We start from the raw sequence: 57,671 nt of genomic DNA on the forward strand, positions 1-57,671 counted from the left end.
TCCTATGCCTAATTCAAATTCATGATGATGCTTTATAAATTGTTTTAAATGCAGAAAGTCAAATTGCGTGAATTGCTGGTCTTCTATTGATATAGTAGTTGTCGTGTATAGTGCCATGACTAAACAGATTAAAAAAGAGTTGAGGATAAGTTTTGGTGAGAAGTTAACGTGAAACTTAATGGTTGGTAACAAACATTGAAACTAAATTATGTAAATAATTTTAATTGATAAAAAATAATTAAGATTCCTACCTGAATTTATTTTTTATTTAAAAAATGATCTGCAAAAAAGGCTTTAAGAACCGGTGTTCCTAAAGCCATACTTCTAACATATCAATCAACAGTATTAATCTATTTTCAGATTCTTCCAGTCCCCGCCGGAACCGTTGCCCACCCAGTATCCTACCATACCGGTTTTTTGTGTGCCCAGCAATGTAACGGTTAAGCATCTTTTACCGTTTACATAGGCTGCTGCTTCATCGTCTGTTACAACTATTTTTACATGAAACCATTTGTTGGGATCTGTAGAAGAATCTATTTCATTTTCATATTTCCCCGGATACTTCTCCCTTAACAATTCCCAGTCGTTTGCAGGAAGCGAAATGTATTGTACGGAGTGGCTTCTCCTGCCGGCTTCAGGAACCTGGAAATTAAAAGGCCTGAAGTAAATAGCATCATATGTGGAATCGTTGACGCCATGAAACGCAAAGCCAACAAAACTTTGCTGAAGAACATCTTTTCCTTTTACATCGAACTCAATGGTGCCCTTATCAAATTGTTTGTTCCTGATCCAGGCTACTCCCGCACCGGGTGCTTCATTTAAATGGATCACATCGTTGCCGGTGGCCGTCCGGTTTACGGTACGAAGTTCCTGTGCGGCACATATACTGTTAAAAGAAACAATGCCACTGATGGCAAATAGAATGTAACGTAACATGTTTTATCCTGTTTTATAATATGGTAACCTGGTTTGCAAAACCATGCCTGACAAAGGGACTTTGAGTTGTAATATATTTTACATTACACAATATAAGATATGTTCGTTAACGATACAATAGCCTGTTCATGCCCGTACAGTAGGGCCGGCGGTATGACCGGAAACAGGAAGCGGATAAGCAGGAGATCTCTCCCTTACTTATCCGCTTACAATATAAAAAAGATAAACTATTGCAGCAATGCTCCATTCAGCCTGCCCAACTCAGTTTCGGCGAGCTTGGTATTATAGCGGGCCTGTATAAGGCGATAGTAGGAATCTTCCAGGCTTTGCTGTGCTATTTTTACTTCCAGGATAGTAGACACGCCCTGTTTAAAACGTTCCAGCGCCACCATCGCATTTTCCCTTGCCAGGTCGTTGGTCTCTTCTTCCAGCGATACCTGTTTTTTATAGTATTCGTAGTCCCTGAACGCATTGTTCAGCGAAAGATCTACCTGGGATTTTACATTATCCAGCGTGATGTTCTGGAAGTCGAAATCAATCCGTGCGTTCTGCACCTGTCTTTTTACATTAAAGCCGTTAAAGATAGGGATGGCTGCAGTGAAGCCATAGCTGAGAACGCCATTCCTGCTGAATCTGGGGCTGAATGCATTGGTAGCGGCATTGGAAGTATTCCGGTTGTAGTTATAGCCCGAATTAAAGGATATTACCGGGAAATAATCCGCTTTACTTTCCTTTATGGTAAGCGCAGAGATATTTACATTCTGCTGTTGCACTTTGATAGCTGTATTGTTGTTGGCGATATTTTGTTGCAGCACTGAAAAGGAAAGACCGGTATTTAACGGGATAGAGTCTACCACATCATAGCCTGTAGCGCCCGCCGGCACAGCCATCAGCTGGTTCAGCAAAGCTTTGCTTTGTTCTATCAGTGTTTGCTGGCGGATATACAATGCCTTTTGTGCATTGAGGTCCACTTTTGATTGGAGCAGATCTGTTTTAGGAGCGAGTCCGGTACTGAATTTTGCATCAGAGAGTTTTACTCTTTCTTCGGAGATGGACATCTGCTCTGCCAAAGCTTTCAACTGTTGCTTTTGCTGTACAATGTTATAGTATCCGCCGATGATAGTGGAGATGGAATTTTGTACCTGGTCTTTGATGGCCAGTTCACCAAGATCACGGATAGATGCAATCTTATTCCGTGTGGCAAACATCTTCAGGCCATCGAACAAGGTCCAGCTGAGGGTTACATTACCACTGATGTTATTGCTCTTAATGCCGCTTGTATCACGTTTGGTACCATTTACAAATTCCTGTTTGGTAGCTGTATTATTCCAGGTTGTTCCGGCAGTGGCATTCAGGCGTGGCACAAATGCAAAATTCGCATAGGCGTAGTCGTTAGCTGCCAGTTCTGCTGTATTCCTGGCCAAACGGATATCGAAATTATTTTTCAGCGCCACATCTATGGCCTGTTCGAGGGTAAGCACCTGTTGCTGCGCTTTTAACGCACCCGCACTTACCAGTAACAGGAATAAGAGGAAACACTTCTTTATATTTTTCATCATAAATAACATATCGTGATCATTCAAATCAGTTATACTCAGGCATGTGCTGCTGCCACCTGTGCTTCTTCATCGTTTTCCATTTCATCTTCCTCATCGTTCTTATTGCGGCCCCTGCGCGACAGGAAGGTGTACATAGCCGGGATTACAAACAACGTTAACACCAGCGAGAATATGATCCCGCCTACGATAACGATCCCCAGTGGAATACGGCTGGTAGCTGCAGCGCCCAGCGACATGGCGATCGGTAATGCGCCGAGGGCCATTGCAAGGCTGGTCATCAGGATAGGCCGTAAACGCATGGACGAAGCATGGATCACCGCGGCTGATTTTTGCATGCCGGAATCCCGCTGGTGGTTGGCAAATTCCACGATCAGGATACCGTTCTTCGTTACAAGCCCTATCAGCATAATTACGCCGATTTGTGAGAAGATATTCCATGTTTGGTTAAATAACCATAGCGACAGCAATGCTCCTGCGAATGCCAGCGGCACGGTTAACATGATGATAAGCGGATCCACCCAGCTTTCAAACTGCGCCGCCAATACCAGGTAAATAAGCACCAGCGCCAGTCCCAGTGCAAACATGGTGTTGGAACCACTTTCTGCATAGTCGCGTGATGAGCCGGATAGAGCGGTATTAAAAGAATCGTTCAACACATGTTCCTGCTGCAGTTTATTGTAGATGCGGTACATTTCGTTAATACCGTCGCCGATAGTTCTGCCAGGCGCAAGCCCTGCAGATACGGTAGCTGATTTGTAGCGGTTAAAGTGATAGATGATCGGCGGACTGGTTTCTTCTTCTATGCTCACTACGTTATCGAGCTGTATAGCTTCACCGCGGGAGTTGCGCACATACAGGTTCTGGAGATCCATGGGATCGTCGCGGTCGGCGCGGAACACCTGTCCCATTACCTGGTACTGTTTACCATTCCTGATGAAGTAACCATAGCGGAGATTACTCAGCGCCAGCTGCAGCGTAGAGGAAATATCCTGTACGGAAACGCCGAGCTGTGTTGCCTTGTCGCGGTTAATATGAATGCGCAGTTCTGGTTTATTGAATTTAAGGTCCACATCTGTTCCCTGGAAAACAGGGCTGTTGCCTACTTCCTCCATGAATTTTGGCAGTACATTGGTAAGACTGTCGAAGTTAATATGTTCCAGTACAAATGATACCGGCAGCCCGCTACGCCGACCTACCTGGATGGTTTGTGACTCAATGGCAAATACCTTGCCCTCGGGGAACTTGTTCATGTTCCGGTTCACCATATTCACAATATCTTTCTGGGAGCGGGTACGGTCGTGCGGTTCCGTGAGCATCACATTGGCGAAGGCGGTGTTTACCGCGCCGGAGCCGCTGAAGCCGGGGGAGGTTACACTCAGGATAATTTTCTTTTCAGGAATAGAGTCGATCATGAATTTGGTGAGCTTATCCACATAATTATCCATGTAATCGAACGCGGTGCCTTCCGGTGTGGTGATAGAAAGGCGGAAAGTGCTGCGGTCTTCCAGCGGCGCCAGTTCCGATTGCAATGTTTTGAAAAGGAAATAGATCATAACAAGGCAACCGGCAATGATCAACCCGGCTACCCAACGGAAACGCATAAACGCTTCCAGTGATTTCTGGTACCCGTCTTCCATCCAGCGGAAGAATGGCTCTGTTTTGGTATAGAACCAGGAGTGGGTATGTGTTTTACGGCCAAGTTTTACGTTCAGTACCGGTGTTAATGTAAGTGATACAAAGGCGGAGATGATCACCGCGCCGGCAACCACGATACCAAACTCACGGAACAGTTGCCCTACGAAGCCCTGCAGGAAGATGATGGGTAAGAATACAAAGGCCAGTGTGATCGAGGTAGCGATCACGGCAAAGAATATTTCTTCAGACCCTTCCCTGGCCGCCCGCATACGCGGCATTCCCTGTTCAATCTTTTTATAAATATTTTCTGTTACCACGATACCATCATCCACTACAAGACCGGTAGCCAGTACAATTGCCAGCAAGGTGAGGATATTGATGGTAAAGCCGCAGGCGTACATAATAAAGAAGGCGCCGATCAGGGATACGGGAATATCGATGAGTGGGCGCAGGGCCATGAGCCAGTCGCGGAAAAACAGGTATACAATGATAATTACCAGTACCAGTGCAACGATGAGGGTTTCTTCCACTTCATCAATAGATTTTGTGATGAAGCGGGTATTATCCATGGCGATGTTTACAGAATAATCGTCGGGGATATCTTTTTTCAGTTGTTCGAAGCGTTTATAGAATTCCTCTGCAATAGCTACATAGTTGGAGCCCGGCTGGGGGATGAGGGCGAGGGCGATCATGGGGCTGCCAGATTCTTTCAGCACGGTTTCTTCGTTTTCGGGGCCCAGTACAGCCTGGCCGATATCGCGGATACGGATTTCGCTGCCATTTACATTTTTGATGATCAGGCCGTTGAAATCGTCTTCCGATACGAGCCGTCCGAAGGTGCGCACGGTGAAGTCGGTAGCGTTACCGGCTATTTTACCGGAAGGAAGTTCTACGTTTTCGCGTAGCAGGGCCGCTTGTACATCTCCGGGGGTAAGGCTGTAGGATGATAACCTGGCGGGGTCCATCCAGATACGCATGGCGTATTTTTTTTCTCCCCATATCTGTATGGCGCTTACGCCGGGAATGGTCTGAAGTTTTTCCAGTAGTACGTTAGAGGCATATTCGGTTACTTCCAGCTGGTTGCGGGTGTTGCTTTGTACTGTCATGGAAATGATGGGATCCGAATTGGCGTCCTGTTTGGACACTACCGGGGGGGCATCAATATCGGGCGGCAACTGGCGCAGTGCCTGCGACACTTTATCACGAACGTCGTTGGTAGCGCCTTCCAGGTCTTGCCCCAGTTCAAATTCCACGGTGATGTTACTGCTTCCCTGGCTGCTGCTGGAGGAGATATTTTTGATCCCTGCGATACCATTGATCTGTTTTTCCAATGGTTCGGTGATCTGGGTTTCGATGATGTCGGAGTTGGCGCCTGCGTATGAGGTGCGCACATTTACGATAGGCGGATCGATTGCCGGGAAATCCCTTACCCCCAGAAAAGTAAAGCCCACCAGGCCGAATATCACAATAATGATATTCATCACGATAGCAAATACCGGGCGTTTGAGAGATAATGAAGGTAAACTCATGATAATTATTTTCAGATTTTCCTGCCGGGCATCCCTTTGGCAGTGAGGCTGCCGGGGATAGTACGGTGGGGAAAATGATTATTGTATCTTATTATACTTCAACTGCATGCCTGGTTTCAGCTGGAGGATACCAGTGATAATAACCGTATCACCGGGCTGGAGGCCGCTGGTGATCTGAACGCTGCTTTCTGTTCTGATGCCTGTTTCTACTGTTACAAATTTGGCTTTGCCTTTATCGGCAATAATTACTTTTTTATCACGGGTACCGGGAATAACTGCCTGGGATGGTATCAGTATGGCGTCGGGCAGGTCTTTCAGTAAAATTTTCACTTTCGCAAAGGAGCCAGGGAACAGGACACCGTTATTATTGGGAACGATGGCACGAAGCTTCACAGTACGGGTGGTAAGGTCTATTTTAGGATCGATGGCATAAATGCTGCCTTTATATTCTTTATTGTCGCCGGATACTAAAAAGTTGACCTGGTCGCCGTTCCTGATGGAGTTGCGGTATTTCTCTGCTACAGAGAAGTCCATTTTAAGCGGGTCTATTTGCTGGAGGGTAGTTATAATGGTAGCGGAAGACACGATAGCGCCTTCGCTGACGTTGCGTAAACCGAGTTTACCGCTGAAGGGGGCCCGCAGTTCGGTTTTCTGTAATTGAGTTTGGGTATATTCCATATCTGCACCATAAGCACTTACCTGGTTACGGGTCACGTCTACATCCTGCTGGCTGATACCATTTATTTTAAGGAGGTTTTCCTGGCGTTCCAGGGTTGTTTTGGCCAGTTGTTGCTGCAATTTCAGTTTCTGAAGCTGTGCTTTGAGATCTTCATCATATAGTTTAACGAGCAGATCCCCTTTTCTGACATTGGTACCTTCTTTAAAATAGAGGTGTGTGATACGGCCATTGATCTCGGGTTTTACCTCCACTTCTTCATTGCTTTGTAAGGTGCCGCTTGCTTCAATAGATTGATCGAGCCGGGATGTTTTAACGATCCAGGCGTCGGTGAGCAGCAACCTGGAAGCGCCTCCTTTTGCGCCGGATGCGGCTGCAGCCGGCTCTCCGGCAGATTTGTTGCCGGCTATTTTCTTATAAACGAAGAAAGTGACAATACCGGCTGCGGCCAATATAACTATTGTGCGAACGGTCTTTTTGGTGATGGCCATATCTTTTTATATATGTTTTTCTAACTTTTCACTATTGGTTCATAACACAGAAACAGGCTCCTAAAGGGATACTATCTCACAAGCCGGACAAATTTACGCATTGAGGGGGCTGAATGCTCCGGGCAACTGTTAAATAGCGTTAATGCTTTAGATAAGTGGTGAAATAGCCGGTTGAATGGAGATATTTAAAGATTTATATGTTTTGGATTTCAGAGAATGGCGTAATTGTCCCGAAAAAGGCGACTTTTGTGGTAAAATATGCAAATCTGTAATCCAGCCAGTATCAAAAATATATAAATTCTTTTATTAACAAAGCAATGAATATGTTTACTGTATTGGGTTTGGGGAGATTGTTACTGCGGGGCCGCCCTTAAAATTCGGGCTATCTGTTGGCAATTCAATAAAAATTATATTTTTGCAGTCAAGTTTTAAACCAAAAACACTTAAAATTATGTCAGACATTGCATCAAGAGTTAAAAAGATCATCATTGACAAATTGGGCGTTGACGAAGCCGAGGTAACTCCTGAAGCCAGCTTCACCAATGACTTAGGCGCTGACTCTTTGGATACGGTAGAACTGATTATGGAATTCGAAAAAGAATTCAACATCTCCATTCCTGACGAACAAGCTGAAACTATTACTACTGTTGGCCAGGCAGTTGCTTACCTGGAAGAACATGTAAAATAATCCTACTAATCAGAATTGTTTTAATGCAACCAAGACGAGTTGTCGTTACAGGTTTAGGCGCTCTTACACCGCTCGGCAATACTGTAGCCGATTTTTGGCACGGATTGACGAACGGTGTATCCGGCGCGGATTATATCAAGCAATTTGATGCTTCCAAGTTCAAAACCCGTTTTGCTTGCGAACTGAAAAATTTTGATCCTGCTAACTACCTGGACAAAAAGGAGGCCCGTAAAATGGACCCCTTTACACAAACGGCTGTAATTGCCGCAGATCAGGCGATACTGGACGCCAATATCAATAAAGACAAGATCAATGCTGATCGTGTTGGAGTGATATGGGGCACTGGTGTTGGAGGTATGATCAATTTCAGTCATGAGCTGAGAGATTTCCACACAGGGGATGGTACGCCCCGTTTCAGTCCTTTCTTAATTCCGAGGCTTATTCTTGACATCGCTGCCGGGTACATTTCTATCCGCCACGGTTTCAGGGGGCCTAATTTTTCCGTTGTATCAGCCTGCGCATCTGCTACCAATGCTATTATTGAAGCGATGTACAGTATCCGTTACGGCAAAACCGATATGGTGATTACCGGCGGTTCGGAAAATGTGATCAATGAACCTTGTGTTGGCGGCTTCAACGCCATGAAGGCTTTGTCTGAAAGGAATGATGATCCAAAAACTGCTTCCCGTCCCTTTGATCTTGACCGCGATGGTTTTGTAATGGGTGAAGGAGCCGGCGCACTGGTACTGGAGTCGTTGGAACACGCACAGGAAAGAGGCGCCAGAATATACGCAGAACTGGCCGGCGGCGGCGCTACTGCAGATGCATATCATATTACTGCACCCCACCCGGAAGGACTGGGCGCACTGAATGTAATGCGGAATGCTTTGGCAGATGCCGGAATGCAGGCTAGCGAGATAGATTACATCAACGTTCACGGTACTTCCACCCCATTGGGAGATATTGCCGAAGTAAAAGCCATTCAGCGCGTTTTTGAAGAGCATGCCTATCAAATGAATATCAGCTCTACAAAATCCATGACAGGGCACTTACTCGGGGCTGCCGGCGCCGTTGAATCCATAGCCGTAATTATGTCTATCATTGATAGCATAGTTCCTCCTACGATCAACCACTTTAATGACGACCCGCAATTAGACCCGAAACTGAATTTTACTTTTAATATCGCACAAAGGAGAGAAGTAAACGCCGGATTGTCCAACACCTTTGGATTTGGCGGACATAACGCTTCCGTGATTTTCAAAAAATTTGTTCCTTGATCTTGATTGTGTGAGTTTACTGCCAGGTTTTTTATATCGACTGATTTCCAAAAAAAGGCACTTATATAAAGAGCTGCACAACCTTCTGGGCTTCCCACCTGGTAACTTTGCCCTTTATGAAGTGGCCCTGAGCCATCGTTCCAGTAAAGAAAAATTCCTGGAAAGCAACGAAAGGCTGGAATACCTCGGTGACGCTATTCTCGGCGCCATCGTGGGAGATTATCTCTTTAAAAAATACCCCTATAAAACAGAAGGATATTTAACAGAGATGCGCTCCAAGATCGTTAACCGGCAACAACTGAACGATATCGCTATCAAAATGGGTTTACGTAAGCTCACTATCTACGATAAATATAACAGCTTCCTCAAAATCAGCCAGATATTCGGTAATACCCTCGAAGCCCTTGTAGGCGCAGTATACCTGGACCGTGGCTATAATAAAACCCAACAGTTTGTGCATAAACGCATTATCATGCCTTATATAGACATGGAACTGCTGGAAACCGTGGAAATGAACCACAAAAACAAATTATACGGCTGGGCCAATAAAAACGGTAAAACACTGGAATTCGAACTGCTCGAAGAACAGATGGACAACGGCCGGCGTATCTTTACTGTTGGCGCCGTAGTGGATGGCCAGCTCATTTGCAGCGGTAAAGCCTTCAATAAAAAAGATGCCAGCCAGATAGCCGCCCAACAAGCCATTATACAGCTGGGATTAACCGATTAACCGTTATCTTCTTATCTCCTCACAGGGTGCCTTAATATCGTTTTTAGCTTTGCCGGCGCCGTTTTCCTGAAGTCGGATAAATAAATTTCATGATGACGCCCATTCATATGTAATCCCTGCTGCTGCATGAAATCATCCATTTTTTTCAGTGATACCGGCTCTTCACTGAAGGGACCAATATGCATAAGCTGTACGCACAGCCCTTCTTCCATGTACTTCAGATCTACCTGCCGGATGAATGTGGATCTCTTCTTTTTTTCCGCAGAAAGCACCGCTTCTGAAAACAGGTGGCGTGTAATATGATCGGGCATCCGGATGGCCAGTTCATAATGCCATTGATCCCGGGGAACCTCAAGGGGATTGACCTCGTTGTTTTCCACCCACCAGAAACCTTCCAGCTTGCTCACGGTAAAGTCGATGCCCCTTTGTTTGCTGCCAAACTTAATGCTGTAAGCCACCGTATACAAGGCCCCGGTAACCTCCGCAAAAGTGGCCCCGTTGGGATCGCCTTTCCCGGTGATGGTTATAAACAAACCCTTGTCTATGGTGGCCAGTTCCGGTGTTTTAGCCGCGGAATAGTATGATTTGAATTCCTTTGTCAGATCCAGTTTACTCATATTTTTCAGTGTTAATTGTACATCAAAAGCAAAGGCAACGAGCAGCAGCCAGCCCGAGATGATATAGACTTTCATTTTTTGAGGATTAAAATCCCCCGGGAAGGCCCGGGAGATGTTTATAGCGGTTAACTCACACCAATCTGTATGTTGGTAATATTTTGCGCAGGTTGTTCAAAGTTATACCGGAGATATTGTTCCCTTGTATAGCCGGTTACCTGCATGTTCAGCATTCCAATGCCGGCAAACAGTTGTCCGTAGGTATCGGCAAGCTGCTCCCAGGGGCCATGATGCTGCATGCTTACACAGTTAAAGGCCGGAAGCGTTTCGCAATGCCAGGGAGCTGCAACAGGTTTTATGGTTGTTACGGGGAGGCCTATATCCAGGGTAAATACCGTATCGGGCTTACCGTCGAAATTGCGGTAATGCCATTCCGGTGCGCCGCATATCTCCATCCCGGCGTTGACGGCCTCCTGGTATACGTCTTTAATGGCGGTACGCACAAGAGATATCATGCCGGCATAGTTGGTTTCGTGGCGCTGATAAAAGAAGTGAAAGGGCGCAGCAGCCGACATCTCCGGAAGAACGGCCGAATGATCAAAGAAGCCGAACCAGAATTGCAGAGGTGCTATCTCCAGTAAATTAAAATGCTGATAGATGGCTTTGGCAAAGGCAGTCATTGCAGTACCGCTGGCAGTAATGATCTGCTTATCTGCTACCGCAGGCGCCTGCTGGTATTGGCTCGCACCTTTATAACCGGGCGCCTGCAGTTTTAATACTCCGGGATGATTACTGGTATGGGCAATATGATCGAGGAAACCATGTTGAGCCAGCAAAACGGTGGCCCCACAAATAGCGGCAATCGTTTTCTGCTGTACCAGCAATTGTTTTATCAGCGGGATAACAGCCACATTGGCGCCGTTCTCCATGGCTTCCCCGCCGGGAAGTATGAGCAGGTCGATATCTGCTTTCATTGCCTCATCAAGGCTTATATGAGGTTGTATATTCAGGCCCCCGCCGGAAACAACTGCTTCGCCGGTAAAAGAAAAGGTAACGATGCGGACATCTGTAAAGTTCGCTATGCCATACATGGCCAGTGCAGGTTCCCAGTCGGAATAGCTATTAAACAGGAAGACGTAACAATTGCGGAGCTGATTCATATTTGTATTGTTTTAATTACAATACAAAGCAACAACCGGGGGGTGACAACCTTATGTCAGCAGTGTCCGGAAATTTATAAATAGTGTCCGTGGAGCTCTGTTATAAGATCTCCTATGGCGGTTTTCAGCTCCCGGGGCTGGAGCACCTCCGCCCGGTTGCCAAACATAATGAGCCAGCGGGCAAAGTGATTGAGGGAAGAGTGCAGGAAGGTAAGTTCGGTTTTATCGCCCACTACCTTTTCTTCCATGAGGCCAAAGTAGTATTTCTGTTCCCTTACGTACCGTATCATGTTGTTGTCAAGGGCTATTTTAATGAGATAGGTATTTTCGTTGTGCCTGCTGCGTTGCTGTTCCAGGTAGTCCTGTAAAGACAGGTGTTTATCTTTTTTATAAGTGGCAGGCAATACATTTAGTTTACGGATCCGGTCTACCCGGAAATCGCGGTACCCTTGCCGCAGCCGGCAGAAAGCGATCAGGTGCCAGTTGGCGCTGCTATGGAAAATGCCTACCGGTTCTACTTCCCTGCGGGTGGCCACTTCTTCCTGGAAGGAAAAGTACTCCATACTGATCACCTGGTTCATGCCCAGGGCATGCTGAATATCAGTGAGGAAGCGGTTGGGGAACTCAGAGGCATCTGCTACCACGGGACGATACCGCAGCACGGCGATGTTCTCATCCAATGATTCCAGGTAGTCTTTTTCTGTTCCACGGAGCACTGAGCGGATCTTTTCCATTGCCAGGCTGAACTGTTTCCGGTTGCTATGGTCGCTGAACTGTTCCATCAGCTTTTCCCCTGTCAGGAGCGCGGCCGCTTCTTCTTTGGAAAACATCACAGGGGGCAGGTGATATCCTTCCACGATATAGTAGCCGGTACCTGCTTCCGCTCCTATGGGTACACCTGCCTCCTGCAGGGCCTTTACGTCCCTGTACACCGTTCTTAAACTGATATTAAAGCGATCAGCTATTTCGGAGGCCTTTACTATTTTTTTACCTTGTAATTGTATGAGGATGGCGGTAAGCCGGTCGATACGGTTCATGGAAGTCTTCAATTCTGAGCACTAATTTCGGCTTCCCGGAATTATTTTCAGAAATTTTTTTAAACCGGTTAAACTTTTATCAAAGTAGATGGTCTTAAATATGTACATCTCCTGATAAAAGATAGGATACCGGGAAAATGACAACTGGCGACTTTCGGGAGATCATCAACACAATGCTACAGTACAGAATATAGGTTAAATGGTAAGTCCCTGCAATTTCTTGCGGGGACCTGTTTTTTTAGCCTGATCCTGCCGGATTTAATAGCTCATCTCGTTCAGCTTCACCTTACCCCGGAATGTCCAGAATAAGAAAGTAGTATACCCGATGACCATAGGAGTGCCTATAGCTGCAATCAGCAGCATAATTTTCAATGATTTAACAGAAGACGCCGCCGCATAAATGCTGATACTATATGCCGGATCTGTGGTAGATATAACAATGTTGGGATACAGCCCTACCGCGAACAGGATGAGCAGGCAGGCTGTAATAACAGAGGAATAGAGAAAGGCAGTATAGTACCTGCGGGCATCTACATTCCTTTTGATGTTCAGCAGGATCAGCACTGCCAGCATGGGTAACAGGAACAGCTGAGGATGTGATTTAAACTGGTGCGTCATATGGGGAACATATATAAGGGTAGCCATTGACGTTAGGATAAAACAGAGGATAAAGAATTTGCTGCAGTTGTTCACAATCACCGTGAGCTTGGCGTACAGCCTGTTCTCCGTTTTCATTACCAGGTAAATGGAGCCGTGCAGCATAAATAGTGAAAGGGTGGTAAAAGCAATCAGTATGGCATAAGGGTTAAAAAAGGTAAGCAGTGTGCCGGTAAATTCGTGCTCCTTATTGATGGGAAGCCCATGAATGAGGTTGCCCAGTACTAAACCCAGCAGCAGGGTGATGCTGGTGCTGGACACGGTATAACTGATGTCCCACATTTTACGCCACCATAGCCAGGGCTCCTTGCTTCTGAATTCTATGGAAATAGCCCTGAAAATGAGGACTACGAGAAACAGCATAAAGGGAATATAGAAGGTAGACAGTACTACACCGTATACCAGCGGGAAACCGGCAAACAAGGCGCCGCCTGCAATTACCAGCCATACTTCATTTCCGTCCCATACAGGTCCTATTGCATTAAGCACCAGGCGGCGGCTTTCTTCCTTATTAAAGAACAGGTGTAAAGCGCCTGCACCCAGGTCGAAGCCATCCAGCACACCATAACCGGTGATCAATCCGCCAATCACCAAAAACCACCAGGTGGGAAGGTCCAGTCCGAGAATTGTTTCCATGAGTTATAATTTAGTTGGATGGTAAGTGATATTATCGTGATAATAACCGTCGTATTCTATTTCTGCGTTCTCTGAAACATCAGGTCCATGCTGGATTTTACGGGTCAGCAAATAAATGAACAGGGTAAACAGCAGGATATATACCAATGTAAACAGGATGAGTGAGAACATCACCTGGTCTGCCGTTACTTTGCGCGACAGTGCATCGGAGGTGCGTAACAATTTATATACTACCCAGGGCTGGCGTCCTACTTCGGCTGCATACCATCCTACCTGGTTGGCTATTTGCGGTAACAATACTGCCCATGCAAAAATGATCATCAGCCAGCGTTGGTTAAACAGCTTCTTTCTCCATAAAAGAAAAACCGCCAGAAGCGTAAGCCCTATGAGGATCATGCCGATAGTGATCATAATGTGATACATCTGGAACACGAAGTTGACCGCACCGGGCCTGTCTGCTTTCGGCGTAGCCCTCAAACCTTCTACCGGGGCGGAGAAGCTGCCATGGGTAAGGAAGGAAAGCCCTCCGGGGATCTTTATACCGGTTGTTTTTTCATTTTTATTATCTACCCAACCTACAATATACATGGGCGCCACTGCGGAACTATCGTAATGGCCTTCCATGGCAGCGAGTTTGGCAGGTTGGTATTTACTTACGTAATGCGCAGACCGGTGGCCGGTAAAAAGCTGCATCAGCGCTGCAATAGCGGCTACGCCAAGACCTACTTTGAACATGGCCTGCGCATGTTTTGCATGAAGGTTCCTGAGAACATACCAGGCCCCTACGCTCATTACCAGGAAAGCGCCTGCCAGGAAAGAGCCGATGATCACATGCGAGAACCTGTCGACTGAAGAGGGGTTCAGCACCATTTCCCAGAAATCAGTGACTACTGCGCGGGCCTGCAGATCATGGCCTTCTATCCGGTAGCCTGCAGGCGTTTGCTGCCAGGAATTGGCAATAACGATCCACAATGCAGAGAAGATAGAGCCCAGCGCCACCATACAGGTAGAAAAGAAGTGGACGCCTTTATGAACACGGTTCCAGCCAAATAATAATACGCCAAGGAAGGCGGACTCCATGGCAAAGGCAAAAATACCTTCCGCCGCGAGCGCGCTTCCGAAAATGTCGCCTACATAATGTGAATAGGTGGCCCAGTTGGTGCCAAATTCAAATTCCATTACAATGCCCGTGGCTACACCGATCCCGAAGATCAATGCAAATATCTTAATCCAGAATCGTGTGATATCCTTATAGAGCGATAAACCCGTTTTAAGGTAGAGGCCTTCCATAATCACAAGGCATAGTCCCAGTCCTATGCTCAGCGGGGGATAGATGTAATGGAAGGCAATGGTAAACGCAAACTGTATCCTGGATAGTATTTCTACTGAAGGCATAATGTTCAATTATTGATGCAAAGGTAGCGGGTGAAGATATCCATGAAACTGATGTTTGTCATGTATTGATAAAAATATAATGTTATCATCACCTTAACAAGTTAATAATCCTGTTTTTCCACTTGTTTTCACTATCTTGAAACAATAATTTTAGTGTAATGGTTTACTTGATATAACGTCCTGCTGAGGAGCAGGACGTTTATATGTCTGCTACTTTATTTCATTTCTATTACTACTTTTCCAAAATAATTACCACTTCCCATGTACTTAAATGCTTCCTGCGCCTGGCTTACAGGGAATACACTGTCTATTACCGGGTGAATGTTGTTTGTTTCCACCGCAGCAGCCAGCTCCTGGAAACTTTTCAGGCTGCCTACGGAATATCCCTGCAACCTGATATAGCTGCCTACTATGGTGAACAGGTCGAGCGGGAGCTGAGCGCCTGCAATAAAGCCCACCAACCCTACAAAGCCATTGAATCCGGCGGATTTCACGGAATTGACAATGGTGGCGGCGCCGGCAATATCCAAAGTAGCATGCACGCCTTCTCCGCCGGTGATACGTTTTACTTCTTCGTGCCAGTCGGGATACTTTTTATAATCGATCACTTCATGTGCGCCCAGATCCTTTAATTTTTTCAGTTTATCCGGATGACTGCTGGTGGCAATCACTTTGGCGCCTGCTGCCAATGCTATTTGCATTGCAAAAAGGGATACGCCGCCGGTGCCTTGTGTGAGCACTGTTTGCCCGGCTTTGATGCCGGCATAACCCATGAGGCCTGTCCACGCAGTAACGCCGGCAACAGGTAATGTAGCGGCTTCCACGCTGCTTAAATTGGCCGGTGTGCGTACCAGCGCATATTCAGGGATCACTGCGTACTCTGCCAGCAGCCCTGGTGTGCTAACACCCGTCCTGATATGGTTGGTGGCCGGGGTGGCATATCCATGTTGCCAGAGCTGGTTATAGTGAATAGCTACGCGATCGCCGGGTTGCCATAGTGTTACATGATCACCGGTAGCTGCCACCACGCCGGCGCCATCGGAGGTGGGAATGCGGGGCAGCGGCAGTTCCTTGCTGTAGGTGCCGGTGGCGAGCGCTACATCGAGGTAATTGAGCGCTGCGGCTTCAATTTTTACGAGCACTTCACCAGGGCCCGGTGTGGGAGCAGGTATTTCTTTCAGCTGTAAACTTTCCAGCCCGAACGCTACCTGTTGTATTGCTTTCATAAGAACTATTTTTTTCTTTCACAAAATTGCTCCCTAACTTCATATAAGACAAGTATGCACTATTTGGGAATGTAGATACCAAATAGATACTATTGCTGATAATCAATGTCAAAAAAATGAGCAAACCCGGAAAAAATATTCATGCTGATACCGTTTGCGCAGTTGATTACGCTTTTCAACGGATTGGCGGCAAGCATAAGGGCCGTGTTATTTATCACCTGAGAAACGGGATAAAAAGATATGGGGAACTGCGCAGACTTCTCACAGGCATAACGCCTAAGATGCTGACACAGGTGCTACGGGAACTGGAGGATGACGACCTGGTTACACGGCATGTATACCTGGAAGTACCGCCACGGGTGGAATACCAGCTAACTGATACAGGCAGGGAACTGCTTCCGTTTATTACCTTGCTGAGCGAATGGGGCCGTAAACAAATGGGGTTGGCGCCGTTGTGCGAACCGATTGAAGCGTAGGGGACCGCCTTCGGCGGTTGTTGCGAAGGTTGTCTGACTCAGGATTAAACTGATTTCGCTGATTACCCTGATTGGATTTTGTAGTGATTAAAAAGATTTGGGGAGATTTAAGCGAAAGTATCCGCTTAAATCTCCCCAAATCTTTTAAAATCATTTATAAAATCCTACAAAATCCAATCAGGGTAATCAGCGAAATCAGTTTAATCCTGAGTCAGACAACCTTCGCGGCGATCGTCGAAGGCGATCCCTTCGCTAGGACAGCGCCGCCATTGACTCGAACTCCTGCTTCCTTTCGCGGTACTCTTCCATGGTGAAGTTGTATACCACGGAGTCGCGTTTATTCTTATTCGCCACAAAGTGACAGGCATGAATGTAAGGCTCTGCAATATTCAGTTTGTCCAATGGCGTTACTACCAGTAACTGCAGGTTCAGTTGTCCGCAATACTCCATAAGGTAGTGGCTCTTTTCAGGATCCAGTTTGCTGAAGGCTTCATCTACCGTAATGAAGCGCAGGCTACGATGCTGGCGGTTGGCTTCATTGATACCAAACTGGTAGGCAATGGCTGCACCAAGGATGGTGTAGGTGAACTGTGCTTTTTCACCACCGGAAAGACTGGCAGTATCTTCATAATATTTGAATGCCTTATTATCTGCTACATAAAATTCTTTAGCGCCGAAGTCGAGCCAGTTGCGTACATCTGTTACTTTGCGGCGCCATGCTTCATTTTGCTGCAGTTCAGTGATGAGCAGTTTGATATTTTCAAACAGCTGATCGCCGTAAGCTTCATCTTTTTCGAGATGATATTTGTAGGAATCCGGTACTGCGTTGCTGAGCTTTTCTTTGAAGTTGCGGATCTCCACATCGCGTACATGGCGGCATTCCAGCTGGAGGTAGGTATCCGGGTTTTTATTAAAGGTGATGTTGCGCAACGGTTCGTTCAGGTCTTCCATTACTTCGCGGATAAGATCTTCCTGTCCGTATATCCATGCCCGGTAGTTGGTGATAGCGTTGAGCATACTGGTGTCCATATACTTACGGAACCGTTCCTTGTGCTCAATGAGCCGCTGGAACTTAATGCGCTCATACAATGAGGTAAATTCATCCAGGTATTTCACATGCGGCTGAAGGTCCGTTACATCACCCAGCCAGTCGGGGAAGGCGTCGTGAATGGCTTTGGGTGGCATTACAAAGGCGGCCAGCTGCCGGGTGATTTCCGCTTCTTTTTCTGCAGAGAGGCGCATGGCATCGTGCAGGGTAGCCTGCATATTATCATTAGCCCGTTTGCGGTAGGATGCCAGCTCAATGGTGGTTTCGGCCGGTTCTGTCAGCGACAGGTCGGAAAGGTATTCCAGCACATATTGAAGCGAAATGTCATCCAGTTTATTTACCTTCAGCTGGTTGAAGTGGCGTAGCTTTTCCGCAGCCTTATCGTCCAGGCTTCCTTTTTGTTGTAGTGTTTTTTCCTTTTCTTTTTCTTTTTCCTGTATTTGCAGCACTACTTCATCCAGCTGATCACAGATCACCTGGTATTTATCGCTGGTTTTGAGCAACGCTGCTTTTTCCCGCGCAAAGGATTCAATAACACCGGCATGGGTTTGCCAGTTAATTTCATTGTAGTTGCGCAGCGACAGCAACGCATTCAGCAATGCATTGATATTGCCGATGGCTTTCCTGCTGTCTTCCAGTTTTGAAATACTGTGCTGCAGTGTTTCAATAATGCTATTGCATTCCTCCTGTTGTTCTTTTAACAGGCGTAATTTGTTTTTATTGTTCCATCCCAGTACATAATTGTTTTGCTGGGAGCGGTTGGGGCGATCGTCTTTTTCATGGCGTGTAGCCTGCCGCGTTAGCCCGTTGGAAGTAACCGCTTTCCGGCAGCGGTTAAACACCGCCATATCGTCGGTACAGGTATAATCAAACTGATCGAGCAACTGGTTTTGCAGCCATTCCTTGAAGATAGTTCCTGGTTTGATCTCTATTTTTTGCAACAGGCTTTCCTTTTCAGAAGGCATCCGCAGCATGGTATAACTCTCCTCTTCCACTTTGTGGTATACGAGACGGGTTTGCAGGTTGTTGGAGTTGATATACCGGTTGATGTCCAGTATATATTCTTCCGGTACCAGGAGGCGCAAACCGAAGTTGTGCAGTACTTTTTCGATGGCGTTTTCCCAGTGAAGTTCTGCATCTTTCACCCTTATGAGTTCACCGGCAAAAGGCAGGTCATCTTCCTGGATATCCAGCATATCTGCCAGCTGCTGACGGATACGGATCAGTTCATACGGAATATTATTTTTCCGGTGAAGGAAGGAATCTATTTCTTCTTCCAGTTTTGTTACCTGTGATCTTTCGGCGGCCAGGCTGCTTTTATGATGAAAAATTTCTTCCTGTATCGTTTCCAGCTGTTTATCGTGCGCCGTTTTCATTTGCTCAGCGCCGGCAATATTTTCATGGAACTGCTGCTCATCAGGATTGGGAGCCAGTTCCAGCCGGTCTGTGAGCATATTGTATTCCTCCATCTTATTACGTTTGGCCTCCATGGCTTTTTGTTCGTAATGGATGGATTTTTCTATAGAGCGCAGTTGCTCATCCACGCTGTTATTCGCCTTCTGGGCTATCAGTTCGTCTTTACGCAGGTGAAGCGACTGTAGTTGTTCATTAATGCCGGCGAGGTTGCGGGTAGTTACCTGTTGTTCTTTTTGTAAAGATTCCAGTTCCCTTTCCAGGATATCTTTTTCCTGTTTATTGAACCATGAAGGGAGGAGATCCTGGAGCATTTGCAGTTCCCGGTTCCTGTCCTGCAGTTGCTGCCAGGCAGCACGGTTTTCAATGATGGGTTCCAGCAGTTTCAGCTGGGTTTCATCTTTCTGGATAGCGCGGTGACTGGTGAGTAAGCTATCATAGTTTTCACGCAGTTTCAGGAATTCGCTTTCGCTGTCTGTTTCTTCCAGCATCTGGCCACGGATAAACGTGTTCAGGTCGCCGAGCACTTTTATCCCAACGGTTTGGTTAAAGAGAGACAGGGCCTTTTCACTTCGCAGTCCGAAGATATTGCTGAACAGGGCTGCGTATTCTTTAAAGCTGTCGGTGATTTCTGTTTTTGGGAATTCGAGGCGCAGTCTTTTTTTCCAGTCGCCTTTTACGTCAAATTTTCCGTTACCGAAATGCTCGTTGATATTGAGCTTATGTGGAGAAACAATGAACTGGCGTTTCATTTCCCCCGAGTACCATCTTACTTGTGCCAGTGTGATCTGGTGCATGGTGGCGGCGTTGTAAAAATAGGCCAGCAGCACAGAGTAGGGATTGTTTTCCTTATGACGCAGCTGGTCTGTTTTTGACTGCTGGGATTCTTCGGAGAATGTTTTACCGTAGTAGCCCCAGAAGTAGGATTCTTCTCCCCTGTCGCGGCGTTGCTCCGTACCGGACGACTGGTTATAGAACCTTTTGCCGGATGGTACCAGCAAAGTCAGAAGGGCATCGATGAGGGTGGTTTTACCGCTACCGTTTGCGCCGGTGAGCAGGGAAGTATTTCCGTTTGTATTAACGCGGTATATTTTATTGTGAAAAGTGCCCCAGTTGTATATTTCAAAATATTGCAACCGGAATCCACTTTCTTTTGAATCACTATTGAACAGGGTGGACATGCAGGTTTAATTTTGATTTTATTTCTTCCAGTTTCTCGTTATTCACCAGTGCTTTAATAATCCTTTTTACCTCGTATTGATGCAGTTCCTTATTGGCAGCGTCTTCTCGGGTAGATTTCAGCACGCCTACATTTAAGAGGCTGTTAATAGGTTTGTTGAGATCTTTCAGCAGTTTTGATTTGTTGTGTCGTTCTTTGAAGAAGAGGGCGAGTCTTTCTTTGATTTCTTTCTGCGTCATAAAGAGACGGGTGCCATTGCCCTGGATATCGAATTCATCGAGGGCTTCGCGAAGCACGATGCATAGCAGGGTGGCTTCGTAAGTGAGCCTGGTTTTGCGCATGAGGCGTGGCAATGGCTTATCGGTGGTATCATCTGTTTCGGGTTGTACGATGCGTGCAAAGCCGTCGGATTCATTTACCACCAGCTGCAGGCCTGTTTGCTGCAGGTATTTGCTGAGCTCTGTTTGCCATCCAAGCAGGTCTTTCCAGTAAGATTTATCTTCTTCGTATACAGGTCCCTGCATGAGTTTTAGAAACACGTGTGCAAAGGGAGATATATTTTTCTCGGCCATGATATTAGTTTTGTGAATTTGTGAACAGTACCATCGGCATATTGATGGTACGGTTGCCCAGCGTTACCGGATCCGGGGTTTCCAGGATGATGTGGTGGGCCGACTGGCTGGCGATGGAAAAATAGGTAATGAGCTCAGTGAGCCCTTTTTCGGCGCCATAAATTTCTACCAGTTCTTTCAGGCTAACCTGCTTTTTGTTTTCCAGTTGTGTGGAAATACGGTCTTCCAGCAGGGTGCGGTCTATATTAAAATGGTTGAATAATGCTTTCAGGTCATTATCGTCAAACTCGGTACCACCCATTCCTTCGGGGAATTCCACTTCCACGTTGGGCTTTTTCTCTTCCGCCATATCCCAGCGGTCGAGAAGGTCTATTTCGGGATCGCTTTCTATCTCTATAAAAAATTCCTCGCCCGGCGGGTTTTCCAGCGATTGGAAGGCCAGTTGCCTGATATCGTTGATCAATTCCAGGGCTTTCCGGCGATCGGTGAGATTATTTTCGCTGAGTACGCGGCTGAGTTTATCGCTCAGTTTTTTGTTGGCATCAATTACTTTTTTGCCGGAGGCGTGGAGGAATTGTTTAAGTTTTTTCAGGAAGCGGTCATTTTTATATTCGATGTTCCGTTCTTCGAGCAGGTTGTAAAGTTTTTCGATCATCTCGCGCATTTCCTCCTGTTTATTTTCATCCATGAGGAATTGCCAGAATGAGTAAAAGCTTTTGCCCTGGTCTTTTTGGCGGAGTGCTTCGAATGAGTCGAGCGTATAAGCCAGCAGGGCGCCTTTGGCGATGTCTCTTTCGCTTTGTTTGCGGTAAATTTCCTGGGTGATCTGTTCAAAGTTCTGTTCCACTTCCTTGAAATCACTCAGGAGCTCGCGCGACATGCGGTTTACATCATAGAACCTTTCCTTGATCTGGGTATCATCAAATACCTGTACTTTACCGGTGATAGTGATGGCTTTTATTTCCTGTTCTATTTCATATTTCTTTTTCTCCAGTTCCTGGATCCTTTGTTCCGGGTTTTTATTGCTCTGATCTATCAGTTCTTTGAGTTTGGAGAAGATATCTTTGAAGCGGCTTTCCGTGCCTACAAACTCTCTTTTCTGGAGGGTGGATACCCAGTGCATTACTTTTTCCATGTCGCTGCTCAGCTCATGGATATCCAGTCCGTCGTCGTCGGGGTATTTGCGGAGGAAGCCTTTATTGCTCCATTGATCGATATATTTCCTGGCTTTCACATCATCGTGTTCAAGCAGGCTGGTAGCGTCTATTTCATCATCTGTGGCGCGGTAGCCGGTTACGCCGAGGTAGTCGGATAAACGGGTTACCAGTTCCACATTGGAAATGGTGGTATGGTTTTTTTCCTTGAATGTGTAATGAAAAAATGACAACATCATTGGCGCGCTACGTGCCCGTAGTATCTTGAGGGTAACTGACTGGGCATATAGATTACATAATTGTTCATACGTCATGGATGTAAAAATACGGAATTACGTATTATAAAGTGAATGCGTCTCCTGTTGGTTTTACATAACATAAAGTCCATCCTGCCGTGGCTGTACGGGGGCGGGCACCGGTTCATCTCCCAGGAGCTGGATAACGTTGATCTCAATGGTCCGGGCGATGTTGTCGAGCGGAATGGCCAGGGGCTGGAAATCAAAGGGATCCATGAGGGTGATGCCGTTCAGGTGGGTAACATGGAAAACGAAGCCGAACATCCATCCAAAGGGAATGGCCCATGCACCGATGGATTCTGTCATCATCAGCGTATTCATGATCACATAGAACCAGATAAACATCTTCGTAAAATATAAATAGCTGGGAGGAAATATGGTGTTCCTGATCCTTTCCGACTGGCCCATATAGTCGCAGAATTTTACCAGGAGTTGGTTCAATTCTATGAAAGTAAAGCCATCTATGCTGCCGGAGCTTCTGAGGTATTGAAGATCGCGGGTTTGAAGGTTCAGGATGGCATTGGGAATATTATTTTGTTTTTGTACTTCTTCGATTTCTTCGGTAGTAAGGTAGCGGGTGTAGTAGTCGTCGGGCCGTTTGCGGAGAGCGGTTTTTAGGGCATACACAAAAGCCAGGTGCCGGTAAATCATGTGCCGGCAAAGGGCTTTAGTTTCCGCGGAGGCATTGTAAGAGGGATAATTGAGTACAGATCTGCTCCAGGTGCGGGAATCGTTTACCAGTGCTCCCCATATTTTGCGGGCTTCCCACCAGCGGTCGTATGCCTGATTGTTGTTGAAGCCTATAAAAAAGGCAATGGCTGTACCCAGTACGGTAGATACAGCTATGGGAATATTGATATGTGCTGCCAGCCAGCGTGAGTCGAGGAAATATACCAGGGTGCAACATCCGAGCAGCATAAGATCCACCTTCCAGGTGAAGGAAAAGATCTGGCTGAGCGATAGTCTCTGTTTCAGCAGCATATAGTTTTTCTTTTTACGGCTTCCTGTAAATTATGCTTTCCGGATTTATCCTGGCAAAATTTTGCCATTTTTTTTAAGATAGAGATTTCCCCGGGGGGTATTTATAACAATGACGGGCATACGCTGCGAAAGTTTAACCAAGGCAGGAATACCCCTGTTTCATCTCTTTATAAAATTTTTTTGCTCAAAGGTATTAGGAACCAATTATTTATGTTTTATATACCTAATAGTCTATAGGAATAGTAGGGTAATTAAAATATTCTCCCTATATTTGTTATACGAAAGCAAAAAAAATTCACCAAACCTATAACAGCGGCCATTTTATCAGCCATTAAAAAAGTATTTTATATGTCATCATTATACAGATACGCCGATTACTTACCACAGCCTACGCCGGAAAATTTCCCCAGCCCTACCCGGAACAGGGAAAAAAATTAACCCGGTAAAAGCAGGAAGTTTTTTCCCTGAATTTTTTATTGAAGAAGCGCGTGTGATCAATGCAGGCCAGTTGCTTAATAATGCTCACCAGGGGGCATCACTGCACAGTCTTACATTACAGCCGTTGTTAGTTGTTTTTTATTCCTGGCATTGGAATGATTATGCTGACCAGCTGATGGAGCAGCTGAAGAAGAGCCATGCAGCTATTGTTGCAGCCGGAGCCCGCTTGCTGGTATTGTCCAGTGAGGATAAAAAACACTTTACATCAGTTTATCCGGAGGCCCTGCCATTTGATGTAGTGCACGACGCGCAGCACCGCATAGCCAGGAAAGCAGGCATATACAGGGAATCAGACCCGATATGGGGCCGTGTTTCCGGTGTTAATGCAGATGTACCTGTACCTGCAGCCTACCTGATTACGCCTTCCCTGGAAATCGGCTACAATTTTGTTGATCTGTATTTAGAGGAAGAATTTTCCCCGGAGGCTGTGATAGCTGCCGTTGGCAAAAAACTGGCTATCAGCGCCTGATCAGCAGGCTGGTTCCATCGATTCGCATTTACGTACATGCATCAGGGCGTACCGGTAGATGCTCCATTGTAAGCTGTTACACTCCAGCGGCGACAGATTTTCTATTTTTTCCCGGAGTAAAGTGAAGATTTTTTTTGAAGAAGCGGTATATTCTTTTTTTATAGAGGCCAGTAGCTGGTCTGCCTGCTGGTAATCTGTTACAGCCCCCAATTGTGCGATAATCTCTAAAGCAAGTCCGTCTGTAGTCATTGTATTAATTTTTGTATTACCCAAGTCCTATCTTCTGATCCACATTTTTAGCATTAAATCTGTAGAAGCATCCACCAGCTGGTAACAGGGGGGCACTTCATCTTCAAGACTGTGGTAGGTTACGAGTCTTGTGCCGCTTGCGCTGCTTTCCAGTTTTTTAAATAAAAAGCGGCTATAGTAATTATATAAACTGGTTGAATATTCTACTTTATCATCTATCTGATCCTGGTCTACCAGGTTTTCAAAGAAAGAATTATAGAAATAGAAACCATCATACGCAGAAAGATCTTCCTGTGTAAAATTCCCGTGAATAAAGCTTACGTTCCTTGTTTGTGTGGCAGCCTTTGCTTCAAGTGCATACCGGTAAAGCTCTTCCCGTTGTTCAATACCATAAAAACTGGTTTCCGGGTAAAAGCGTGCCCCTACCAGGCAAAATTTCCCAACACCGCTACCGATGTCGAGGATCTTCTTTCCGGGTTCATTTGCGAGAAAACGGGCCGCTGTTTTAGCGATACTGAGTGGCGTCCAGTGCCGTCTTGAAAGTTGCTGTATCTTTTCAGGATATAACCAGTCAAATCCGGCGTCATTTACGTAGCAATTCGGCTTTAATAAAGTAGAAGTCTGCATGAAGGCGCAAAGGTACGCATTTACCGGCATTTTTGGAAGCCCCGGGGCTCTATATATATGCAAAAAGGCGTATGTAAACAGGGATACAGCCGGTAACAGCACATTTAATATTACAATAGCCCTGCTAACAACAGGATAAAACGCATCCCGTTTAAACAGTTACAAAAATTCAATCAGTAAGATCGTGTAATCCCGGGTCCGGGGGTTAGATGAAAGTCCGTGTTCCCGAAGAAGTATAGGCCAGCCTGAATTCTTTGGGGGTACAGTCTTTTTTCTTTTTGAAGATGCGGTTAAAGTTGGAAATATTATTAAAACCGCATTTATAGGCAATTTCATTCACGGTGTGAGTGGTTTCTATAAGTAACCGGGAGGCATGTCCAAGCCTGATTTCTATGAGGGTATCCACGAAGGTTTTGCCGATTTTGGCTTTAAAAAAGCGGCTGAAGGCTACTTCTGTCATGGCGGCCAGCCTGGCGGCTTCTCCCAGTGAGATATTCTTGTCGTAGTTCGCATTCAGGTAGGTCATGATCCTTGCCACCCGGCGGCTGTTATAGGAGAATGTTTCGGTATTGCCAAAAGTAGAATCGGACAGGATGCGCATATTCCGGCTGATAGACAGGTCATGCAAAATAGACATCAGTTCCAATACAGAATCAAAGCCCTGTTGTTGTGGCAGCCGGATGAGGCGGGGCATGATCTGCTGGGTGGTTTCAGTGGAAAACAGGATTCCCCGCAGGGAACGCTCAAACATGTTTTTGATAAAGTTCATCTGGTTGCGCTGGAGAAATTTATCATCAAAAAGGTCGCGGTGGAACTGTATGGTTATTTCACGGACAATACCGCCGTTGTGCTCATCAGAAAACCAGCCGTGCTGAAGGTTGGGGCCTACCAGTACCAGTTCGAGGTCGCCAATTTCTTCTATATGGTCGCCGATGATTCGCCTGGCTCCGCGGGCATGCTGGATAAAGTTCAGCTCAAATTCGTCGTGGTAATGTAAGGGAAAGTCGAACACCTTTTTCTCCCGGGCAAACAATGTAAAGCAATCACTTTGTGTAAGAGGGGTGATCTCTCTTAATATTTTACTCTTCATAATGAGCGCGGTTTTTATAACGTACCGGAATACTGAGGTGGATGACAAGCATTGTTTAATACCGGCTTCTTGTCAAGCTGGCGATTTTTATGATCTGGTTGCTAAAAAAGCATTATAAAAGTAATGTTATCAGATGTAAAATACAATTTTTACTTTCTTCTTTATATTGTTAACTATAGAGAGATGCAGAGGTATTGGTGTTTATTTTACATTTATTATGTTCTAATTTTGATTATCAAAGTATAATTAAAAGATAAAAAAGTATTAAGTAAATGTCCGAATAAAAGGCATATTTGTAGTGAAAACTTATAAGGGATATATCTGCAGAAATTATAGCTACTGTTTTATATTATTTCCAGGTGTTGGGGCCGGAGTGGTGCAGATGGGTAACGGAAGGAGCTGTTGTTGAAATCAACGATCCGGATGCGCGGATAGTTGATCTTACGGTAGCCCCGGAAGGGAACATCGCCTCTGGAATCAATACCTGGATTTTTTGTGTAGCCCTTTTTAGAAGAATGGACCGGTTGCATTTTATTCATTCCACTTTCACGTTTTATTACGCAATTTACCAATGGGGCTGGTTTCCGGCCGATGTTTTGATTGCTGTTCCTGTGGTTCATAACAGGTACGGGCCTACGGATTTAACTGTTTGCCAGGAGCGGATGTTGTCTGACCCAGGTTTAAGCTGAATTTCCGGATTTTTCTTTTGCTCTTGATTGCTATAGGCGGTTCATATAGGATGTATCAAGAACAGAATGAAGGCGCTGGGTTTCGCGTAAACGGCTGCCAGCCTCCATCAGTCCCCGGATGTATAGTGCTATTGATATACCCTTTATCTCCTATAAGCAGCGTATTGCTGCCATATGCCACAGTAAGCTGAAGCATATAGCAACAATCCATCAGCTGCTGCTTGTTCATAGCCCTGCCGGTACCGGGAAGGTGGCAACGGAAATAATACCGGCGATGTGCCATTACTCAGGTTTCGTTGTTATGCCGGCGGTTAATTTCTTTTCCAGTGTATTGCCATCGATTAATGCCCGGTGCTCAATGATCCGGTTATCTTGCAATCGAAAGCACCGGTAGCCTGGAATGCTAACGGTTAAGCCGGTGGGAGGTATTTTTCGCCATGTCCCCGTATGTTTCATATGCATGGTTATCCTGATCATGCAGGTACCAGGTTCGGCTACCTGTTCATTAATGATAGTTTGGGGTTGAAAGGATGCATGCGTTAATGCAATCCATTGCTTAAGCCCGGTGCTATCGGGCGGCAGACCCGGCGGTAGAGAATGGTCCACATAATCGGGATGCAGGAATTGCTCCAGGCGGCTGGTGTCTCCGAGGTTCCAGATGGTGTTGATGTAATGAGTGATGAACTCTTTTTGTTCCTGTATAGTCATAACCGTTAGTTTTACCCTGTAAAGGTAGAAGCCCTGTAGTAAAGGGATTGTGTCAAACGTCACATAATCCGGTCAGGATAGGCGGCGGCGGATACGGCTGAGGGTTTCCCGGGAAATACCGAGGTAGGAGCTGAGCTGCGTAAGGGATACACGTTGCAGAAGGTCTGGCTGGGTGTCCAGGATAGACTGGTATCTTTCTTCCGGGCTGTTTTTCTTGAGCCAGTGTGTATGTTTTTCCTGTTCAATGAACAGGTGCTCCAGCCACTGGCGGCCAAAGGCGGCTATTTCGGGGGATTGGCCATAGAGCAGGAACAGGTCATCTTTATGCCATTTCCATAAGCTGGTGGCTTCTGTTGCCTGTATATTATAATCGGCCGGAACATTATTCCGCAGGCTGTTCAGGTTAGTAAGGAAGGTGTTTTCAAAGTAGAAACCGGTATTGATCTCCTTTTCATGATAATAGTGAAAGACCCTGCAGGCACCGCTTTCAATGAACCATATATAGTGGCAGTACTGTTCTTCCCTTAATAAGTAGTCATACCTTCTGGCATATAGCTTTCCCTGCAAATAATTCCCTTGCCTCATGGCTTAAGGAAGCAATATGCAACAGGCTTTGAAGGAAATTTACCGGGCTGGGTTTCATAACCGGAAGATCACTTATTTTTTTTAAAAATACTCACATGTAGGTATTTGTTTCCCCTTAGCTTTAACATATCTTTGTAAGATCAATCTGATTTCACCTTATTCATACATAAAGTCATCCACCTGATTTAGTCAATCACCGTATTTTCTATCCCCAAAAAAGGGTCTCTTCTTTGTGATGGGACCCTTTCTTATTTTTACTACATTTGTTACTGATAAAGAGCACACAATAAGTAGTCAACCAACGTCACAGAGGATTCCTATACACGATTTTATATCAGGTACATGATTGAGCATGCTGTATTTAATAATGACGGATCAGGGCTGGAGGAGAAGCTGAACGCTTTAAAGGCCATTGACCAGGAACTTCCGGCAGTGGTAATTGTAATGAATGTGGTAAAGAGTTACGTGGAATATATGTCGCCCCGCGGCTGCAGGGAGCTGGACGTTACGTTGGAGGCTTTACGGGAAATGGGCGCCCGGTATTACGATACTTTCTTTAACCCCCACGATGTAGCAGATTACCTGCCTAAGATCATCAATATGCTGGATGCGCCGGTGGAAGCCAATATGACGGTTACTTTCTTTCAACAGGTACGCACTACTGCCTCGCGGGACTGGACCTGGCACCTCGGCTCCACGCGGGTGTTTATGCGGGATGCCACGGGGACGCCTACGCATGTGATTACCTGCGCTATTCCTATTGATCCGCTGCATCATGTTACCAGTAAGGTAAACCGTTTGCTGGAGGAGAATAATTTCCTGCGTCGTAACCAGCACATTTTTGCATCGCTTACCAGGAGGGAGAAAGAGATCCTGCGGCTGTTAGCGCTGGGGCTCAGCGCTATTGAAATTGCCGAGCAGGCGGGTATCTCGGAAAAGACCGCCGTAACCCACCGGCGGAATATTAAAGCGAAGATCGGGGCACAGTCGAGCTACGACCTAACCAGTTTTGCACAGGCATTTGACCTTATATAAATATTAAACAGCATATTATTGATATGCTGAAAGGCAGTGCCCTGCGTCTTTTGAAGCCATTTCTCAAAAATAACCTTCAATTTTTCTGCATGTAAACAGAAATGTGTATTTTCATTCTGTATACCATATTTTTGTGCCTGTCTGTTGCGCCTTGTAACGGACCTGTTAACCAGAAAAATTATGTCTTTTAAAGCCGTTCTCAACATCGATGGGGAAGAAATGAACATCCTGGAATGCAGGTTTTCATTTACCCAAAATACAGATCATAACGGGAAACCTGCCGCCCGCCCAAAAGGAGGCACTATTAACCTGTTGGTTGAGTCTGCCGGTGAAACAAGTTTGTTTGACTGGATGATTTCCAATACCCAAACGAAAAACGGCAGCATTACGTTTTTCCGGAGGGATTCCATGTCGCGGCTCAAAGAGCTGAAATTTACAGATGCCTATTGCGTTGAGTACGCAGAGACGTTTAATTCAGCCAATGAGCAACCTTTGCAAATACAGCTGACCTTGTCATCCAGGGAAGTGAAATTGAATAATTCCACTTACCAGAATCCGTGGCCGGCATAGCGCCGTTATCCATCTTTCTAAAAATAACAATCCGCATGAACACCTGTTACATGCGGATTGTATCTTTATATCTGGCCGTTATACGTTATGCGGTATTATTTTCCAATTGCCAGGGCAGAACGGGAGATGATTGTTCACTCACTGATGGGTAATTACAAATATTTAAGAAGGTATGCTCACACTTAATTTTGACCCCTTCCCCAACCTTGCTTCTCAACGGTTTATCCTGCGGGCCCCTGCATTATATGACGATGAAGCCTTCGTTATTTTGAGGTCGGATCCGCTTGTGAACCAGTACCTGAACAGGGCTGCCACCACTACTGTAGCAGCAGCCAGGCAGTTTATTGAAATGATCCGGGCCAATATTGCCACTAACAAATCGTTGTATTGGGTGATCACCACGAAAGAAAGTGATGTTCCTATTGGTACCATTTGTTACTGGAATATTGAACCGGAGCTTGACCAGGCGGAAATAGGATACGAACTGCAGTCTGCTTTTTTCGGAAAAGGCATTATGCGGGAAGTACTGCCGGTGGTAATACAGTTCGGCTTTGAGCAAATGCATCTTCAAAAAATTACAGCTTTCCCTTTTCATAAAAATGAAAGATCTGTCAAGCTCCTGGAGCTGAATCATTTTATTAAAGATGACCCGCTGAGAGAGAAACTGGAAAAAGAAGAGGACCTGTCGGGACAGCTATGTTATTCTTTATCAAGACCGGTATAGATCTCTTATTGACAGATGGTGCTTTGTTTTTATCTTAGATAAAAGCAATTGATCATGCCAGTGAAAAAAGGAATAGCGGTATATCACCCGGGTTCGTTTACAGCCAGGTTTATGCAACCCCGGAGGGAGCTTGATAATATCTTAAAACCTGATTTCGAGAAATTTTTTATTGTGAAGGTAGAGGAGATGTACCGGCTGGTAACACAGGCAGTACCTGCTTCACGGTCTACCAATCATAGCTGTTTGTTTATTACAGGTGGAAAGGCAAGTATAAAGATCGGAAGCGAGTTGTATACGATCCATAAAAATGAAATGCTCTTTGTGCCGGCAGGACAAGTCTTCTCTTTTAAAAGCGGCGAAGTGAATAAAGGATACCTGTGTAATTTTCATACGGATATCCTTACCGGGAAATACAGTACACAGGAGCCACTGAAAGCATTTGATTTTTTAAGGGTATGGGGTAACCCTAAAGTGCGGCTGGATAACCAGACTGCAGGATTTGTATTACATCTTTTTAAACGCCTGCTGCTCGACTACAGCCGGAACGGGTTGAATAACCTGGAAATTATCCAGCCTTATCTTATCACATTACTGTGTGAAGTGAAACAGCTTTACAAACCGCTGACGGGCACTCATCAAGCCGCTGCCATTAATATTACCCATCGCTTTAAGGAACTGGTATTTGCCCATATCAGCACATTGCATCTTGTAACAGACTATGCTTCCCTGCTGAACATTACGCCCAATCATTTGAATAAATCAGTGAAAGCCGTTACGGGTAAATCCCCTGCACGGTGGATCGCTGAAACGATTGTACTGGAAGCAAAAGTGTTACTAAGCCAGAGCACACTCTCTGTCAGCGAAGTGGCCGGGGAACTGGGTTTTGAGGACCAGTCGTATTTTACCCGGCTCTTTAAAAAGTATGAAGGCATTACGCCAACCGAGTTTCGTAAGAAGATTGAATTGTCCTAAAATTACCCATATTGGTCCTAACAGCCGGAAGCTTTTAAACGGAGCTTTGCGGGGATATGTATTCGTTATTGAAGTTTTTATAGGATCAATTTAATTATGTTGAAGTTCTTTAATACACAAGTTGGAAGATTGCGGCTGATAGCCTTTTTAGAAGGAATTTCCCTGCTGGTACTGGTTGGTATAGCGGTGCCATTGAAGTATGTATATCATGATCCTTCGCTGGTGAAGGCGATGGGACCTGCACATGGAATATTATTCCTGCTCTTTGTGTTAAATACCATGAGCGTTGGAATTGCTTACAGGTGGAGGTTCCGTACCACAACCTGGAAAGTGTTGCTGGCATGTTTTATACCTTTCGGGACATTTTATATAGACAGGGTTGTTTTGTCGAGAATGGTGTAGTAAGTTTTTAAATGAGATGCCCGGATAGAGTGTCTGCAGCTGAGAGGAAATGCTTATTTGATTATATATAGATCACCGGAAAATTACTAAGTATATCATCAATGCTGCTATCACCAATCCTATGCATAATTTCAGCATAAAATTTTCCTTCTGCCCGCTACGGGACGACATTTCCTCTTGCCTTATAATTTTATCAATTTTGGTGTTCATGGTGGCAGCATGTGCACCATATTTTCTGTTTTCGGACAGCCCATCCACATAGGCGAGGCTTTCAGCAAGCGATTTGCCGGTTTGTTCCCTATAGTATTTTACTGCGTACAGTTTTTTGTTTTCTGCAAGTAATGAAAGGATGGTATAATCGATATTATTTCCGGTTTTATAGGGGGGTGTGTTTGGTGCCGACAAACGGAGTTGGTCTACATAATCTTTGGCTTCCTTCAGGTGACATTGGGCAGTATCATATACAAGTTTCACTGCTTCCACTTTCCTGTTTTGTTGTAACAGCAGGCGTACTTTGTTTTCCGTTTCTTTTGAGATGTTCATCATTGAAGATAATGAAAAAAGCGCGAATGTCGATTCGGTATATAATTGTAATTCGTGGTACCACTACATGAGTCGGGTATCTCGTTTGGTAAAATAGTAGTCTGAACTTTGTCGGAAGATGAGGCCATAATCAAATGTAAGCCTCAATAAGAATGAAGTACCTGATTATGGCCTATGGGTTACGACATTTATAGTTACGATATTTGAAGTTCGAAATCTTCTATCCCTTTCATGCGGTTACAAGTTCCAGCCAGGCACTCCAATGCCCGCCATATCCGTAATATGTTCTGCGGAAGATTCTCATTTTATCTGCAGTACCTGTTGAAATAACGGTATATTCCTGTTCTATATCAGCTGTACTGGAATTCTCAGCGTAATAAACTTTCAACATTCCTCTCTTTTGCAATGGAAAATTTATACCAGCATTTACCCAGTTTACAGCAGTAACAGGAAAAAAATATCCACTGGCCGTCATGGCATTCAGGTCTTCATTTCCTGTTAATACAATGCTTTTATTCTCAACGAGCGCATTGGTGGTTCCAAAAGCCGCCCACTTAGAGGTGGCATAAGTCCCTGCCTGCGTGCATATCCATCCTGCATTAGGCTTTTGCGGTGTAATATTTGTGTTTAATATAATGGTACCCCTGCTTATAGCTGACGAATAGTTGACAACTCCGCCATTTATGACAGGCAAATCACTTCCAAAATATATTTTATTAGTACCAAAATGATCAGGGGTGTTAGCGGTGTTCCATGAAGCAGCGTTTCCGGTGAATACTTCCGATACACTTGTATTAAACTGATCGAGACGTTGATTACACGTATTCGATAAGGAAGTGCCACCCCTAGTTGGGCCCCAGGTAACAGGGTAAAAATCAGGTTGGGTGCTATCTGTATGATGGAAGTTCCCGATAATTGAAATTCCCGTGTTAGGATTATTTATATCAGCAGCAACATCCGCCCATATAATATCACCCTCAACATTCTTTTCAAAATAATTAAAGCTAACCACCAGGGATGATGTTAGTTTATATTTAATGCCATATCCTCTCATTCCTTCAATCAGGTTATTTGTGATACTCACATTTGAAACCCGATGTTCGGTATTTGTAGATGCTGAGAAATTGGCAAATGATTCACCACTTTCAAAAATACTGGTTGAGACTTTTATATCATAGGTTCCACCTGTTGTATCGAAAAATACGCCATTCCAGTTTCTTGCCTGGCAGTTGGTCATGTAAATAGATTGAACATAATAATTGCTGCTCAGAAATTTTACGCCTCTGAAACTACATCCCTCAAAGCTTGTTCTGAGGTATTTGTTGGCATCCAACACGTAAGTGCCGGGGTTCGTTATATTACCGGTAAACACAATTTCCCTGAACCTTACTAACTGGGTAACGGGAATATTGGGTTTGACCGGAGTAAGCCTTGTTGAAAATACAGGAATGTTTTGAGTGGCAGTAAGGCCGCCATCAGAAATAACAAAGTACTCTGTAAACCCTGAATCTACCAACCTGTCAACATACAATGACGAGGAGATTTTAAAATCACCATCAAGATGTAGATTCAGGTTATTGCTAACGCAATAATCAATGGCCGCCTGTAACGCAGTAGTATTATCATTCTTAGCAGCGGATGCTCCAAACCATTTTGCACTGATACTACCGGCATATAATCGCAGGAAATATCCATCTGCCCGCGTGTTATGTTTGATGTGGATTCCCTGGTCCAGCGTAGGTAATGGAGTTGCCTGTATCCAAATGAATGTGCCGCCGCCGCCATCTCCTTCATTGTAATAACCGCCTGCTATTATTTCTTCATTTAATGGTGGGGCAGAAATCCCCTGCATCAATAAAATACTTTTTGTGTACATAAACCTGGTTTTAAAAATGGAAAAATTATTGCGCTTCGATTAAGCGATATCATAAATCTAATGGCTAACCACGCAAAGAAAGTGCGTGAGGTAATTGAAGTCTGCTTTCGGACCAGTACTTTTTTGAAGTAGAGAAACCTACAAATGCTATCCAATCATATGGGAGATAAGTTATGAGGTAAAGAGCATATTGTTCCGGTGTTTGCTATGATCTTGCTATATTTCTCAAAAAGTGACAGAAAATACTGCTGAGCAGGAGGCCGGCCTTCAGGTGAAATTGCTGGTGGTTAGCAAAAAAAATGCGCAGTTACTATTTTCAGGATAATAAAAAAGCCCTGATAACTTGCGTTACCAGAGCTTTAAAGGTTATGTCCTGTCATTTAGAAGTCAACCACATTTGGATTGTTATTCCACTCTTTGTTTACAGTAATAGTGAAGTCTCCGTTTACTCTGTCCGGCGCTACTACCGGCTGAAACAATTTCCCTGATACAACAGTGGTTCTATTTCTATACATATATACCTCCACCGATTTGGTTTTCATGTTTTGTGTTGATCTTTCTCTATAGTGGATATTCAAGTTAGTGCGGGTGCCGGTAGACGTACTTCTGGCAACAAGGTCGCTAAAGAATCCCATGGAGCGCTGGGTAACTGAAAGATCTCCTCCGAGGGCTACGCTATTTACGCCGTTCCCCGTAAACAGTGGAATCAGCTGATATTCTTCCATTACAGTTACACTTACTGAATCGGAAGGTGCCATATCTTGAATATTTACTTCGAGCTTGCTCATAATTCTGTCCAGTGTGGGCATTGAAACACTTACAGGTTCCTGACCAACAGTAATAAGTTGTCTGTTATAAAAAATGTCTGGGAAAGGGCTGGTGATTTGATTACCAAACATAGGTATAACTAATATTCCTTCCGATGTATAAAGATCGATCTCTGCGGGGCTTGCCGCAACAGTGACCCAATAAGTTCCTGCCGCAATTGAATCAGATATTGTACCAAAGTTACTTTCCTGTGATGTTTGATGTTTATAACTAACAACCTGCCCATCCTGTGAGAATAAGTAATAATAGATGTCTGAAATGTCAGTCAGTGAAGAATCTCTTGCTGTAGAAGCGGAAGATGATTTGCGCACTGAATTCGTGGGCATCGGCTTTACTTTTTGGATAAAATCAGCTACACTGATTTTTAAAACACTTTTCTGCTGGTTTGTAACAGGAGGAGTCGTGTCATTCTGTTTTGTACATGCAAAGACTACGCATAGTAATAGGCCAACTAACAATTTTTGTTTCATAGATGAATTTTTATGTGATTTTAAATGGATAAATATTTCCAGGAATATAATTTGTAGAAAGGGGTAAAGAGTATAGGTATTGATAAACAGTACAATCTAGTTTGGTTACAAATGAGGTCGAAGATACCAGAAATTTTTAGAACAAACTTCTGTGCGCAATATTAATTTCATTTTTTTATCATGTTCATTGGTAAGTTTGGGTTGGAGAAAATATTGGGAATAATGATGAAGAATAAATAAAAAAAGGACAGACTTGCGTCCATCCCTTTAAAGCTTGCGGAGAAGAAGGGATTCGAACCCTTGATAGGCTTTCACCTATACACACTTTCCAGGCGTGCCAGTTCAACCACTCCTGCACTTCTCCGTGATTATCTTTCCTGAACAAACGGAAGGGTTGATTTTCCAATTCAGGGTTGCAAAGATAATCCTTTACTTTATATTTCAAAAAAAAGTTTAATTCTTATCGTAGAGCTTCCATATACCGCCGCCTAAAAGGCCGCCAACAATAGGTCCTACAATAAATACCCAGAGATGGGAAATAGCGGCACCGCCAACAAACAGGGCTGGCCCGATGCTCCTGGCAGGGTTCACAGAAACTCCTGTAACCGGGATGCCTACAATGTGGATCATGGTCAGGCAAAGCCCGATTGCCAGTCCGGCAAACGCCGTGTTGCCGTTGTTTTTACTGGTGCTGCCATGCACTACTACAAGGAATATGGCGGTCAGGATGATTTCCGCTACCAGGCCGCTGATGAGGGAATAATGATCCGGTGAGCCATCTTCTACTCCATTGGCGCCAAGACCGTTCGCCGCAATACTGTAATCTGCTTTACCCTGTGCAATAAAATACAGGAGCGCTGCAGCTACAATACCACCAATGATCTGTGCAACAATATACCCGCCTGCATCTTTGCCGGATATTTTGCCTGTAGACCACAGGGAAATGGTGATAGCGGGGTTTAAATGACATCCGGAAATATGACCTATTGCGTAGGCCATTGTAACCACTGATAAACCAAATGAAAAAGCGATACCAAGAAATCCAACATGACTGCCCGCTAAAACGGCACTTCCACAACCCATAAATACGAGGACAAAAGTGCCAAAGAATTCAGCAATGCATTTTTGTGATAAGGAAACTCCCATAGAATAATAATTTTTTGTGGTGAATAGAAATTGGGGAATAGCGTTTGGTGATATTTAAATTTACTTTAAATATTCAAAATAAAAAAAAGTGGGATGTATAATTGAATGTACTACCCGCTTCTAAATCCTTCCTTGAATAAGATATTTAATATACTTCAATCGGTGTAAGCTCGCCCCGCAGAGATGTTTCCAGCATTTTTTTGGCATCGCTGACAGAAAGCCCCTGCCCCAGTACAAACATCAGTTTGGTCACTGCTGCCTCAAAGGTCATATCATGACCGCTCACCACACCAATTTCCACCAGGTGCTGGCTGGTTTCATATTTTCCCAGCTCCACAGATCCACCGTCACATTGAGTGATATCTACTATAATAGCGCCGTTGTCGATCACTTTTTTAATGCTCTCTATAAACCAGGGTTGTGTGTTGGTATTACCACTGCCAAAGGTTTCCATGATTACGCCTTTTAAGCCGGATACGCTTAGGGTAGCTTCCACTGCCCTCCTGGTAATACCTGGGAATAATTTTAAGACGGTAATATTTGTTTCCAGTTCTTTATGCACCTTTAATGGTTGTGTGGGTGGGGGTAAAATAAACTGGTGTTTGAACTTGATATCAATGCCTGCTTCTGCAAGTTGCGGGTAGTTCATCGTGTAAAAGGCCTCGAACTTTTCCGCATTATATTTTTTTGAACGGTTGCCTCTGAACAGGGAAAAGTCGAAGTAAATACATACTTCCGGTACCATAGAAACAGTGGTGCCGTTATGCCTGCTGCAGGCTATTTCCATTGCTGTAATAATGTTCTCTTTGGCGTCCGTACGTATTTTCCCGATGGGAAGCTGGGAGCCGGTGAGAATAACGGGTTTGGAGAGATTTTCCAGCATAAAGCTCAGGGCGGAGGCTGTGAAAGCCATGGTGTCGGACCCATGAAGAATTACAAAGCCATCGTAACGGTCGTAGCGGTCTTCAATAATACTGGCCAGTTCCACCCATATCTCCGGCTGCATGTCTGATGAATCTATAGGCGGATTAAATGCGTATACATAAAAATCAATGCCCATCCGGTATAGTTCCGGTAAATTGTTCCTTATCTCGTTGAAGCCGATCGGGCGCAGTGCTTTGGTTTTATCGTCATAGATCATACCTACAGTACCGCCCGTGTAAATTATCAGAATTTTACTCATTGTGCTAGTAGCCATTGCCTGCAAAGGTATTCACTAAACAGTTAGAGCATTTTGAATAATTTCCGGGCATTGCTGCTTGTTATAGCTGCAACGTCTGCTATTTTTAGATTTTTTATATCTGCCACCTTTTCTCCTGCCAGCGGGAGGTAGGCGCTTTCATTACGTTTTCCGCGATAAGGAACCGGCGCCAGGTAAGGTGCATCTGTTTCCATTACAATATGAGCCAGGTCAATTTCTTCCAGCAGTTTGTCCAAACCCGATTTCTTGAAAGTAACCACACCGCCTATACCGAGGTAAAAGCCCAGGTCGATGATTTCCTTTGCCTCATCCAGGGTTCCGGAGAAGCAGTGGAATACCCCGCTCAGGCGGCCATCCTGCAATGCTTTTACTTCGTTGATGCATTCCCGTGTGGCTTCCCGGCTATGGATGGATACCGGGAGGTTGTACTCCCTCGACAATATCAGTTGCTCCTGGAAGGCTTTGTATTGCTGGATTAACAGGGATTTATCCCAGTAGAAGTCCAGCCCTATTTCACCGATGGCGCTGAACGGCCGTTGCTGTAACCAGGCCCTTACCAGGTCCAGCTGCTCATCCACGGCTTCTTTTACATAACAGGGATGTATGCCCATCATGGCGTAAATATGATCCGGATGCTTTGCTTCCAGCGCTAGCATTCCATCAACAGAGCTTTCATCTATATTCGGCAAAAACAGTTTATCTACCCCTGCTGCTATGGCCCGCGCTACCATCTCCTCCCGGTCGGCCTCAAATTCTTCGGAATAAAGGTGCGTGTGGGTATCTATCCAAAGCATAATAATTATTTTATTGAATTTGTAATTTTTTTAATATTTAAACGGTATCTTTATTATTGCAAAGGTAAAGACCGGAAAACCTAATTGCTAATAAAACCTAAACTATGAAAAGCTATTTCAGTACAAATCGTGTGCTGGCATGGACTATTGCCAGCGTGGCGGTTGTCACCATTTTTTTCGCCTGTAAAAAGGAAGTAACCACAGATACCGCACCGAATAACCAGCCTGATAATAACACCATTGCTGCCGCGCAGCACGAGGCCGCCGCCAGCGCTATGTACAGCGGGCTTTTTGAAACAGTGGCCGAAGTAGCCGTTACCCAGGGACTGTTTACAGCCCGCAAGGCCGGTGTGAATAATGTGCTGCCCAATACTGTAACAACTTCTTGCCCGGTAGCAGAGTTATTGGATGCCACCAATCCCGACCAATGGCCTAAAAAAGTGTTGATCGACTTTGGCGAATCCTGCCTCGACCGGTATGGCGTGCACCGCAGTGGTAAATTGAATGTTACTTTCAGTGGCCCGTTGTTTGACCCAGCTTCTACCATTACAGTGGAGCCGGCAGACTATAAGCTTAACGGGAAGTCAATAGAAGGCCTCTTTAAGATCAGCGGTGTAAGCTACAGTCCAACAGCCGGCATCCAGTATACCACTGAATTAACCGGGGGAAAAGTAGTGCTGAACGATACGGTAGTGATCAACTATACCAGCAAAAGAACTGTAAAACAAACAGCAGGGTTTGATCCGGTAACCCCTCTGCTGAATCCTTCTGATGATGTATATGCGGTGGAAGGCAATGCCGGCATTTCTTATGAGAAGGGTCCTGTAACCGGTGTTACCGCTACTTTTATAACACAGGAGCCACTGGTAAAAGTATATGACTGCGGGCACTTCGTAAAAGGAAAACTGAAGGTTGAATTTGATAAGGTAACAGGGGTAGTTGATTATGGAAATGGTAAATGTACCGATCCTGTTACAATTACCGTAGGAGATAAAACAAAACAGATCAGCTTATAATACAACCTGCAACAGCTGTTGCTGATGCTGTTTGTGATCGGCAACAGCTGTTACATGATGGCGGCTACTTCAAATTTCTGTTTCCTGCAATATTCCAAAACCCGTGGCAGCGCATATTCCAGCCGGTCCCAGGCCTTGGCGCTATCGTGAAATACGACGATAGAGCCGGGTTGTAATTTGAATACCACGTTTTGTACGCATGCCTCTCCGTTGATCTGCGTATCGAAATCACCACTGAGAATATCCCACATAATAATTTGGGCGCCGGGGATCTTATCCCTGATCTGTTTGATCTGGAAGGGCGTGATCCTGCCATAGGGAGGCCTGAACAATGGTGAAGCAATATACTTCGCTGCTTCCAGCACGTTTTCAATATATTTCCCCGTATTGGTTTTCCATCCGTTCAGATGATTATGGGTGTGATTGCCGGTGGTATGACCCGCTTCCAGGATCTGCTGGTAAATAGCAGGATGGTCCAATACGTTTTTCCCGATGCAGAAAAAAGTGGCTTTGGCATTGAATTTTGCCAGTTGCTCCAGTACAAAGGGAGTAGCCTGGGGATGCGGGCCATCATCAAAAGTAAGATATACCTTATTGCCTGCCGGGGAAAGATTCCAGACACAGCTTTTATATAAGGCTTTCAGGATGCCGGGAGTTTTAGTAAGATAGAACATATAGCCTTTGGCTTTTAGCGATGAGCTTTAGTATACCGCAATATACTTAATGTCTGTTAGCACAACTTCGCATTAAAAAATTTTAATCTCCACATATCTCCCGGTACAATCACTTTCAGCTAAATGCGAAATCCTTATCTTTGCCGCCTATGGATCACAAAAAAGTAAGAGTGCGTTTTGCGCCCAGTCCTACTGGTGGCTTACATCTTGGAGGTGTGCGCACTGTATTGTTCAACTATTTATTTGCGAAGCAGCATAAAGGCGATTTTATACTGCGTATAGAAGATACAGACCAGACCCGCTATGTTCCCGGGGCGGAAGAGTATATTAATGAATGTTTGCGCTGGTGCGGCCTTACTCCCGATGAAAGCCCGGAAGCAGGCGGTCCGTATGCTCCTTACCGTCAAAGTGAGCGGAAGCAGCTGTACCGTCAATATGCGGAGCAGCTGGTAAAAGCAGGGCATGCGTATTACGCTTTCGATACCCCGGAAGAACTGGAGAGTATGCGCGAGCGCCTGAAAACGCCGGAGAATCCATCTCCCCAATACAACCATATAGTGAGGGAAAAAATGCGTAATTCCCTTACGCTTCCTGATGCAGAAGTACAGGATCTGCTGGCGAAAAATACAGCGCATGTGATCCGTATAAACATGCCTGCCAATGAGGAAATTACTTTTACCGACCTGGTTCGGGGAGAGGTGACCTTTCATACTTCGCAGGTAGATGATAAAGTTTTGCTGAAAGCAGATGGTATGCCTACCTATCACCTTGCAGTGGTGGTAGACGATTACCTCATGAAAATAACCCACGCTTTCCGCGGCGAAGAGTGGCTGCCATCGGCGCCGGTACACCTGTTGCTGTGGAAGTTCCTGGGTTGGGAAGCTGATATGCCGCAATGGGCCCATCTGCCACTGATCCTGAAACCGGATGGCAATGGCAAGCTCAGCAAACGTGACGGTGATCGTTTAGGCTTCCCCGTATACGCCATGAACTGGACCGATCCCAACACCAAAGAAGTTACCAAAGGCTTCCGTGAACGCGGTTTCCTGCCGGAGGCATTTATCAATATGCTGGCTATGCTCGGCTGGAATGATGGTACGGAACAGGAAATATTTTCCCTGGAGGAACTGATACAAAAGTTCTCCCTTGAACGGGTACATAAGGCTGGCGCCAAATTCGATTTCGAAAAAGCGAAGTGGTTTAACCATCAGTATATTCATCACAAAGACAATGAAAGCCTGGCAGCCTTATTTCAGCCGGTACTTGAAGAGAAAGGCATTACAGCGGATCCCGCTTATGTGGCCACGGTAGCGGGGCTTGTTAAAGAACGCTGCTATTTTGTGAATGAAATATGGGACCACGGATTTTTCTTCTTCCAAAGCCCGGGCAGTTATGATGAAGCAGCCGTAAAGCCTAAATGGAACGCAGATAAAGAAGCGTTTTTCCAAACCTGGTCTGAACAGCTGGAGTCGTTGTCTGCATCACCGGCAGCTGAGCTGGAGGCAGCGTTCAAAGCCCTGGCAGCAGAAAAGAACCTTAAAATGGGAGATGTACAACTGCCATTCCGCATTATGCTCACCGGTGGAAAATTCGGACCTCCTGTGTTTGATATCGTAGCCACCCTGGGGGCAGCTGAAACCCGCTCGCGTATTGCAAAAGGGCTGGAAGCGTTTAAATAGGACTGTTAGTTGTTAAATAGATAAAGGCTAAGCGGTGATGAATCGCTTAGCCTTAGTTATTTTTCCACGTTTTTAATTCTGAATGGCTGCTGATCAGGTCAAAGTCGCTGTCGTTGTGCACCACTTCCAGGTTAAAGCTCAGGGCATTTTTCCCCCTCATTTCGTTTAGGTCTCCATCCCATTGTACTTTTCCCTTCAGATTTAAAAATTTGCGCTGATCAATACCTAGAATATATTTTTTAAGCGCTTCATTTATTACTTCTCTTTTGTTTTACCCTTATTGAGCTTCATCGCTTCTTTGATCAGTTTTATCATCTAGGTCTATATTGGTTTTTGCCATATAAAGCGGTTTACTGTAAATAAAAATACATATATAATACACATAAAAAGGCCGGACAGTAACTGCCCGGCCTCCCCATATCTGAAAGAAATATTTTACTTCCCTTTGGCACTTTCTTTTGCCCATGCGTCTTTCAGGGTTACTGTCCTGTTGAACACCACTTTTTCAGGAGTGCTGTCTTTATCTACTACAAAGTAACCTTTGCGCAGGAACTGGAAGCGTTCGCCTGGTTTGGCCTGTAGCAGGCCCGGTTCTACATAGGCCTGTTTAATTACCTGCAATGAGTCCGGGTTGATAAGGGTTTTGAAGTCGGCTTCTTCTGCCTGTGGATTTTCCGCGGTAAACAGGCGGTCGTAGATCCTTACTTCGGCGGTAGCGGCGTGCGCTGCACTTACCCAGTGGATGGTGCCTTTAACGGTTAGCCCGCTCTGGTCGCCCCCACTTTTGCTTTCCGGCAGGTAAGTAGCGTAAATGGTAGTGATATTACCGTCTGCATCCTTTTCAAAGCTTTCTCCTTTGATGATATAGGCGTTTTTCAAACGCACCATCAGGCCGGGCCCGAGGCGGAAGAATTTCTTTGGAGGCTCCTCCATAAAATCTTCCCGCTCGATATATAATGTATTGCTGAAAGGCAGGGTACGGGAGCCTGCGTTTTCATCTTCCGGATTGTTATCGGCGGTCATTTCTTCTACCTGTCCTTCGGGATAGTTGGTGATCACCAGTTTTACGGGGTCCAGTACGGCCATTACGCGGTTGGCGGTCCTGTTCAGCTCTTCGCGGATACAGAATTCCAGCAGACCCAGTTCGATCATATTATCGCGTTTCTGTACACCTACGCGTTCGCAGAGCTGACGGATACTGGCTGCGGTATAGCCACGGCGGCGCAGGCCGCTGATGGTAGGCATACGGGGGTCATCCCATCCGCTTACATGGCCTTCTTCCACCAGCTGTTTGAGTTTTCGTTTACTCATCACCGTATAGGTGAGGTTTAAGCGGGCAAACTCGTACTGGCGGCTGGGGAAGATCTCCAGTTCTTTAATGAACCAGTCGTACAGCGGGCGGTGCGGAATAAATTCCAGCGTACAGATGGAATGGGTAATATGTTCAATGCTGTCGCTTTGTCCATGCGCAAAGTCATACATTGGGTAGATGCACCATTTATCGCCGGTACGGTGGTGGTGTGCATGTTTAATGCGGTACATCAGTGGGTCGCGCATGTGCATATTGGGCGAAGCCAGGTCTGCTTTGGCGCGGAGGGTTTTTTCACCGTCTTTGAATTCGCCTTTGCGCATCCGCTCAAACAGGTCGAGGTTTTCCGCTACGGAGCGGCTCCTGGCCGGGGTGGGCGTACCTGGTATGGTAGGCGTACCTTTGGCAGCGGCAATTTCATCGGCGCTGGCGTCTTCCACATAGGCCAGCCCTTTTTCTATCATTTTTACGGCAAATGCGTAGAGTTGTTCAAAGTAATCGGAAGCATACAGCTCCTTCTCCCACTCAAATCCCAGCCAGCGGATATCATCTTTAATAGATTCCACGTACTCGGTATCTTCAGTAACCGGGTTGGTATCGTCGAAGCGGAGATTGGTTTTTCCATTGTATTTCTGGGCCAGTCCAAAGTTCAGTACAATGGATTTGGCATGACCTATATGCAGGTAGCCATTGGGTTCGGGCGGGAACCGGGTCAGTACCCGGCCGTCATTTACGCCGTTCGCTATGTCTTCCTCAACAATTTGTTCTATAAAATTGAGGGATCTTTCTTCGCTCATAATAATTTTATCTTGGACGGCAAATGTACAAAAAAGCCGAGAGCTTAAGCTTTCTGCTTTTTCGTACATTTACTTCCTTAATATGAAAATGGTATGGTCAACCCGTTAAATCGTCCTGTTCGTGTATTGGTAGCTAAAGTAGGCCTGGATGGCCACGACAGGGGCGCAAAGGTAATTGCGGCAGCACTGCGGGATGCCGGCATGGAGGTAATATATACCGGTTTGCGCCAAACCCCGGAGATGGTGGTGAATGCCGCCCTGCAGGAAGATGTGGACGCTATAGGCATAAGCATTCTCTCCGGCGCTCATATGACCGTATTCCCCAAGATCATTGCCCAAATGAAGGAAAAGGGCATGAACGATGTGCTGCTCACCGGTGGTGGCATTATTCCCGACGCCGATATGGAGGCGCTGCAGGAAATGGGGGTAGGAAAACTGTTCCCTCCCGGTACCAACACCAAAGACATTTCCGAGTATATCACCAGCTGGGTGGCCAGTCACAGGAATTTTTAAAAAAATTCCCGGATCGCCGTAACATTTTTTAAACCGGGTCGTCTTTAGTGGAAATAGTCCACCAAATATCTAAAAAACCATAACACCCGTTTTATGAAATGTAAGTTATGCCCGTTATTCCTGTTACTGTTGATATTGTGTTGTAATGTATTCGCCCAGGAAAAGAAAGACTCGGTCACTAAGACTACGACCACCACTTCTGCTAACGCTGATACCTCTGTTGTTAGCAGTGAGAAAACCGTTTTTTCCATCATTTTCGGAAAATATCCCAAACACCGGGAAGGAGTGTACGTAACCCACGGTGGAGATGGCGCCCTATTGTCCTTTGCTTCTATGAAAAACAACGGGGAGCATCTGCGTAACATTCCGAGGTTTACCATGTTTCTGAATATCGGCTCTAACTTTAATAAGGACTTTTCCCGGAATTTTGGTGTTTTTACAGGGATCAACCTGAAGAACATCGGGTTAATCTCAAAGCCTACGGATTCCCTGAAATTGAAACAGCGGGTGTACACCCTGGGAGTTCCGCTGGGTATCAAGGTAGGGGATCTTTCTTCCGGTAGCTTATTCTTTTTTGCCGGTGGCGAAATAGACATGGCTATTAACTATAAAGAAAAACAATTTGTGGATGGCGATAAGGTCCATAAATTCAATGAATGGTTCAGCGACCGTACGCCCCTGCTGATGCCTTCCCTGTTTGCAGGTTTCCGCTTTAATCCCGGCTTCGGACTGAAAGTGCAGTACTATCCGCAGAATTTCTTTAACAAAGACTTTAAAACAAAAGATAAAGATGGCAACTCCGTTTACCCCTACAAAAATTTAGAGGCCAACCTGATCTTTGTTACCTTCAGTTATAACTTCAGCGGCATCGATTATTTTAAAGTAAAGAGAAAAAGACACTATATGAAGATGAAAAGTGGCAAAGCAGAGTTTGAGGTGAATTATTGATATAAGTAGTTAAGTGTTATTATCCACCAGGCTATTTCAAAGCAACGGACAGCCATCTGTTGGTAATTTAAGATTTTTATATTTCTTCTAGTTTTCTGCTAAATTGATGTATAAAGCTTCAGAGGTAGGTCTTTGAAGCTTTATATTTTTTTGATTTAAAAAGGATGAGAGGGTAGCTAAAGATTTTGATGTAAATTTGTCAAAATAGTTTTATTTTATAAAGGAACACCCCAAAAAAAAATTGTTTGTTATGAAACACCCATCTTATTTCCTATTACGGATATTGTTTGTATTTATTTTTCCAATTGTTTTAAGCTGAAAAAAAGAAGGAAATGGCTCAGGAGATTCTACAACGATTCATCCTGGTGATTCCTTGGTTTTATATCCTAGAAAAGCACACGTTGAAGGAGCGTTGCCTTTTGATATTAAGTTGGTACAGGCCATGGATCCAAAGCGGATCCCTCTGCCGCCTCCGCAAATGGGTTTTCGTAATGAATATGAAGATAGATCAGAAGCTTATACCAGGGAGATTATTGCAGAAAACTGGACAATCAACGGTAAATGGTTTACTTTCAAAAGCATCTTGACTTTTCCATATGTTAACAATCCTGAACTCATTAAATCGGCATATTTGACACTTCATTCACATTTATCCCCTGGGGAAGGCAATAAAGTTGATGCTAATTCGGGGCCCAATAACGCATTTTATATCCGACGTATTGATATGGACTGGGATGTATATTATCCGCAAACTGTAACCTCTAAAAGTGATGTTTACAATTTTGGAAGTACATCTGAAGATCAGGTATTGGTACCGCATACTAATTTGAAGCAGCTTGACATTACTGTTGATGTAACTGCACTTATGAAAAAGATGAAGAATGTAAATGCAAGTGGATTTATGATGGGATTTATGATTGAACTTAAAGAAAGTTCTAAAGTCCTTAATACAAGGATTTTTTATTCTAATCAGTATCCCGATAACATTACTCCAGATGTGGCTAAGGCGCCCCGGCTTGTTATTAACTATTAATTTTACGAGATGCACTATTTTAGCGGTAAAAGAAGGCGGAACTCATTAAAAGAACAGGATTATCGTACTGCGACCTCTTTGAGAAGATCATTAAAGAGGGAGTGCTAAAAAGAGTGAATCCTTTTGTAGGTGGTGGCCCTGTAACCAGTTATAATGGTGAACGGGCTGAAAGATATCTCAATCTTATATAGACCTCTTTCTTGAGGCTGAATGCTATGAGCTTAAGCGTGCGTTCCGGCCGCGACAAGCAACTGGAGGCGGCTATCGGGCTGATTCGTTAGGTTATTGAATATTGCTTAATATTGATAAACTAAAATACGGCACATGTATCAGACCATAAGCACCCATTTGGAGAATAACATCCTGACGATCACCATTAACCGCCCGGAAAAGATGAATGCCCTCAACCAGCAGGTGCTGGCGGACCTTGCCTTGGCAATAGATGAAGTGTACAGCAACAGGCAAATCAAAGGAGCCATTATTACCGGCGCAGGCGAAAAAGCATTTGTAGCCGGCGCAGATATCAGCGAGTTCCTGACGTTATCAGATAAACAGGGAGAAGAACTGGCCAAGAAAGGCCATGTTATCTTCCAACGCATAGAAAGCAGCCCTAAGCCTATCATAGCCGCTATAAATGGTTTTGCATTGGGCGGGGGCTGCGAGCTGGCTATGGCCTGCCATTTCCGGATTGCCAGCGAAAACGCGAAGTTCGGACAGCCGGAAGTGAACCTGGGGCTGATCCCCGGTTATGGCGGCACCCAGCGGCTTACCCAGCTGATTGGTAAAGGGAAAGCCCTGGAGCTTATGCTCACAGGAGATATGATCAATGCCACCGAAGCACAGGCCTGGGGACTGGTGAACCATGTTTTAAAGCCTGTAGAATTGCTGCCCAAAGCTATTTCCATCTTACAAAAAATACAGACAAAAGCACCGCTGGCAGTAGCCCGTGTGATTAAATGCGCCAATGCCGCACTGGACAAAGACCAGGATGGCTTTGAACTGGAGCTGAAAGAATTCGGGGCCTGCTTTGCTACAAAAGATCTGCAGGAAGGCGCTGCCGCCTTTATCCAGAAAAGACAGGCGAATTTTACCGGGGAATAGCTTGCAGCCCAAACCGTAAAGCCGTACTTTTGTAGCCTTAAAAGTTTAAGTCATGGAATTCAGAATAGAGAAAGACACAATGGGCGAGGTAAAAGTGCCTGTAAATGCCTATTATGGTGCTCAAACACAGCGCTCCATTGAAAATTTCAAGATCGCGCAGGACATCAATAAAATGCCGAAGGAAATTATCAAGGCATTCGCTTACCTGAAGAAAGCGGCAGCTATCACTAACCTCGAAGCAGGTGTACTGTCCAAAGAGAAAAGTGACCTGATTGGCCAGGTATGCGATGAAATACTGGAAGGTAAACTGGACGACCAGTTTCCGCTGGTAGTATGGCAAACAGGCTCCGGTACCCAGTCTAACATGAACGTAAACGAAGTGGTGGCCTACCGCGCCCACGTTATTCATGGCGGTCAGCTTACTGATAAGGACAAATTTGTTCATCCAAATGATGATGTGAACAAATCACAGTCTTCCAACGACACCTTCCCTACTGCCATGCACATCGCTGCTTATAAAATGCTGCTGGAAGTAACTATTCCAGGCATTACAAAGCTCCGTGACACCCTGGCTAAAAAAGCAGAAGCATATAAGAATGTAGTGAAAATTGGCCGTACCCATTTTATGGATGCAACGCCACTTACACTGGGACAGGAAATCAGCGGCTATGTTGCCCAGCTGAATCATGGCCTGAAAGCCATCAACAATTCACTGCCTCACCTGAGCGAACTGGCATTGGGCGGCACTGCTGTTGGTACTGGCATCAATACACCTAAAGGATATTCTGAAAATGTAGCAAAGAATATTGCGCAGTTAACCGGTTTGCCTTTTATTACTGCTGAGAATAAATTTGAGGCGCTGGCTGCACACGATGCTATTGTGGAAGCACATGGCGCTCTGAAAACAGTAGCTGTAAGCTTAATGAAGATAGCCAACGATATACGCATGCTGAGCTCCGGCCCCCGTGCAGGTATTGGCGAAATTCATATCCCCGACAATGAGCCGGGATCATCTATCATGCCGGGTAAAGTAAACCCCACCCAGTGCGAGGCCCTCACCATGATCGCCGCACAGGTAATGGGTAATGACGTTGCCATCAGCATCGGAGGCGCCAATGGCCACTTTGAGCTGAACGTGTTTAAACCGGTGATGATCTTCAACTTCCTGCATTCTGCACGCTTAATCGGCGATGGTTGCGTAAGCTTCAACGATAAATGTGCCGAAGGCATCGAACCAATTGAAGCCAATATCAAAAAGCACGTGGAGAATTCCCTTATGCTGGTAACTGCACTGAATACCAAAATAGGCTACTATAAAGCAGCTGAAATTGCGCAGAAAGCCCATAAAGAAGGAACTACCCTCAAGGAAATGGCCGTGAAACTGGGTTATGTTACCCCAGCCGAATTTGATGAGTGGGTGGTGCCTGCAAACATGGTAGGAGAAATCAAGTAAGTACAGATCATATTTATGGAAGAAAAGAGTCCCGCTGACAACGGGGCTCTTTTTTTATTACCTTCCCTGTAAATAAGCACTATAGCCATGGAAATACTCTTTTTCAGCGCACAGCCATACGACATCTTTTATTTCAATCAAAGCAACCAGTCGGGGGAACATCGTTTCCGCTTCCTGGAGGCGCAGTTAAATGAAGATAATACCGCCCTGGTAAAAGAAGAACCTGTTGTTTGCGTGTTTGTGAACGATAAGGTGAACGCTGCTGTAATTGATATACTCCGGCAAAAAGGAGTTCAACTGATAGCATTACGTTGCGCAGGATTTAATAATGTAGATCTCAAAGCCGCCGCTGCCGCTGGTATTAAAGTAGTAAGGGTACCTGCCTACTCACCCCATGCAGTGGCAGAACATGCTGTTGCTTTACTGCTGGCGCTGAACCGTAAAATATATAAATCGTATAATCGTGTACGTGACGGGAACTTTACACTGAACGGCCTGGAAGGTTTTGATCTCTACGGTAAAACAATTGGCGTGGTAGGTACAGGAAATATCGGAGCTGTATTTTGCAGGATTATGCTGGGCTTTGGATGTAAGGTATACGCCCATGACATATATGAAAATGAGGAATTAATGGAGATAGGTGTAAAGTATGTGCCTCTTGATAAAATTTTTGCACAGTCGGAGGTGATATCGCTGCATTGCCCGCTGATGGAAAGTACCCGGCATATGATCAATGAACAGGCTATTGCCACTATGAAAACAGGCGTGGTCCTGATCAATACCAGTCGTGGCGGTTTAATAGATACTGCCGCAGTCGTGGCAGCATTGAAGGTGGGGCATATAGGCGCATTGGGAATAGATGTGTATGAACAGGAAGAGCACCTGTTTTTTCAGAATTTTTCGGGAAGTATTATCCAGGATGATGTGTTATCAAGATTAACAACATTTCCGAATGTGCTGGTAACTGCCCATCAGGGCTTTTTTACAAGGGAAGCGCTCACACAGATAGCAGAGGTAACGCTGAACAATATACGTAGTTTTGAGAAAGGGGAAGTAATATTAAACGAGGTGAAGTAAGGTGTAAATAATAGTACGCAGGCTCAATATGATAATAAGTACTCCTACCATTATCATCAGCGGTTTACGTTTTATCCTGCGCACCAGGATGGCAGCAAACGGAGAGGCAATTACACCGCCTATCACCAATCCCACAATCACCTGCCAGCTGGAGATGCCGGTAAAGATGAGGAATGTGGCAGCGCTGGAGAGTGAAATAAAAAACTCTGCCGCATTTACAGAGCCAATGGTATAGTGTACGGTACGGCCTTTACTCAATAAGGTAGAAGTAACAATGGGGCCCCAGCCACCACCACCGATGGCGTCCATAAATCCACCGGCGAAGGCCAGGGGAGCAAGTCTTTTTGTTTTTGTTTTCCTTTTATTTTTCTGGATCCCTTTCCGGATCACAATAATACCAAGTACGAGCAGGTAAGCGCTGATAAAGGGTTTAATAACATCTCCATCTATCTTGTCGGCTAAGAGGTAGGCGCCTGAAACGGCACCGATCATACCTGGTATGAGCAGGCAAAGGAATAGTTTCTTGTTAACGTTGCCCAGTTTAAAATGCGCAAAGCCGGAAGCCCCGGTAGTAAATACCTCTGCCACATGTACGCTGGCGCTGCTGATGGAGGGGGATACTCCCAGGCCCAGTAACAACGACGATGAAGTGGCGCCGTAAGCCATACCCAATGCGCCGTCTACCAGCTGGGCACATAGTCCTACGATAATATAGAACAACAGTTCCGTGGTAAAAAGAGAATGAAAGAACCGGCGCACATCTCCCTGTACAGCATCCGGCACTTCAAAGTAATAGAGGGCTGTTAGCCCTGTAACAATCAACAACGATACAACAGCAATCTGCCACCATTTGATGGATGGCTGCGGCTTTGCGGATACGGTGCCTGCAACGGCTGTTGTACGTGTAGTCATTCCGGTTATATTTGGACATTTTTGGAAAAGGGATGCAGTTATACAACTGCATCCCGTGTTTCAGCAACTATTATTTATTACCTCTCTGAAAAACGTTGTCATAAGTTAAGCTCAGGTAGTATAATCCGCCTATAGTTGGACCGCCAACATACTGGAAGTATTTGGAGTTCAGGATATTGGAGGCCCCCAGCTTAAAGGAGGTTTTGATCTTTGGTACACGATAGGTGATTTGCGCATCTACGGTGCTGTAGGAAGGCACATCGCCATTACCAAAGAGGTTCTGCCAGTAGAAGGTGTTTTGCCAGTGCCATACTACGTTGAAGCCAATGTTTTTATACACATTACGGTTACCGAGGCTTACATTGGTAAACCAGTCCGGTGTATTAAAGCCGGGGATCAAAGCGTCATCCTTTGTTTTATCCTGTGCCAGTTTATTGTAATTGGCATTACCGCTGATGGTATAGCTTTTATACAGATCGTAGGTAACAGCTACAGCGAAGCCGTAGTTGTTTACGGTAGATTTGCTGTTGGTCCATACGCGGTAACGATCCTGCTGTGCTTTATCCAGCATCTGGTTCAGCACAGTTTGATCAGGGTTGTTGACATTGCCTGTTTTAGGTACCACAGTTTCAATTTGCCCGATGAAGTGTTTGTAGGAGCTATAGTAGCCGTCTACATCAACAAAGAGCTTATTATCGAGCAGTACTGCTTTATAGCCTGCTTCAAAGGAGGTGATCTGCTCCGGAACGATAGGATCCAGGTTGGCCACTTTCAGTATACCGGCATTTTTGGCGGCAGCTGCCTCCTTGGAGATGTGTTCCGCATTGATGGTTTTATTAACGGCTACGCCGAACGCATCAACACTGCTGGTGAGGAAGGAATTCTTAAAGTAACCCAATCCTTCTTCAATAAAAGCAAGACCGCCTACACGTCTTACCTGTCCGTTGTTTACGAAGGAGTATGCTTCAAACAGGGAGGGGAACCGGAACCCGTTCTGCCAGGAGAGGCGGAAATTGTGTTTGTCTTTGATGCTGTAAACTGCCGCGATGCGTGGGTTTACTTTACCATCGAACTGTTCGTTTTTATCATAGCGCAGGGAGCCGGTGAGCTTTAAGGCGTCGTTAAAGAATGTTTTACTGATTTGTGCGAAGCCACCGTATTTGCCGTACCAAATATGTTTGCCGCCGGGTTCATTGCGTTTGTCGACCGGGCGGGAGAAGTCCACGAAGTTATTACCATCGGGGATGATCTCATAAGTCCGGTAATCGGCGCCTACCAGTACATCGGCGAAGTGGATATATTTACGCAGGTTCCAGGTACCTTCTGTGTGATAGAAGCGGCTTTTTTGCAGCAATGCGGCGCCACCGCTGGTATTTTCAGGATTCTTGGAAGTAGGGTAAATATCCCAGTCGTTGATGCTTTTTATTTTAGCTACCTGTGCATCAAATGCAGGGGTACCGGGAGTCCATCTGCCGGCATCGGCAAAAGAACGTGCTGCGGCATGGGCTGCCACCAGGTCGGAACCGGCCGTGAGGGCATTATTAAGACCAGTGGTATAATCTGCCAGCCATTTTTTATCCGGTTTAAATGACTTTTCCAGGTTATCTGCCAGCGGATTCATGTTATATGAATCGCCGGTGTTTTCGATAGAGATATAGGAACGTACTGTAAAGTCGGGGTGTACCAGTTCCAGTTTCCCGTTTTGTACAGTTACGCCACGGAGGCCGATACGGTTACCACGCTGGAAGAAACCGTCCATTTCGCCATAGCGGTAGGAAGCAGACAGTTCTACTTTATGGGGCAAGCGGAAGTTGAAGGATACATCGGCTTTTTTATTTTTAACGGTATAGTCGCCCACAAGGTCTTTTTCCCAGTAGCCGGTGCGGTGCACGGTGTATGCGCGGCCATCTTTGTCAATTACCTGGAGGTTGGAGTTATCGGCGTATTTATTCCATGCGTCGTTGGCAATGTTGTTGGGGCCGCTGAGCTGTGGAAAATCGGGATTAGCTTTGGATTGAGGGGAGAAGTCGTTGTGACTGTCGGCATACCAATCCGTACCCTGCATGTAGCTCAGGTTGATCTTCCACGCAAACCAGGGAGTGTATTGTTGCGCATAACGTACAGCCGTTTCCGTGAGCAGTTTGGCGCCTCCGTCGTCGCCAACGTGGTTGACGGCTACTTTCTGGTAAACGCTTACGCCCTGGTACTGGAATGGATTTTTAGTGATCAGGTTAGACATCCCGTTGATGGCATTCATGCCATACAAAGCGGAAGATGCGCCGGGTGTAACTTCCACGCTGGAGATATCCAGCTCTGTGGGGCCGATGGCGTTGCCCAGTGGTACACCGAGGGTAGCCGCCTGGTTATCCACACCATCTACCAGCTGCATAAAGCGGAAGTTGTTGGGAACATTGAAACCGCGGGTGTTGAATACTTTAAAAGTAAGACCGGCGGTGGTCATTTGAACGCCTTTCAGGTTACCGAGAGCATCATAGAAAGTGGAGGAAGGGGTTTCCTTCAACGCCCTGATGTCCAGTTTTTCGATGGCCACCGGTGAGCGCAGCAGTTTTTCCTGTTGCCGGGAAGCGGATACCACCACTTCATTTACCAGCAGCGATTGGGTGTATAACTGGATGGCCAGCTTGCTGCTGCTGCTTTTTACTTCAAACTCCTGGGGTTGATAGCCTATGAGCCGGATGACCAGCTTTAGGGGGAATTTGGAGTTGGTAGTCACTTCAAACCGGCCGCTGGTATCGGTTTGAGCACCGAAAGAAGTGCCTTTGATCTGGACAGATGCCCCGGGAAGTGCTACCCCGTGGTCGTCTGTGATTTTACCCTGGATTACGTACGAGCCATTCAATTGGGCTTGTACCAGTGCCGGGCTGAATACTAACATTAAGAACAGGTATTTTGCCAGCATTAAAAACTTTTGCATGTGCAGTAAACATTATTGATTCTGGAATGATAAATTGATAAGGGGACTTTTTTTCAATGTCGTGCCTCAACATCGTACTGAAAATGAATGCTTTGTAAAAAGTATTATCATATAGTCTATAGAATTAGTAGACAAATATAGCCCGGGTATTTTTCATTTCAAAGCAAATGCGGGTATAATTTGGAAAAAGCCAGGGCCGGAAGTGCGGGGAGACTGCATTGGGGGCTATAATCTATTCAGGGTGAGGCGATTGGAGCACCAGGGATTTATGATGATTAATCCTGCGTCAGACAACCTCCTTCATTAAAAAAGCGTCCGCCGTTCGGCGGACGCTTTTGCATATAAATAAGTTTGGTAATTATGCTACAGGATCCTTCGCCACAGGGTGCTCAACGGCTTTGGGCTGCATATGCTTTCCAAAGAAACGCTTCTGGAACAGCAGGATAGCGATAACGCCTGTAGAAATGGCTGCATCGGCCACATTGAATACAGGGCGGAAAAACACGAAGTAGTCGCCACCTTTAAACGGCACCCATTTAGGCAGGTAACCTTCATAAATTGGGAAGTATAGCATATCTACCACGCGGCCATGTAAAAAGCTGCCATAACCGCCGCCGGCAGGCATAAACTTCGCTACATCATAACCTATGCTGTCATTAAAGATAAGACCGTAAAACATGCTGTCGATCAGGTTGCCGGCAGCTCCAGCCAGGATCAGGGATCCACAGATCAGCAAACCGGTGCTGTATTTTTCCCTGATGAGCTTTTTCATATACACAAAACCTACTACCACAGCCACCAGGCGGAAAAGCGTGAGGAGTATTTTACCAAAGTCGCCCCCAAACTTAAGGCCGTAGGCCATACCTTCATTTTCAATAAAGTGGATCCGGAACCAATTGGGGAAAATCACAAATTCCTGTTGCATAAACATATGCGTCTTGATCCAGAATTTCAGTGTCTGGTCGATAGCCAGGATCAGGATAACGATAATTACTACGTGACGATATTTCAACTGATATTAGAATTTTATCAAAAATAATAGTTTATTTCAAAGTCGAAGCCTGCAATATCATTATTCCTGGAAATATACCCTTTTTACACGTTGTGAAATTCCTGTTAATATTTCATAGGGAATGGTTTCAGCCCAGTTGGAGAGCTCCTGTACAGGCAGATCCTGGCCGAAAACGATCACTTCATCGCCTTCTGCCACATCGGGGATATGTGTTACATCCAGCATAAGCATATCCATGGCCACTACGCCGGCCACTGGCGCCAGTTTGCCGCGCACCAGCATTTTACCTGTGCCCATACCTAACCTGCGGGGATAACCATCGGCATAGCCAATACGCACGGTAGCTGTTACTGCCGGCCCTTTTGCCTCCCATTTGCCGCCGTAACCCACGGTGTCGCCGGCTTCCAGGTGTTTCAGCTGTGCTACCGTGGTTTTCAGTGTACTTACATTACGGAGCTGATCCTGGATACCATTGCTGCTGTCGATGCCGTACATTCCTATGCCAAGTCGTACCATATCCAGTTGCAGATCCGGATGGCGGCTAATGGCGGCACTGTTGGCGATATGGCGGATCACGGTATAGCCCAGCGCTTTCTGCAGTTCGTGGCTCATATCATAAAACAACCGGCCCTGCTGCTGGGTGAAGGCATCTTTTGCGGGATCTTCACTGGCGGCCAGGTGACTGAAAATGGACTGTACCTTCATCAGCGGAGTGGCGGTGAGTATCTGCGCCAGCTCGGGGATCTCACTTTTCACAAAGCCAAGACGGTGCATCCCGGTATCCAGCTTTATATGAACGGGGAAAGCTGTTTTGCCTGCAGTAGTAATTTCTTCCATAAACTGCAGGAGTATCTGCATGGAATAAATCTCAGGCTCCAGGTTCCAGTGAAGAATAGCATCGAAACTGGCAGGTTCGGGGTTCATCACCATGATGGGCATGGTAATACCGGCCCTTCTCAGCTCCACGCCTTCGTCTGCATAGGCTACCGCCAGGTAATCCACCCCATGGAACTGGAGGAGATTGGCTATTTCAAAACTGCCACTGCCATAGGAGAATGCTTTCACCATTGCCATTAATTTGGTATCGGGCTTTAACAGCGACTGGTACAGCTTTACATTATGTGAGATGGCAGTAAGATTGATTTCCAGGATGGTTTGATGCGCTTTTTGTTCCAGTAGTTTGCCGATGCGTTCAAACTGGAAAATGCGGGAACCTTTTACCAGGATGGTTTCATTCTGGAAATCGTCGGCATTGAACTGTTGTATGTATTCATCGGTAGTGGTGAAGAACTGGGTCTTCAGACCTTCTATCTGCTGGAAGCTCTTTTTCTCCCGGCCAATATTTTTACCGATAGCAATAAGTTTATTGATGCCTTTCTTTTGTAAAAGGTCGGCCACTTCTTCATAAAGAGTAGCATCGCTTTTTCCGCTTTGCAGGATATCGCTGAGAATAACCGTACGGGTGGCGTGCTGTTGCTGTTGCTGGAGAAAGTCGAGCGCAATGGTAAGGGAACCGAGATCCAGGTTGTAGCTGTCGTTGATCACAGAGCAGTTATTGATCCCCTGTTTCAGTTCCAGGCGCATGGCAATATTGCTGAGCTGATCCATCCTTTGCTGTATCACGGCCTGTTCCTTGCCCAGGTATAGCATAAGGGCCACACAATGAATGGCGTTTTCGATAGATCCTTCATCAACAAAAGGGATCTGGAAATGCAGGGGTGCTTGTTTGTACAGGACATCTATGCGGGTATGGTTGTCCTTCTTATCCACATTGGTTACACGCAGATCGGCATCTGTTTTCCTGGACCAGGAAAACAGTTCGGGGCCTCCTTCCTGGTTTTCTTTTTTGCCAACCTGGTTATGAAAGGCAAGCACACATTCATTGAGGGCGAGATAATCTTTGCAATAGATAAGAATATCGCTCTTGGCAAACAGCACCAGCTTCTCATTTATTTTCTGCCGGATATTTAAAAAGCCTTCACTGTGAGCCTCTCCTATGTTGGTAAAGATGCCGATAGTGGGGCGGATAATTTTTTCAAGGTTCACCATCTCGCCGGGTTGCGAAATACCTGCTTCAAAGATCGCCAGCTGATGTTCCGGTTTCATTTGCCACACAGAAAGGGGAACGCCTATCTGTGAGTTATAGCTTTTAGGACTGCGAACAATATTGTAATCCTTTTCCAGCAGTTGGAACAACCATTCCTTTACAATGGTTTTGCCATTGCTGCCGGTAATACCAATAACGGGTATATGGAACTGTTGCCGGTGAAAGGCCACCAGCGTATGTAATGCCTGCAGGGTGTCTTTAACGAGGATAAAGTTGGCTTTCGGATACTTCTCCAGGGGTACCTGTTCACTTATTACAAAATT

The 57,671-nt window shown here is 45.5% G+C and carries 52 protein-coding genes and 1 tRNA gene (2 of these 53 cut by a window edge); 18 read left to right on the forward strand and 35 right to left on the reverse strand.

The annotated features are described in order from the left end of the window. From ABIE50_RS05160 to ABIE50_RS05180, 5 genes are all read right to left on the reverse strand, one after another. Positions 1 to 117 carry the beginning of a type VI secretion system Vgr family protein gene (locus ABIE50_RS05160; protein WP_209855192.1) on the reverse strand. The gene continues 1,692 nt to the left of window position 1, outside the view, so the window shows 117 of its 1,809 coding nt (coding positions 1-117); the start codon lies at positions 115 to 117; its stop codon lies beyond the left edge, outside the window. A gap of 228 nt (positions 118 to 345) precedes the next feature. Further along, a complete protein-coding gene (locus ABIE50_RS05165) occupies positions 346 to 936 on the reverse strand; it encodes a 3-keto-alpha-glucoside-1,2-lyase-like domain-containing protein (RefSeq protein ID WP_209855190.1) in 591 nt (196 codons plus the stop codon). A 227-nt stretch (positions 937 to 1,163) separates the two neighbouring features. Beyond that, a complete protein-coding gene (locus ABIE50_RS05170; protein WP_209855188.1) occupies positions 1,164 to 2,495 on the reverse strand; it encodes a TolC family protein in 1,332 nt (443 codons plus the stop codon). Positions 2,496 to 2,530: 35 nt separating this feature from the next. Then, positions 2,531 to 5,659, reverse strand: coding sequence for an efflux RND transporter permease subunit (locus tag ABIE50_RS05175; protein ID WP_209855186.1), 3,129 nt, complete (start codon positions 5,657 to 5,659; stop codon positions 2,531 to 2,533). Positions 5,660 to 5,737: 78 nt separating this feature from the next. Further along, a complete protein-coding gene (locus ABIE50_RS05180; protein WP_209855184.1) occupies positions 5,738 to 6,826 on the reverse strand; it encodes an efflux RND transporter periplasmic adaptor subunit in 1,089 nt (362 codons plus the stop codon). A gap of 451 nt (positions 6,827 to 7,277) precedes the next feature. Here ABIE50_RS05180 and ABIE50_RS05185 point away from each other — a divergent pair, with 451 nt between their 5' ends. Genes ABIE50_RS05185 through rnc form a run of 3 tightly spaced genes read left to right on the forward strand, consistent with a single transcriptional unit; the run spans position 7,278 to position 9,521 of the window. Further along, positions 7,278 to 7,514 carry an acyl carrier protein gene (locus tag ABIE50_RS05185; RefSeq protein ID WP_012788038.1) on the forward strand — a complete coding sequence of 79 codons (237 nt, stop codon included), beginning with the start codon at positions 7,278 to 7,280 and terminating at the stop codon, positions 7,512 to 7,514. A gap of 23 nt (positions 7,515 to 7,537) precedes the next feature. After that, positions 7,538 to 8,791, forward strand: a complete 1,254-nt coding sequence (gene fabF / locus ABIE50_RS05190; protein WP_142684144.1) for a beta-ketoacyl-ACP synthase II — start codon at positions 7,538 to 7,540, stop codon at positions 8,789 to 8,791. A 10-nt stretch (positions 8,792 to 8,801) separates the two neighbouring features. Next, on the forward strand, positions 8,802 to 9,521 hold the full coding sequence (gene rnc / locus ABIE50_RS05195) for a ribonuclease III (RefSeq protein ID WP_260607360.1): 720 nt from the start codon (positions 8,802 to 8,804) through the stop codon (positions 9,519 to 9,521). Positions 9,522 to 9,532: 11 nt separating this feature from the next. Here the strand turns inward: rnc and ABIE50_RS05200 are convergent, their stop codons facing one another. From ABIE50_RS05200 to ABIE50_RS05225, 6 genes are all read right to left on the reverse strand, one after another. Then, a complete protein-coding gene (locus ABIE50_RS05200) occupies positions 9,533 to 10,213 on the reverse strand; it encodes a GyrI-like domain-containing protein (RefSeq protein ID WP_354027876.1) in 681 nt (226 codons plus the stop codon). Positions 10,214 to 10,263: 50 nt separating this feature from the next. Next, entirely contained in the window at positions 10,264 to 11,295 is a 1,032-nt protein-coding gene (locus ABIE50_RS05205; RefSeq protein WP_209855182.1) for a DJ-1/PfpI family protein, read from the reverse strand. Between the two features lie 74 nt (positions 11,296 to 11,369). Next, the gene (locus ABIE50_RS05210; RefSeq protein ID WP_354027877.1) at positions 11,370 to 12,332 is read right to left on the reverse strand and encodes a helix-turn-helix transcriptional regulator; all 963 of its coding nucleotides are present in this window, start codon (positions 12,330 to 12,332) and stop codon (positions 11,370 to 11,372) included. A 258-nt stretch (positions 12,333 to 12,590) separates the two neighbouring features. Further along, positions 12,591 to 13,625, reverse strand: a complete 1,035-nt coding sequence (cydB, locus tag ABIE50_RS05215; RefSeq protein ID WP_142684141.1) for a cytochrome d ubiquinol oxidase subunit II — start codon at positions 13,623 to 13,625, stop codon at positions 12,591 to 12,593. A gap of 3 nt (positions 13,626 to 13,628) precedes the next feature. Next, positions 13,629 to 15,020: a cytochrome ubiquinol oxidase subunit I gene (locus ABIE50_RS05220; RefSeq protein WP_209855178.1), complete on the reverse strand. Its 1,392-nt coding sequence runs from the start codon at positions 15,018 to 15,020 to the stop codon at positions 13,629 to 13,631. A gap of 215 nt (positions 15,021 to 15,235) precedes the next feature. Beyond that, complete coding sequence (locus ABIE50_RS05225) at positions 15,236 to 16,246, reverse strand: zinc-dependent alcohol dehydrogenase family protein (protein WP_209855176.1); 1,011 nt, start codon at positions 16,244 to 16,246, stop codon at positions 15,236 to 15,238. Positions 16,247 to 16,362: 116 nt separating this feature from the next. Here ABIE50_RS05225 and ABIE50_RS05230 point away from each other — a divergent pair, with 116 nt between their 5' ends. Continuing rightward, on the forward strand, positions 16,363 to 16,722 hold the full coding sequence (locus tag ABIE50_RS05230) for a winged helix-turn-helix transcriptional regulator (protein ID WP_209855174.1): 360 nt from the start codon (positions 16,363 to 16,365) through the stop codon (positions 16,720 to 16,722). Positions 16,723 to 16,974: 252 nt separating this feature from the next. Here the strand turns inward: ABIE50_RS05230 and ABIE50_RS05235 are convergent, their stop codons facing one another. Genes ABIE50_RS05235 through ABIE50_RS05250 form a run of 4 tightly spaced genes read right to left on the reverse strand, consistent with a single transcriptional unit; the run spans position 16,975 to position 23,366 of the window. Next, on the reverse strand, positions 16,975 to 20,364 hold the full coding sequence (locus tag ABIE50_RS05235) for an ATP-binding protein (protein ID WP_209855172.1): 3,390 nt from the start codon (positions 20,362 to 20,364) through the stop codon (positions 16,975 to 16,977). Then, positions 20,345 to 20,935 (reverse strand): DUF4194 domain-containing protein, encoded by a 591-nt coding sequence (locus tag ABIE50_RS05240; protein ID WP_209855170.1) that lies wholly within the window; start codon positions 20,933 to 20,935, stop codon positions 20,345 to 20,347. The genes ABIE50_RS05235 and ABIE50_RS05240 overlap by 20 nt, the downstream gene beginning before the upstream one ends. A gap of 4 nt (positions 20,936 to 20,939) precedes the next feature. Beyond that, on the reverse strand, positions 20,940 to 22,403 hold the full coding sequence (locus ABIE50_RS05245) for a DUF3375 domain-containing protein (RefSeq protein WP_209855168.1): 1,464 nt from the start codon (positions 22,401 to 22,403) through the stop codon (positions 20,940 to 20,942). 54 nt (positions 22,404 to 22,457) lie between these two features. Further along, positions 22,458 to 23,366: a bestrophin family protein gene (locus ABIE50_RS05250; RefSeq protein WP_209855166.1), complete on the reverse strand. Its 909-nt coding sequence runs from the start codon at positions 23,364 to 23,366 to the stop codon at positions 22,458 to 22,460. Between the two features lie 490 nt (positions 23,367 to 23,856). On the opposite strand from ABIE50_RS05250, the gene ABIE50_RS05255 reads away from it, so the two are divergent. Then, on the forward strand, positions 23,857 to 24,333 hold the full coding sequence (locus ABIE50_RS05255) for a redoxin domain-containing protein (protein WP_354027878.1): 477 nt from the start codon (positions 23,857 to 23,859) through the stop codon (positions 24,331 to 24,333). On the opposite strand, the gene ABIE50_RS05260 is transcribed toward ABIE50_RS05255, so the two are convergent. The 7 genes from ABIE50_RS05260 to ABIE50_RS05290 all read right to left on the reverse strand — a co-directional run bounded on the left by ABIE50_RS05260 (position 24,334) and on the right by ABIE50_RS05290 (position 28,281). Continuing rightward, the gene (locus ABIE50_RS05260) at positions 24,334 to 24,582 is read right to left on the reverse strand and encodes a hypothetical protein (protein WP_142684133.1); all 249 of its coding nucleotides are present in this window, start codon (positions 24,580 to 24,582) and stop codon (positions 24,334 to 24,336) included. It lies immediately after the preceding gene. Between the two features lie 27 nt (positions 24,583 to 24,609). Further along, on the reverse strand, positions 24,610 to 25,272 hold the full coding sequence (locus ABIE50_RS05265) for a class I SAM-dependent methyltransferase (RefSeq protein WP_354027879.1): 663 nt from the start codon (positions 25,270 to 25,272) through the stop codon (positions 24,610 to 24,612). A gap of 142 nt (positions 25,273 to 25,414) precedes the next feature. Next, complete coding sequence (locus tag ABIE50_RS05270; protein WP_209855162.1) at positions 25,415 to 26,299, reverse strand: AraC family transcriptional regulator; 885 nt, start codon at positions 26,297 to 26,299, stop codon at positions 25,415 to 25,417. Between the two features lie 344 nt (positions 26,300 to 26,643). Then, the gene (locus ABIE50_RS05275) at positions 26,644 to 26,838 is read right to left on the reverse strand and encodes a hypothetical protein (protein ID WP_209855161.1); all 195 of its coding nucleotides are present in this window, start codon (positions 26,836 to 26,838) and stop codon (positions 26,644 to 26,646) included. 205 nt (positions 26,839 to 27,043) lie between these two features. Further along, on the reverse strand, positions 27,044 to 27,271 hold the full coding sequence (locus tag ABIE50_RS05280) for a hypothetical protein (RefSeq protein WP_209855159.1): 228 nt from the start codon (positions 27,269 to 27,271) through the stop codon (positions 27,044 to 27,046). Further along, complete coding sequence (locus tag ABIE50_RS05285) at positions 27,271 to 27,696, reverse strand: ester cyclase (RefSeq protein ID WP_209855157.1); 426 nt, start codon at positions 27,694 to 27,696, stop codon at positions 27,271 to 27,273. The genes ABIE50_RS05280 and ABIE50_RS05285 overlap by 1 nt, the downstream gene beginning before the upstream one ends. 72 nt (positions 27,697 to 27,768) lie before the next feature. Continuing rightward, positions 27,769 to 28,281, reverse strand: coding sequence for a Crp/Fnr family transcriptional regulator (locus ABIE50_RS05290; protein WP_209855155.1), 513 nt, complete (start codon positions 28,279 to 28,281; stop codon positions 27,769 to 27,771). Positions 28,282 to 28,623: 342 nt separating this feature from the next. Here ABIE50_RS05290 and ABIE50_RS05295 point away from each other — a divergent pair, with 342 nt between their 5' ends. The 5 genes from ABIE50_RS05295 to ABIE50_RS05315 all read left to right on the forward strand — a co-directional run bounded on the left by ABIE50_RS05295 (position 28,624) and on the right by ABIE50_RS05315 (position 31,984). After that, on the forward strand, positions 28,624 to 29,316 hold the full coding sequence (locus ABIE50_RS05295; protein ID WP_354027880.1) for a response regulator transcription factor: 693 nt from the start codon (positions 28,624 to 28,626) through the stop codon (positions 29,314 to 29,316). 180 nt (positions 29,317 to 29,496) lie between these two features. Further along, positions 29,497 to 29,886 (forward strand): type VI secretion system tube protein TssD, encoded by a 390-nt coding sequence (gene tssD / locus ABIE50_RS05300; RefSeq protein ID WP_142684126.1) that lies wholly within the window; start codon positions 29,497 to 29,499, stop codon positions 29,884 to 29,886. A gap of 172 nt (positions 29,887 to 30,058) precedes the next feature. Continuing rightward, positions 30,059 to 30,610, forward strand: coding sequence for a GNAT family N-acetyltransferase (locus ABIE50_RS05305; protein ID WP_209855153.1), 552 nt, complete (start codon positions 30,059 to 30,061; stop codon positions 30,608 to 30,610). A 54-nt stretch (positions 30,611 to 30,664) separates the two neighbouring features. Then, positions 30,665 to 31,582 carry a helix-turn-helix domain-containing protein gene (locus ABIE50_RS05310; RefSeq protein WP_209855150.1) on the forward strand — a complete coding sequence of 306 codons (918 nt, stop codon included), beginning with the start codon at positions 30,665 to 30,667 and terminating at the stop codon, positions 31,580 to 31,582. Between the two features lie 96 nt (positions 31,583 to 31,678). Beyond that, positions 31,679 to 31,984 carry a DUF3817 domain-containing protein gene (locus ABIE50_RS05315; RefSeq protein WP_209855148.1) on the forward strand — a complete coding sequence of 102 codons (306 nt, stop codon included), beginning with the start codon at positions 31,679 to 31,681 and terminating at the stop codon, positions 31,982 to 31,984. Between the two features lie 72 nt (positions 31,985 to 32,056). Here ABIE50_RS05315 and ABIE50_RS05320 read toward each other — a convergent pair whose 3' ends face one another. The 7 genes from ABIE50_RS05320 to ABIE50_RS05350 form a co-directional block, all read right to left on the reverse strand. Next, a complete protein-coding gene (locus ABIE50_RS05320; RefSeq protein ID WP_209855146.1) occupies positions 32,057 to 32,530 on the reverse strand; it encodes a hypothetical protein in 474 nt (157 codons plus the stop codon). A gap of 226 nt (positions 32,531 to 32,756) precedes the next feature. Next, on the reverse strand, positions 32,757 to 34,403 hold the full coding sequence (locus tag ABIE50_RS05325; protein ID WP_209855144.1) for a hypothetical protein: 1,647 nt from the start codon (positions 34,401 to 34,403) through the stop codon (positions 32,757 to 32,759). Positions 34,404 to 34,783: 380 nt separating this feature from the next. After that, a complete protein-coding gene (locus tag ABIE50_RS05330) occupies positions 34,784 to 35,701 on the reverse strand; it encodes a hypothetical protein (protein ID WP_209855142.1) in 918 nt (305 codons plus the stop codon). 277 nt (positions 35,702 to 35,978) lie between these two features. After that, positions 35,979 to 36,065: transfer RNA gene (locus ABIE50_RS05335), tRNA-Ser, on the reverse strand. Positions 36,066 to 36,154: 89 nt separating this feature from the next. Continuing rightward, complete coding sequence (gene aqpZ / locus ABIE50_RS05340) at positions 36,155 to 36,847, reverse strand: aquaporin Z (RefSeq protein ID WP_209855140.1); 693 nt, start codon at positions 36,845 to 36,847, stop codon at positions 36,155 to 36,157. Positions 36,848 to 36,992: 145 nt separating this feature from the next. Further along, positions 36,993 to 38,030 (reverse strand): asparaginase, encoded by a 1,038-nt coding sequence (locus ABIE50_RS05345; RefSeq protein ID WP_209855138.1) that lies wholly within the window; start codon positions 38,028 to 38,030, stop codon positions 36,993 to 36,995. 41 nt (positions 38,031 to 38,071) lie between these two features. After that, the gene (locus ABIE50_RS05350) at positions 38,072 to 38,842 is read right to left on the reverse strand and encodes a TatD family hydrolase (RefSeq protein WP_142684119.1); all 771 of its coding nucleotides are present in this window, start codon (positions 38,840 to 38,842) and stop codon (positions 38,072 to 38,074) included. A 104-nt stretch (positions 38,843 to 38,946) separates the two neighbouring features. On the opposite strand from ABIE50_RS05350, the gene ABIE50_RS05355 reads away from it, so the two are divergent. Further along, complete coding sequence (locus tag ABIE50_RS05355; protein ID WP_209855137.1) at positions 38,947 to 39,858, forward strand: hypothetical protein; 912 nt, start codon at positions 38,947 to 38,949, stop codon at positions 39,856 to 39,858. A 50-nt stretch (positions 39,859 to 39,908) separates the two neighbouring features. Here ABIE50_RS05355 and ABIE50_RS05360 read toward each other — a convergent pair whose 3' ends face one another. Further along, the gene (locus ABIE50_RS05360) at positions 39,909 to 40,532 is read right to left on the reverse strand and encodes a polysaccharide deacetylase family protein (RefSeq protein ID WP_209855135.1); all 624 of its coding nucleotides are present in this window, start codon (positions 40,530 to 40,532) and stop codon (positions 39,909 to 39,911) included. Positions 40,533 to 40,681: 149 nt separating this feature from the next. Here ABIE50_RS05360 and gltX point away from each other — a divergent pair, with 149 nt between their 5' ends. Continuing rightward, complete coding sequence (gene gltX / locus ABIE50_RS05365; protein ID WP_209855133.1) at positions 40,682 to 42,211, forward strand: glutamate--tRNA ligase; 1,530 nt, start codon at positions 40,682 to 40,684, stop codon at positions 42,209 to 42,211. A 435-nt stretch (positions 42,212 to 42,646) separates the two neighbouring features. On the opposite strand, the gene ABIE50_RS05370 is transcribed toward gltX, so the two are convergent. After that, positions 42,647 to 44,317, reverse strand: coding sequence for a glutamine--tRNA ligase/YqeY domain fusion protein (locus ABIE50_RS05370; RefSeq protein WP_209855131.1), 1,671 nt, complete (start codon positions 44,315 to 44,317; stop codon positions 42,647 to 42,649). A gap of 93 nt (positions 44,318 to 44,410) precedes the next feature. On the opposite strand from ABIE50_RS05370, the gene ABIE50_RS05375 reads away from it, so the two are divergent. The 6 genes from ABIE50_RS05375 to ABIE50_RS05400 all read left to right on the forward strand — a co-directional run bounded on the left by ABIE50_RS05375 (position 44,411) and on the right by ABIE50_RS05400 (position 50,442). Beyond that, positions 44,411 to 44,830, forward strand: coding sequence for a cobalamin B12-binding domain-containing protein (locus tag ABIE50_RS05375; RefSeq protein ID WP_142684112.1), 420 nt, complete (start codon positions 44,411 to 44,413; stop codon positions 44,828 to 44,830). Between the two features lie 93 nt (positions 44,831 to 44,923). After that, positions 44,924 to 45,778, forward strand: coding sequence for a hypothetical protein (locus ABIE50_RS05380; protein ID WP_209855129.1), 855 nt, complete (start codon positions 44,924 to 44,926; stop codon positions 45,776 to 45,778). Between the two features lie 373 nt (positions 45,779 to 46,151). Continuing rightward, positions 46,152 to 46,811 (forward strand): hypothetical protein, encoded by a 660-nt coding sequence (locus ABIE50_RS05385; RefSeq protein WP_209855128.1) that lies wholly within the window; start codon positions 46,152 to 46,154, stop codon positions 46,809 to 46,811. A 324-nt stretch (positions 46,812 to 47,135) separates the two neighbouring features. Continuing rightward, positions 47,136 to 47,912, forward strand: coding sequence for an enoyl-CoA hydratase/isomerase family protein (locus ABIE50_RS05390; protein ID WP_209855126.1), 777 nt, complete (start codon positions 47,136 to 47,138; stop codon positions 47,910 to 47,912). 52 nt (positions 47,913 to 47,964) lie between these two features. Next, on the forward strand, positions 47,965 to 49,365 hold the full coding sequence (gene fumC / locus ABIE50_RS05395) for a class II fumarate hydratase (RefSeq protein ID WP_209855124.1): 1,401 nt from the start codon (positions 47,965 to 47,967) through the stop codon (positions 49,363 to 49,365). 87 nt (positions 49,366 to 49,452) lie between these two features. After that, on the forward strand, positions 49,453 to 50,442 hold the full coding sequence (locus ABIE50_RS05400) for a 2-hydroxyacid dehydrogenase (protein WP_209855122.1): 990 nt from the start codon (positions 49,453 to 49,455) through the stop codon (positions 50,440 to 50,442). Here the strand turns inward: ABIE50_RS05400 and ABIE50_RS05405 are convergent. The 4 genes from ABIE50_RS05405 to ABIE50_RS05420 form a co-directional block, all read right to left on the reverse strand. Then, entirely contained in the window at positions 50,425 to 51,354 is a 930-nt protein-coding gene (locus tag ABIE50_RS05405) for a sulfite exporter TauE/SafE family protein (protein WP_209855120.1), read from the reverse strand. The genes ABIE50_RS05400 and ABIE50_RS05405 overlap by 18 nt on opposite strands. 70 nt (positions 51,355 to 51,424) lie before the next feature. Continuing rightward, the gene (locus ABIE50_RS05410) at positions 51,425 to 54,289 is read right to left on the reverse strand and encodes a TonB-dependent receptor (RefSeq protein ID WP_209855118.1); all 2,865 of its coding nucleotides are present in this window, start codon (positions 54,287 to 54,289) and stop codon (positions 51,425 to 51,427) included. 358 nt (positions 54,290 to 54,647) lie between these two features. Beyond that, positions 54,648 to 55,301: a lipoprotein signal peptidase gene (locus ABIE50_RS05415; protein ID WP_142684103.1), complete on the reverse strand. Its 654-nt coding sequence runs from the start codon at positions 55,299 to 55,301 to the stop codon at positions 54,648 to 54,650. A 60-nt stretch (positions 55,302 to 55,361) separates the two neighbouring features. Beyond that, positions 55,362 to 57,671: the 3' portion of a bifunctional UDP-N-acetylmuramoyl-tripeptide:D-alanyl-D-alanine ligase/alanine racemase gene (locus ABIE50_RS05420; RefSeq protein ID WP_209855116.1), read on the reverse strand. The gene runs 195 nt beyond the window's last position; the window shows 2,310 of its 2,505 coding nt (coding positions 196-2,505); its start codon lies off the right edge, out of view — the gene reads right to left on this strand; it ends in the stop codon at positions 55,362 to 55,364.

This window comes from Chitinophaga sp. OAE865, assembly GCF_040546735.1.
Classification (GTDB): domain Bacteria; phylum Bacteroidota; class Bacteroidia; order Chitinophagales; family Chitinophagaceae; genus Chitinophaga; species Chitinophaga polysaccharea_A.

What these genes read in the sequence shown, in the direction of transcription:
- ABIE50_RS05210 (WP_354027877.1), bottom strand. Translation starts at nt 12,332, where the DNA reads ATGAACCGTATCGACCGGCTTACCGCCATCCTCATACAATTACAAGGT.
- ABIE50_RS05315 (WP_209855148.1), top strand. Translation starts at nt 31,679, where the DNA reads ATGTTGAAGTTCTTTAATACACAAGTTGGAAGATTGCGGCTGATAGCC.
- ABIE50_RS05260 (WP_142684133.1), bottom strand. Translation starts at nt 24,582, where the DNA reads ATGACTACAGACGGACTTGCTTTAGAGATTATCGCACAATTGGGGGCT.
- ABIE50_RS05350 (WP_142684119.1), bottom strand. Translation starts at nt 38,842, where the DNA reads ATGCTTTGGATAGATACCCACACGCACCTTTATTCCGAAGAATTTGAG.
- ABIE50_RS05275 (WP_209855161.1), bottom strand. Translation starts at nt 26,838, where the DNA reads ATGAATAAAATGCAACCGGTCCATTCTTCTAAAAAGGGCTACACAAAA.
- ABIE50_RS05270 (WP_209855162.1), bottom strand. Translation starts at nt 26,299, where the DNA reads ATGAAGAGTAAAATATTAAGAGAGATCACCCCTCTTACACAAAGTGAT.
- ABIE50_RS05325 (WP_209855144.1), bottom strand. Translation starts at nt 34,403, where the DNA reads ATGTACACAAAAAGTATTTTATTGATGCAGGGGATTTCTGCCCCACCA.
- ABIE50_RS05345 (WP_209855138.1), bottom strand. Translation starts at nt 38,030, where the DNA reads ATGAGTAAAATTCTGATAATTTACACGGGCGGTACTGTAGGTATGATC.
- ABIE50_RS05400 (WP_209855122.1), top strand. Translation starts at nt 49,453, where the DNA reads ATGGAAATACTCTTTTTCAGCGCACAGCCATACGACATCTTTTATTTC.
- ABIE50_RS05235 (WP_209855172.1), bottom strand. Translation starts at nt 20,364, where the DNA reads ATGTCCACCCTGTTCAATAGTGATTCAAAAGAAAGTGGATTCCGGTTG.
- cydB (WP_142684141.1), bottom strand. Translation starts at nt 13,625, where the DNA reads ATGGAAACAATTCTCGGACTGGACCTTCCCACCTGGTGGTTTTTGGTG.
- ABIE50_RS05295 (WP_354027880.1), top strand. Translation starts at nt 28,624, where the DNA reads ATGATTGAGCATGCTGTATTTAATAATGACGGATCAGGGCTGGAGGAG.
- ABIE50_RS05170 (WP_209855188.1), bottom strand. Translation starts at nt 2,495, where the DNA reads ATGATGAAAAATATAAAGAAGTGTTTCCTCTTATTCCTGTTACTGGTA.
- ABIE50_RS05280 (WP_209855159.1), bottom strand. Translation starts at nt 27,271, where the DNA reads ATGGCACATCGCCGGTATTATTTCCGTTGCCACCTTCCCGGTACCGGC.
- tssD (WP_142684126.1), top strand. Translation starts at nt 29,497, where the DNA reads ATGTCTTTTAAAGCCGTTCTCAACATCGATGGGGAAGAAATGAACATC.
- ABIE50_RS05240 (WP_209855170.1), bottom strand. Translation starts at nt 20,935, where the DNA reads ATGGCCGAGAAAAATATATCTCCCTTTGCACACGTGTTTCTAAAACTC.
- ABIE50_RS05375 (WP_142684112.1), top strand. Translation starts at nt 44,411, where the DNA reads ATGGTCAACCCGTTAAATCGTCCTGTTCGTGTATTGGTAGCTAAAGTA.
- ABIE50_RS05405 (WP_209855120.1), bottom strand. Translation starts at nt 51,354, where the DNA reads ATGACTACACGTACAACAGCCGTTGCAGGCACCGTATCCGCAAAGCCG.
- ABIE50_RS05330 (WP_209855142.1), bottom strand. Translation starts at nt 35,701, where the DNA reads ATGAAACAAAAATTGTTAGTTGGCCTATTACTATGCGTAGTCTTTGCA.
- ABIE50_RS05180 (WP_209855184.1), bottom strand. Translation starts at nt 6,826, where the DNA reads ATGGCCATCACCAAAAAGACCGTTCGCACAATAGTTATATTGGCCGCA.
- ABIE50_RS05285 (WP_209855157.1), bottom strand. Translation starts at nt 27,696, where the DNA reads ATGACTATACAGGAACAAAAAGAGTTCATCACTCATTACATCAACACC.
- ABIE50_RS05290 (WP_209855155.1), bottom strand. Translation starts at nt 28,281, where the DNA reads ATGAGGCAAGGGAATTATTTGCAGGGAAAGCTATATGCCAGAAGGTAT.
- ABIE50_RS05225 (WP_209855176.1), bottom strand. Translation starts at nt 16,246, where the DNA reads ATGAAAGCAATACAACAGGTAGCGTTCGGGCTGGAAAGTTTACAGCTG.
- ABIE50_RS05310 (WP_209855150.1), top strand. Translation starts at nt 30,665, where the DNA reads ATGCCAGTGAAAAAAGGAATAGCGGTATATCACCCGGGTTCGTTTACA.
- ABIE50_RS05165 (WP_209855190.1), bottom strand. Translation starts at nt 936, where the DNA reads ATGTTACGTTACATTCTATTTGCCATCAGTGGCATTGTTTCTTTTAAC.
- ABIE50_RS05230 (WP_209855174.1), top strand. Translation starts at nt 16,363, where the DNA reads ATGAGCAAACCCGGAAAAAATATTCATGCTGATACCGTTTGCGCAGTT.
- ABIE50_RS05360 (WP_209855135.1), bottom strand. Translation starts at nt 40,532, where the DNA reads ATGTTCTATCTTACTAAAACTCCCGGCATCCTGAAAGCCTTATATAAA.
- ABIE50_RS05205 (WP_209855182.1), bottom strand. Translation starts at nt 11,295, where the DNA reads ATGAATCAGCTCCGCAATTGTTACGTCTTCCTGTTTAATAGCTATTCC.
- ABIE50_RS05175 (WP_209855186.1), bottom strand. Translation starts at nt 5,659, where the DNA reads ATGAGTTTACCTTCATTATCTCTCAAACGCCCGGTATTTGCTATCGTG.
- aqpZ (WP_209855140.1), bottom strand. Translation starts at nt 36,847, where the DNA reads ATGGGAGTTTCCTTATCACAAAAATGCATTGCTGAATTCTTTGGCACT.
- ABIE50_RS05320 (WP_209855146.1), bottom strand. Translation starts at nt 32,530, where the DNA reads ATGATGAACATCTCAAAAGAAACGGAAAACAAAGTACGCCTGCTGTTA.
- fabF (WP_142684144.1), top strand. Translation starts at nt 7,538, where the DNA reads ATGCAACCAAGACGAGTTGTCGTTACAGGTTTAGGCGCTCTTACACCG.
- gltX (WP_209855133.1), top strand. Translation starts at nt 40,682, where the DNA reads ATGGATCACAAAAAAGTAAGAGTGCGTTTTGCGCCCAGTCCTACTGGT.
- ABIE50_RS05410 (WP_209855118.1), bottom strand. Translation starts at nt 54,289, where the DNA reads ATGCAAAAGTTTTTAATGCTGGCAAAATACCTGTTCTTAATGTTAGTA.
- ABIE50_RS05390 (WP_209855126.1), top strand. Translation starts at nt 47,136, where the DNA reads ATGTATCAGACCATAAGCACCCATTTGGAGAATAACATCCTGACGATC.
- ABIE50_RS05220 (WP_209855178.1), bottom strand. Translation starts at nt 15,020, where the DNA reads ATGCCTTCAGTAGAAATACTATCCAGGATACAGTTTGCGTTTACCATT.
- ABIE50_RS05250 (WP_209855166.1), bottom strand. Translation starts at nt 23,366, where the DNA reads ATGCTGCTGAAACAGAGACTATCGCTCAGCCAGATCTTTTCCTTCACC.
- ABIE50_RS05355 (WP_209855137.1), top strand. Translation starts at nt 38,947, where the DNA reads ATGAAAAGCTATTTCAGTACAAATCGTGTGCTGGCATGGACTATTGCC.
- ABIE50_RS05185 (WP_012788038.1), top strand. Translation starts at nt 7,278, where the DNA reads ATGTCAGACATTGCATCAAGAGTTAAAAAGATCATCATTGACAAATTG.
- ABIE50_RS05200 (WP_354027876.1), bottom strand. Translation starts at nt 10,213, where the DNA reads ATGAAAGTCTATATCATCTCGGGCTGGCTGCTGCTCGTTGCCTTTGCT.
- ABIE50_RS05305 (WP_209855153.1), top strand. Translation starts at nt 30,059, where the DNA reads ATGCTCACACTTAATTTTGACCCCTTCCCCAACCTTGCTTCTCAACGG.
- ABIE50_RS05245 (WP_209855168.1), bottom strand. Translation starts at nt 22,403, where the DNA reads ATGACGTATGAACAATTATGTAATCTATATGCCCAGTCAGTTACCCTC.
- fumC (WP_209855124.1), top strand. Translation starts at nt 47,965, where the DNA reads ATGGAATTCAGAATAGAGAAAGACACAATGGGCGAGGTAAAAGTGCCT.
- ABIE50_RS05370 (WP_209855131.1), bottom strand. Translation starts at nt 44,317, where the DNA reads ATGAGCGAAGAAAGATCCCTCAATTTTATAGAACAAATTGTTGAGGAA.
- ABIE50_RS05380 (WP_209855129.1), top strand. Translation starts at nt 44,924, where the DNA reads ATGAAATGTAAGTTATGCCCGTTATTCCTGTTACTGTTGATATTGTGT.